Origin of the sequence: Saccharothrix sp. BKS2, assembly GCF_047689505.1 — a bacterium.
GTDB classification, from domain to species: Bacteria; Actinomycetota; Actinomycetes; order Mycobacteriales; family Pseudonocardiaceae; genus Actinosynnema; species Actinosynnema lopnurensis.
Genome location: NZ_JAUQOL010000016.1, coordinates 1 through 57,332, shown reverse-complemented (window position 1 = coordinate 57,332; position 57,332 = coordinate 1). Strand labels below are relative to the sequence as shown.

48 protein-coding genes (1 of these 48 running past the window's edge) are annotated in these 57,332 nt (G+C 73.9%); 20 read left to right on the top strand and 28 right to left on the bottom strand.

Features of this window, described 5'->3' with window-relative positions:
• The 6 genes from Q5530_RS30245 to Q5530_RS30220 all read right to left on the bottom strand — a co-directional run.
• A protein-coding gene (locus tag Q5530_RS30245; RefSeq protein WP_415366232.1) for a PRC-barrel domain containing protein crosses the window boundary here: on the bottom strand, nt 1-179 show its beginning. The gene continues 238 nt to the left of window position 1, outside the view; only the first 179 of its 417 coding nucleotides appear in the window; the start codon lies at nt 177-179; its stop codon lies beyond the left edge, outside the window.
• Between the two features lie 121 nt (nt 180-300).
• Entirely contained in the window at nt 301-1,167 is an 867-nt protein-coding gene (locus Q5530_RS30240; RefSeq protein WP_415366231.1) for a GNAT family N-acetyltransferase, read from the bottom strand.
• Between the two features lie 32 nt (nt 1,168-1,199).
• On the bottom strand, nt 1,200-1,868 hold the full coding sequence (locus Q5530_RS30235) for an NUDIX domain-containing protein (RefSeq protein ID WP_415366230.1): 669 nt from the start codon (nt 1,866-1,868) through the stop codon (nt 1,200-1,202).
• Complete coding sequence (locus tag Q5530_RS30230; RefSeq protein ID WP_415366229.1) at nt 1,865-3,070, bottom strand: adenylosuccinate synthetase; 1,206 nt, start codon at nt 3,068-3,070, stop codon at nt 1,865-1,867. Before Q5530_RS30230 ends, Q5530_RS30235 begins: the two co-directional genes overlap by 4 nt.
• Complete coding sequence (locus tag Q5530_RS30225; protein WP_415366228.1) at nt 3,067-4,050, bottom strand: hypothetical protein; 984 nt, start codon at nt 4,048-4,050, stop codon at nt 3,067-3,069. Before Q5530_RS30225 ends, Q5530_RS30230 begins: the two co-directional genes overlap by 4 nt.
• Nucleotides 4,047-5,054, bottom strand: a complete 1,008-nt coding sequence (locus Q5530_RS30220; protein ID WP_415366226.1) for an adenylate cyclase — start codon at nt 5,052-5,054, stop codon at nt 4,047-4,049. The genes Q5530_RS30225 and Q5530_RS30220 overlap by 4 nt, the downstream gene beginning before the upstream one ends.
• 237 nt (nt 5,055-5,291) lie before the next feature.
• On the opposite strand from Q5530_RS30220, the gene Q5530_RS30215 reads away from it, so the two are divergent.
• The 3 genes from Q5530_RS30215 to Q5530_RS30205 all read left to right on the top strand — a co-directional run bounded on the left by Q5530_RS30215 (nt 5,292) and on the right by Q5530_RS30205 (nt 8,580).
• Nucleotides 5,292-7,220 (top strand): hypothetical protein, encoded by a 1,929-nt coding sequence (locus tag Q5530_RS30215; protein ID WP_415366225.1) that lies wholly within the window; start codon nt 5,292-5,294, stop codon nt 7,218-7,220.
• A gap of 140 nt (nt 7,221-7,360) precedes the next feature.
• Nucleotides 7,361-7,993 carry a ClpP family protease gene (locus Q5530_RS30210; protein WP_415366224.1) on the top strand — a complete coding sequence of 211 codons (633 nt, stop codon included), beginning with the start codon at nt 7,361-7,363 and terminating at the stop codon, nt 7,991-7,993.
• Nucleotides 7,990-8,580, top strand: coding sequence for a ClpP family protease (locus tag Q5530_RS30205; protein ID WP_380638642.1), 591 nt, complete (start codon nt 7,990-7,992; stop codon nt 8,578-8,580). Before Q5530_RS30210 ends, Q5530_RS30205 begins: the two co-directional genes overlap by 4 nt.
• Before the next feature lie 70 nt (nt 8,581-8,650).
• Here Q5530_RS30205 and Q5530_RS30200 read toward each other — a convergent pair whose 3' ends face one another.
• Nucleotides 8,651-9,034, bottom strand: a complete 384-nt coding sequence (locus Q5530_RS30200) for a helix-turn-helix domain-containing protein (RefSeq protein WP_415366223.1) — start codon at nt 9,032-9,034, stop codon at nt 8,651-8,653.
• A gap of 85 nt (nt 9,035-9,119) precedes the next feature.
• Here Q5530_RS30200 and Q5530_RS30195 point away from each other — a divergent pair, with 85 nt between their 5' ends.
• On the top strand, nt 9,120-9,638 hold the full coding sequence (locus Q5530_RS30195; RefSeq protein ID WP_415366222.1) for a pyridoxamine 5'-phosphate oxidase family protein: 519 nt from the start codon (nt 9,120-9,122) through the stop codon (nt 9,636-9,638).
• Here the strand turns inward: Q5530_RS30195 and Q5530_RS30190 are convergent.
• On the bottom strand, nt 9,625-10,755 hold the full coding sequence (locus tag Q5530_RS30190) for a SagB family peptide dehydrogenase (RefSeq protein ID WP_415366221.1): 1,131 nt from the start codon (nt 10,753-10,755) through the stop codon (nt 9,625-9,627). The two genes, Q5530_RS30195 and Q5530_RS30190, sit on opposite strands and share 14 nt — an antisense overlap.
• A gap of 510 nt (nt 10,756-11,265) precedes the next feature.
• Here Q5530_RS30190 and ppk2 point away from each other — a divergent pair.
• Nucleotides 11,266-12,246 carry a polyphosphate kinase 2 gene (gene ppk2 / locus Q5530_RS30185; protein ID WP_415366220.1) on the top strand — a complete coding sequence of 327 codons (981 nt, stop codon included), beginning with the start codon at nt 11,266-11,268 and terminating at the stop codon, nt 12,244-12,246.
• Nucleotides 12,247-12,441: 195 nt separating this feature from the next.
• A complete protein-coding gene (locus Q5530_RS30180) occupies nt 12,442-14,139 on the top strand; it encodes an alpha-glucosidase (RefSeq protein ID WP_415366347.1) in 1,698 nt (565 codons plus the stop codon).
• 127 nt (nt 14,140-14,266) lie between these two features.
• Here Q5530_RS30180 and Q5530_RS30175 read toward each other — a convergent pair whose 3' ends face one another.
• On the bottom strand, nt 14,267-16,123 hold the full coding sequence (locus Q5530_RS30175) for an ABC transporter ATP-binding protein (RefSeq protein WP_415366219.1): 1,857 nt from the start codon (nt 16,121-16,123) through the stop codon (nt 14,267-14,269).
• Nucleotides 16,120-17,853 carry an ABC transporter ATP-binding protein gene (locus Q5530_RS30170; protein ID WP_415366218.1) on the bottom strand — a complete coding sequence of 578 codons (1,734 nt, stop codon included), beginning with the start codon at nt 17,851-17,853 and terminating at the stop codon, nt 16,120-16,122. Before Q5530_RS30170 ends, Q5530_RS30175 begins: the two co-directional genes overlap by 4 nt.
• Nucleotides 17,854-17,940: 87 nt before the next feature.
• Between Q5530_RS30170 and Q5530_RS30165 the strand changes: the two genes are divergently transcribed.
• A complete protein-coding gene (locus tag Q5530_RS30165) occupies nt 17,941-18,639 on the top strand; it encodes a TetR/AcrR family transcriptional regulator (protein ID WP_415366217.1) in 699 nt (232 codons plus the stop codon).
• Between the two features lie 183 nt (nt 18,640-18,822).
• Here Q5530_RS30165 and Q5530_RS30160 read toward each other — a convergent pair whose 3' ends face one another.
• The 11 genes from Q5530_RS30160 to Q5530_RS30110 form a co-directional block, all read right to left on the bottom strand.
• Entirely contained in the window at nt 18,823-20,244 is a 1,422-nt protein-coding gene (locus Q5530_RS30160; RefSeq protein WP_415366215.1) for an RICIN domain-containing protein, read from the bottom strand.
• A 101-nt stretch (nt 20,245-20,345) separates the two neighbouring features.
• Nucleotides 20,346-21,653 (bottom strand): RICIN domain-containing protein, encoded by a 1,308-nt coding sequence (locus tag Q5530_RS30155; protein ID WP_415366214.1) that lies wholly within the window; start codon nt 21,651-21,653, stop codon nt 20,346-20,348.
• 685 nt (nt 21,654-22,338) lie between these two features.
• Nucleotides 22,339-22,665: a DUF1048 domain-containing protein gene (locus Q5530_RS30150; protein WP_415366213.1), complete on the bottom strand. Its 327-nt coding sequence runs from the start codon at nt 22,663-22,665 to the stop codon at nt 22,339-22,341.
• Between the two features lies 1 nt (nt 22,666).
• Nucleotides 22,667-23,023, bottom strand: coding sequence for a DUF1048 domain-containing protein (locus tag Q5530_RS30145; RefSeq protein WP_415366212.1), 357 nt, complete (start codon nt 23,021-23,023; stop codon nt 22,667-22,669).
• Nucleotides 23,020-23,346 (bottom strand): PadR family transcriptional regulator, encoded by a 327-nt coding sequence (locus tag Q5530_RS30140; protein WP_415366211.1) that lies wholly within the window; start codon nt 23,344-23,346, stop codon nt 23,020-23,022. Before Q5530_RS30140 ends, Q5530_RS30145 begins: the two co-directional genes overlap by 4 nt.
• Before the next feature lie 76 nt (nt 23,347-23,422).
• Nucleotides 23,423-25,141: an arginine--tRNA ligase gene (gene argS / locus Q5530_RS30135; RefSeq protein WP_415366346.1), complete on the bottom strand. Its 1,719-nt coding sequence runs from the start codon at nt 25,139-25,141 to the stop codon at nt 23,423-23,425.
• A 189-nt stretch (nt 25,142-25,330) separates the two neighbouring features.
• Nucleotides 25,331-26,368: a medium chain dehydrogenase/reductase family protein gene (locus tag Q5530_RS30130; RefSeq protein WP_415366210.1), complete on the bottom strand. Its 1,038-nt coding sequence runs from the start codon at nt 26,366-26,368 to the stop codon at nt 25,331-25,333.
• A gap of 96 nt (nt 26,369-26,464) precedes the next feature.
• On the bottom strand, nt 26,465-27,514 hold the full coding sequence (locus Q5530_RS30125; RefSeq protein ID WP_415366208.1) for an ABC transporter ATP-binding protein: 1,050 nt from the start codon (nt 27,512-27,514) through the stop codon (nt 26,465-26,467).
• Nucleotides 27,511-28,299, bottom strand: coding sequence for a molybdate ABC transporter permease subunit (gene modB, locus Q5530_RS30120; RefSeq protein WP_415366207.1), 789 nt, complete (start codon nt 28,297-28,299; stop codon nt 27,511-27,513). The genes Q5530_RS30125 and modB overlap by 4 nt, the downstream gene beginning before the upstream one ends.
• Nucleotides 28,296-29,030 (bottom strand): molybdate ABC transporter substrate-binding protein, encoded by a 735-nt coding sequence (gene modA / locus Q5530_RS30115; RefSeq protein WP_415366345.1) that lies wholly within the window; start codon nt 29,028-29,030, stop codon nt 28,296-28,298. The genes modB and modA overlap by 4 nt, the downstream gene beginning before the upstream one ends.
• 2 nt (nt 29,031-29,032) lie before the next feature.
• Nucleotides 29,033-29,431 carry a TOBE domain-containing protein gene (locus Q5530_RS30110; protein ID WP_415366206.1) on the bottom strand — a complete coding sequence of 133 codons (399 nt, stop codon included), beginning with the start codon at nt 29,429-29,431 and terminating at the stop codon, nt 29,033-29,035.
• 154 nt (nt 29,432-29,585) lie between these two features.
• On the opposite strand from Q5530_RS30110, the gene Q5530_RS30105 reads away from it, so the two are divergent.
• Both Q5530_RS30105 and Q5530_RS30100 read left to right on the top strand, forming a co-directional pair.
• Nucleotides 29,586-30,065 carry a DUF4383 domain-containing protein gene (locus Q5530_RS30105; protein WP_415366205.1) on the top strand — a complete coding sequence of 160 codons (480 nt, stop codon included), beginning with the start codon at nt 29,586-29,588 and terminating at the stop codon, nt 30,063-30,065.
• Between the two features lie 108 nt (nt 30,066-30,173).
• Nucleotides 30,174-30,392 (top strand): hypothetical protein, encoded by a 219-nt coding sequence (locus Q5530_RS30100; protein ID WP_380638626.1) that lies wholly within the window; start codon nt 30,174-30,176, stop codon nt 30,390-30,392.
• A 103-nt stretch (nt 30,393-30,495) separates the two neighbouring features.
• Here the strand turns inward: Q5530_RS30100 and Q5530_RS30095 are convergent, their stop codons facing one another.
• Both Q5530_RS30095 and Q5530_RS30090 read right to left on the bottom strand, forming a co-directional pair.
• The gene (locus tag Q5530_RS30095; RefSeq protein ID WP_415366204.1) at nt 30,496-31,413 is read right to left on the bottom strand and encodes an NAD-dependent epimerase/dehydratase family protein; all 918 of its coding nucleotides are present in this window, start codon (nt 31,411-31,413) and stop codon (nt 30,496-30,498) included.
• A gap of 35 nt (nt 31,414-31,448) precedes the next feature.
• A complete protein-coding gene (locus Q5530_RS30090; RefSeq protein ID WP_415366203.1) occupies nt 31,449-32,618 on the bottom strand; it encodes a metallophosphoesterase in 1,170 nt (389 codons plus the stop codon).
• A 109-nt stretch (nt 32,619-32,727) separates the two neighbouring features.
• Here Q5530_RS30090 and Q5530_RS30085 point away from each other — a divergent pair, with 109 nt between their 5' ends.
• Nucleotides 32,728-32,904, top strand: a complete 177-nt coding sequence (locus Q5530_RS30085; protein WP_415366202.1) for a hypothetical protein — start codon at nt 32,728-32,730, stop codon at nt 32,902-32,904.
• 147 nt (nt 32,905-33,051) lie between these two features.
• Nucleotides 33,052-35,154 (top strand): putative bifunctional diguanylate cyclase/phosphodiesterase, encoded by a 2,103-nt coding sequence (locus Q5530_RS30080; RefSeq protein ID WP_415366201.1) that lies wholly within the window; start codon nt 33,052-33,054, stop codon nt 35,152-35,154.
• 143 nt (nt 35,155-35,297) lie between these two features.
• On the opposite strand, the gene Q5530_RS30075 is transcribed toward Q5530_RS30080, so the two are convergent.
• On the bottom strand, nt 35,298-35,954 hold the full coding sequence (locus Q5530_RS30075; protein WP_415366200.1) for a transcriptional regulator: 657 nt from the start codon (nt 35,952-35,954) through the stop codon (nt 35,298-35,300).
• Nucleotides 35,955-36,201: 247 nt separating this feature from the next.
• Between Q5530_RS30075 and Q5530_RS30070 the strand changes: the two genes are divergently transcribed.
• The 8 genes from Q5530_RS30070 to Q5530_RS30035 all read left to right on the top strand — a co-directional run bounded on the left by Q5530_RS30070 (nt 36,202) and on the right by Q5530_RS30035 (nt 49,863).
• Nucleotides 36,202-38,235: a diguanylate cyclase gene (locus tag Q5530_RS30070; RefSeq protein WP_415366199.1), complete on the top strand. Its 2,034-nt coding sequence runs from the start codon at nt 36,202-36,204 to the stop codon at nt 38,233-38,235.
• Nucleotides 38,236-38,632: 397 nt separating this feature from the next.
• Nucleotides 38,633-40,942, top strand: coding sequence for a discoidin domain-containing protein (locus Q5530_RS30065; protein WP_415366198.1), 2,310 nt, complete (start codon nt 38,633-38,635; stop codon nt 40,940-40,942).
• A 170-nt stretch (nt 40,943-41,112) separates the two neighbouring features.
• Entirely contained in the window at nt 41,113-42,306 is a 1,194-nt protein-coding gene (locus Q5530_RS30060) for an esterase-like activity of phytase family protein (protein WP_415366197.1), read from the top strand.
• A 92-nt stretch (nt 42,307-42,398) separates the two neighbouring features.
• Nucleotides 42,399-43,712 (top strand): cytochrome P450, encoded by a 1,314-nt coding sequence (locus Q5530_RS30055; protein ID WP_415366196.1) that lies wholly within the window; start codon nt 42,399-42,401, stop codon nt 43,710-43,712.
• 113 nt (nt 43,713-43,825) lie between these two features.
• Complete coding sequence (locus Q5530_RS30050) at nt 43,826-46,180, top strand: xanthine dehydrogenase family protein molybdopterin-binding subunit (RefSeq protein ID WP_415366195.1); 2,355 nt, start codon at nt 43,826-43,828, stop codon at nt 46,178-46,180.
• Nucleotides 46,177-47,025, top strand: a complete 849-nt coding sequence (locus Q5530_RS30045) for an FAD binding domain-containing protein (RefSeq protein WP_415366194.1) — start codon at nt 46,177-46,179, stop codon at nt 47,023-47,025. Before Q5530_RS30050 ends, Q5530_RS30045 begins: the two co-directional genes overlap by 4 nt.
• Nucleotides 47,022-47,489 carry a (2Fe-2S)-binding protein gene (locus Q5530_RS30040; protein ID WP_415366193.1) on the top strand — a complete coding sequence of 156 codons (468 nt, stop codon included), beginning with the start codon at nt 47,022-47,024 and terminating at the stop codon, nt 47,487-47,489. Before Q5530_RS30045 ends, Q5530_RS30040 begins: the two co-directional genes overlap by 4 nt.
• 31 nt (nt 47,490-47,520) lie before the next feature.
• Nucleotides 47,521-49,863, top strand: coding sequence for an ATP-binding protein (locus Q5530_RS30035; protein ID WP_415366192.1), 2,343 nt, complete (start codon nt 47,521-47,523; stop codon nt 49,861-49,863).
• A gap of 61 nt (nt 49,864-49,924) precedes the next feature.
• Here the strand turns inward: Q5530_RS30035 and Q5530_RS30030 are convergent, their stop codons facing one another.
• From Q5530_RS30030 to Q5530_RS30015, 4 genes are all read right to left on the bottom strand, one after another.
• Nucleotides 49,925-53,428, bottom strand: coding sequence for a hypothetical protein (locus Q5530_RS30030; protein ID WP_415366191.1), 3,504 nt, complete (start codon nt 53,426-53,428; stop codon nt 49,925-49,927).
• A 164-nt stretch (nt 53,429-53,592) separates the two neighbouring features.
• A complete protein-coding gene (locus tag Q5530_RS30025; RefSeq protein WP_415366190.1) occupies nt 53,593-53,859 on the bottom strand; it encodes a hypothetical protein in 267 nt (88 codons plus the stop codon).
• 191 nt (nt 53,860-54,050) lie between these two features.
• The gene (locus Q5530_RS30020) at nt 54,051-54,716 is read right to left on the bottom strand and encodes a nitroreductase (RefSeq protein WP_415366189.1); all 666 of its coding nucleotides are present in this window, start codon (nt 54,714-54,716) and stop codon (nt 54,051-54,053) included.
• A 178-nt stretch (nt 54,717-54,894) separates the two neighbouring features.
• A complete protein-coding gene (locus Q5530_RS30015) occupies nt 54,895-56,124 on the bottom strand; it encodes a DUF4032 domain-containing protein (protein ID WP_415366188.1) in 1,230 nt (409 codons plus the stop codon).
• Between the two features lie 298 nt (nt 56,125-56,422).
• Here Q5530_RS30015 and Q5530_RS30010 point away from each other — a divergent pair, with 298 nt between their 5' ends.
• Nucleotides 56,423-57,094, top strand: coding sequence for a lytic polysaccharide monooxygenase auxiliary activity family 9 protein (locus Q5530_RS30010; RefSeq protein ID WP_415366187.1), 672 nt, complete (start codon nt 56,423-56,425; stop codon nt 57,092-57,094).
• The last annotated feature ends 238 nt before the right edge of the window (nt 57,095-57,332 follow it).

Here is a 57,332-nt window from a genome sequence, read left to right as displayed (position 1 = left end):
GCGTTGGCCTCGTCCACCTTGCCGATCCGGCCGTCGACCGCCTCGACCTCGTACCCGAGCAGGCCCACGTCGGGGCGGTCGCGGTCGCCGACGGCCTCGTTGCGGGTGTCGAGGATCGCCACCGCGTCGCGCCAGATCCACGGGGCGAACGGGAACGGGTGCGGCTCCATCGCAGTCATGGTCGTCTCTCCTTCGTGCGGTGACCGGACGCCGGCCACCGGGAGGTGGTACCCGTTCCGGCGATCATGGGAACCCGCTCCCGGGGGATCGGCGGGTGCGATCCGGTACCGGGGGCGCCTGCTAGGCGCCCCGGCACAGGTCGTGGACCTCGGGCAGGGGCCGGAAGCCGGCCGACGCGTAGGTGGCGACGGCGCCGACGTTGGAGCTCGGGGTGCAGACCAGTGCGCTCGACGAGCCGAGCTCCCGGAGCGCGGCCGCCGCGGCGACGGCGATCGCGTGGCCGTGGCCGTGGCCGCGGTGGTCCCGGTGCACGCCCATCGGTTCGAGCAACCCGGGCCTGCCCGGACCGGCCGACCACACCGTCACCGCCGCCACCGCCTCACCCCGGTCGTCGCGGGCGACCAGGCACCGGGCCGACGCGTACGCCGGTCCGGCCGCCATCGCGCGCCAGCGCTCGTCGGTGAACGTCGACCTGTCGAACGACGCCCGCTGCACGGCGGTCCGCACGGGCGCCTGCTCCGGCCCGACCACCTCGATCCGCAGGCCCGGGTCCTCCACCGGCTCCGCGAGGTCGCGGCGCAGCGGCGTCCACGGCTCGTCGGTCCGCCAGCCCTCCTCGAACAGCAGGTCCCGGACCAGGGCGTCGGCCGGCGCGTCGACGTAGACCCGGCCCGGCACCAGCACGCCGCGCGCCGGCTCGGCCACGTCCTCGACCACCCGCCGCGCCAGCTCCTCGTCCCGCCGGGCGTCCGGCGCGGTGGTCAGCCGCAGCAGCTCGGGGTCGTCGAGCAGCCCGACGGCGAGGATCCGCCCGTCCCGGCTCCAGGTCCGGACCGCCGCGGCCGTCGCCTCCGCGCCGAACCGCCGGAACCAGCCCAGGTCGCCGGGGTGCAGCTGCGCCGGAGCCCCGTCGTGCTGCCACTCGCGCAGCGCGGCCAGGGCGCCGCTCGGCCCGTCGGCCCCCGGCTCGTCCAAGGTGATCGCCATACCCGGGATTCCACACCACCGCCGGGTGGCGCTCAGCGGGTGGTCGGCTCGGCTCGTCCGGGGTCCGGCCGGACCCACCGCCACACCGAGGGCGGGCGGCCGCCCCTGGGCAGGGCGGCGGCGTGCTGGGCGGTGCGCTCCAGGCCGGGCACGCGCTCCATGGTCCGGCCCAGGTTGGCGGGGTAGGGGCGGTCGCCGGTCAGGGACTCGGTGACGTCCAGGGCCTGCGCGGTGGTGAACTCGGGCCCGAGCAGGCCGGCGGTGAACCCGACGTCGCGCCAGAGGCGGTCGGCCAGGATCGGGCGGCAGTCGGCCACGATCCGGTCGTGGTCGAAGGCCAGCGGCGGCACGTCGGCCAGCGGCGTCCACGTGGTGGGGCCGCCGGTGAGCCGGCCCGGGTCGACCGCGGCCCACAGGGCGATCGACAGCGTGGGGCCGCGCGGGTCGCGGGAGGGCTCGTCGAACGTGGTCAGCTGGCCGGAGGCGGTGACCGCCTCCTCGGGCACGCCGAGCTTGTCGCGCACCGCGCGCCGGGCGGCGTCGCGCAGGCGCTCGCCCCGGCCCAGCAGGACGCCGGGCAGGGCGAGCTCGCCCGCGAACGGCTCCTGGGCGCGGTGGGCGACGCCCAGGAGCACGGTGCGCGCGGTCGGGTCGAAGCGCAGGGCCAGCACGTCCACCGACACCGGGGTCGACTCGATCATGGACCGATTGTCGCGCACGCCCGCACCGCGTAGCGGTCCCGGTCCGGGCCGCTGCCGGTGACCAGCACGGGCCGGCGCGCCTCGAACCAGGCCAGCGGGTCCGGCAGGTCCTCGGGCGCCGCGCCGCGGCGGGGCACGACCTTCAGCCCGGTCGCGTCCAGGTGCGTCACGGCCAGCCCGTCCACCCCGCCGCACGCGGCCACGGCGTACTCCAGCAGCTCCGCGTCCAGGTGGCCGGCCCGCCACGCGCCCTGGTAGTGGCCGGTGGCGTTGTGGCGCTCGGGGAACCGGGCCGCCACCGCCGGGTCCTCGGTCGGCAGCGGCCCGGCGCCGTGCCGGGTCTGGTAGGTCCGGGTCACCCCGACGACCGCGGCCGGGCGGCCGCCCAGCAGCTCGCGGGCGTTGTCCGGGGTGGTGGTGGACCAGGTGGTGTGCGGGTGGAAGCCGTGGTGCTGGTCGAGCAGCACGCCCTGCGCGCCCTCGAACACCAGCCGGCCCCGCCCGGCCAGCCGGCCCACCTCGTCGCCGCGGGTGATCCGGACCGCGTCGGCGAAGTCGCGGTAGAGCGACACCAGCTCGGCCACCGACGTGCCCGACCCGATCAGCGGCTCGTAGAACCGGGCCAGCGCGTCGAGCTTGCGCCGCAGCGCCGCGGGGTCGGCGCAGTCGCCGACCCGCGGCGCCGCGCCCGGCGCGCCCAGGACCTCCTGGTGCTCCACGACGTCGCCGGGGCGGGCGCCCGCCAGCAGCGAGTACCAGACCGTCTCCCCGATGCCCTTGCCGCACGAACCGTGCCGCGAGCGCCCCCGGGCGTCCTCGCGGGCGCGGTTGGCGCGGATGTGGAACGGCGTGGTGAGCAGCGCGCCGGCGTCGACCGACAGCAGCCCCAGCGGGTCGGGCACCCCCAGCCCGGCCAGTTCCCGCGACTCGCCGGCCAGGGCCATCGGCTCGACCAGCACGTGCCGGGACAGGTGGGTCGGCACGCCGGCGAGCGTGCCGGACCCGAACTGGCTGAACGTGTGGTGCCTGCCGTCCGCGACCACGTTGTGCGCGGCCTGCGCGCCACCGTTGAAGCGGACCACCGACACCGTCTCGCGGTCGTGGCACAGGGCGTCGACCACCGCGCCCTTGCCCTCGTCGCCGAACCCGAGGCCGACGACCACCACGTGCCCGTCCACGCCGTTCACACCCGCTCCGCTCACGTCAGGGTCACGTCGTCGGGACCGTCGAGCGCCGGGGGCGTGGCCGACCTGGTCAGGGTCTTGCCGCCGACGCCGACCAGCGCCTTGCCGACCGCCGCGCTCTCCGCCGCCGACCCGATCTCGGCCAGGTCCACCATCGCCTGGTCCAGGTCGACCACGCGCTCCTCCAGCCCGATCGTGGCGGCGATCAGCTCGCACACCGCGCCGGGGTCGTCGAGCTTGAGGAAGCGCTGCCCGAGGACGCCGCGCCAGTGCTCCGCGATCTCCGGGTCGTTGTAGTAGGCCGACTGGTTGGGCAGCACGTAGTAGACGTGCCAGCGGCGCTCCAGCTCCCGGTAGACCGAGACCGGGTCGATGTCCTGGTGCACGTCGTCGCCGATGATCCTGCGGATGTGCCGGGCCTCCAGCCGGGGCTTGTTCAGCTCGTCGCCGATGAGGAACAGGTAGCCCTTGCGGCCGCGCTTCTGCCAGGCGTCGGTGACCACGTGCCGGGCCACGAAGTAGGCGGCCAGCTCGTACGACTCGCTCTTCTGCCCGCCGCCACCGCCCTCCAGCAGGATGGTGCGCAGCTGCTCGTCCATCCGGTTGTCCGACTCGAACTGCCCGACCTGGAGCGGCACCCGGTCGCTGTCGGCGTCACCGATGCCGCCGAACATCAGCTGCGGGTCGGTGAGGTAGCCCTTGCGCTGGATGAGGCCGTGCAGCTTGCCGAGCTTGGTCTGCATCACCTTGGGCACCCGGCCCATCGAGCCGGTGACGTCGAACAGCACCGCGATGGGCGTCGAGTCGGCGTGGTCGGCCGAGTCGCGGCACTCGCGCACCGCGTCCTTCGGGTCCAGCGACGGGTCGGCCCGCCACTCGCTCCTGGGCTTGCCGCGCATCGCGGCGGTGTAGCCGAAGTCGTCGATGCCCTTGGCGGCGCGGAAGGTCTTGGCCGCCGCGTAGGCGTTGTCGTCCCACTTGCCGTGTCCCACGGTCATGCTCCTGTCGGGGTAGGGGGGAGGGCGAACGGGCGGAAGGTCCGCTCGCCGTAGAGGTCTTCGAGCAGGTCGTCGTACTCGGTGAGCAGGTCGGCGGCGTCGGGCCGCCGGGCCGGGTCGTCCTGCGCGCACCCGCGGGCGAAGGCGCGCTGCCGGGTCTCGTGCTCCGCCAGCACCCCCAGCATCAGCGCGTGTGCCATGTGGACGTCGGTGGCGGCGGTGACCGGCTGTCCGAGGTGGACCTCCGGCGGGTAGTCGACGGTCCTGCCGGTGGCCAGCGGTCGCTGCCCGCTCTCGACCGCGAAGGACCAGCCGACCAGCACGACGCCGTGCTGCTCGGGGTGGACCAGGACGTTCTCGGCGACGACCGCGCCGTGCACCAGGCCGATCCGGTGCGCGCCGGCGAGCGCCCGCAGCAGCCTGCGGTGCATCCACGCCCAGTCGCGCCCGTCCAGGCCGCCCGGGAACGCCCGCCGCACGTCCGCGAGCGTCACGAACCCGTCCACCAGGGGTTCGAGCACGGTGAACGCGCGCTCGCCGCGGGCCACCGGGCCGGAGCGGTCGACCAGGCGCGGGTAGTAGGGCCGCAGCCACCGGTGCTCGTCGGTGAACCGGGCGAGCGCGTCCAGCGCGTCCCACTCGGCGTGGGCCAGCGGGTTGAGCGCCGGGTTGCGCACCACCTTGACCACGTGCGGGCCGTCGGTGAGGTAGGTGTTCGCGACGCTGCCCACCGCGTGCAGGGCGGTGATCCGGTAGGCGCCGCGGTCGGTGCGCAGCTCGACGGACGTGCCGCGCCGCCACTCGTCGTGGAGCCTGGTCAGCTCCGCGGACGCGGCGTGGGCCCTGGTGTCGGCGGGCCCCACCCGGTCGGGGTGCAGCACGGCGGTCAGCGCCCGGTACAGCCGCTGCGCCTCCCGGTGCCGGGCGGGGTCGACGGGACCGAACAGGTCGGCCGCCGAGGTCGCCCGCTCGACCCGGTCGAGTGCTTCCTGCCTGGTGAACATGGTTTGAGTCTATACGACTCAAACCGGGGTTCGGGGTGGAATACCGGTGTGTGCTGGGTCACGTGCCCGTGCCGGGGTGGGAAGCACCTGCGGGCGTGACTACTGCCGGATCACCCCCGGTGCTCCATCGCGGTGATCTCTGAGCCAACAGGCTGAACCGGGCCCGATTCCGCCATCCGGCCGCAGCGCCGCTCCCATACTGGCCGACCACGGCCCCACCACGAGATCAGGAGATCCATGTCCGGTGACGACAGCGCGTTAGCGGGGTTCCGCGGGGTGACGACCGGCCTGGTCGACGAACTGGTGAAGCGGCCGGGTGGCCGCGCCCGGACGTTGCCGCTGGTCGTCGCGCTCGGGTCGCGCGGCACCGGCAAGACCGCCCTGCTGGGCAGGGTCCGCGACCGGTGCGCCGACGGGGTGCCCCTGGCGCTGCTGGACTTCGAGGACCCGGCCGGGGTCCGGCGGCCCGGCGCCGCCCTCGCCGGGATCGCCCTCGACCTGGGCCGGGACGTGCCGGGGGCCGACCGGATCGCCTTCCCCCGGCTGTGGCTGTGCGCGCTGGTGCTGGCCGGCGACCCGGGCGACCGCGACGGCGCGCTCGCCGAACTCCGCGACCTGATGAGCGAGGACCACCTGCTGGAGCGGCACCGGCCGCGGGTGCTGGAGCTGGTCCGGCTCGTCGGCGAACCGGACGGGCTGCCCGGCTGGGCCCCCTCCGCCACCGGGGTGCTGCTCCACGGCCTCGACTGGTTCTCCCGCCGGCGGCTGCTGCGCGCCGTCCGCCAGGTGACGCGCGGCGCGCCCCGCGACCCCCGCGACCTGCCGGCGGCCCTCGACCGGGTGGACCGGGGGTCGCCCGCCGACCGCCGCGCGGTCGACAACACCCTCTTCGACGCCTTCCTGGCCGACCTGCACCGGCACTTCACCGGCCGGGCCGACCACCCCCGGCGGAGCGCCCGCTGCGCGGTGCTGCTGGACAACGTCCACACCGGGGAGGGCAAGGCGTTCCTGACCTCCTACCTGGCCGCGCGCGAGCGGTCCGCGGCGGTCGGCGACCACGTCGCCGTGATCGCCACCAGCCGGACCTGGAACACCGACTGGGACGACGCCTGGCGGCGGCCCGGCACACCCGCGGGCGGCACCGCCCCGCTGCCCCTGCCGCGCACCCCCGAGGACGCCGAGCGGGACGCGCGCTCGGCCACCGAGTGGCGGCCCTGGTACCTGGTGCACCCCGGGCACCTGAACGCCGCGGACACCGAGGACGTGGTGGTCCGCGCCGCCGTGCCCGGCCTGCCCCGGTCCCTGCCCCACCGCCTCACCCGCGGCCACCCCGGCGGCCTGCGGATCGTGCTCGACGTGCCGGCCGGCCGGGAGAGCCCCGTCGCGCCACGCCGGCTGCTGTCCGCGCGGGCCTCCCCGGCGGGCAACGCCTCCCTCGCCGACGAGGCCCTGGCGCAGCTCCTGCGCGACCTGCCGGCGGAGCGGGTGGAGGACCTGGTCACGGCGAGCGCGGGACGCGGGGTGGAGTTCCTGCCCGACCCGACCGCGCCGGACGCCGGCCCGCCGGACGGCGGCGACGAGCTCCACGCGTTCCTGCTCGACCACTTCCTGCTCACCCTGGAACCCGACGAGAACGGCCCCCGCGTCGTGCTCGACCCGTGGCTGCGCACCCTGCTGCTGCACCGGCTCGCGCACCGCGAGGACCCCGCGCGCGGCTGGGACGCGGTGCACCGGCGGTACCGCGACCACCACGAGGCCCGGGGCCGGACGACCGAGGCCCGCTACCACGACCTCGCCCTGGGCGACGTGCGCTCGGTCGTGGCGCACCTGGCCGGCCCGTTCACCTCCGACGGGCCGCTGGACCAGCCGACCGCCCGGGGGTGGTTGCGGGAGCTGGACCTCATCACCGGCGCGCCCAACCGGCTGCCGCGCGACCACGACCCGCTCACCCAGGTCGAACTCCTCGCGGAGGGGGTCCCGCCGACCGGTCCGCACGGCGCGGCCCTGGCCAGGCTCGTCGCCGCGCTGTGGATCGCGGGCGACCCGCTCGGCGACCCCGAGGACACCCTGCGCGGCCGGGTCGAGCACGCCTACAGCCGGCTCTCCCAGCACAGCGGCCAGGGCTCGATCCTGCTGTACGACCGGGTGGAGAGGTACCGCGCCTGAGCGCGGGGGCGCCTGAGCGAGGGGGCGGCGGAGGGCGGGGGCGGCGGAGGGCGCCCGCCGCTCGGCCGGTCCGCCGTGAGCTGATCCGCTCACGGCGGAGAAAGCGGCGCCCGGAGCCGGGGTGGCGGCATCGTCGGGGCATGACCGACAACCAGAAGCAGCCGATGTTCGACCACCGGCTCCGCGAGCGGTACCTCGCCCAGCGGGTGCTCGTCCTCGACGGGCCCCTCGACGACGACAACGGGACGGTGCTCGCCACCCAACTGCTCTCCCTGGCCGGTGAGGACCCGGGCCGGGACATCGCGCTGTGGATCCACTCGCCGGGCGGCTCGGTCGCCGCGATGCTGGCCATCCGCGACGTGATGCGGCTCGTGCCGTGCGACGTGGCCACGTTCGCCCTGGGGCTGGCGTGCAGCGCCGGGCAGTTCCTGCTCTCCGCGGGCACGCCGGGCAAGCGCTTCGCCCTTCCCCACGCCAGGATCATGATGCACCAGGGCTCGGCGGGCATCGGCGGGTCCGCGGTCGAGGTGCAGGTGCAGGCGGACGACCTGCGGCACACCCGGGACACCGTGCTGAGGCTCACCGCGGCGGACACCGGCAGGCCGGTCGACGAGATCTTCGCCGACTCCCTGCACGACCGCTGGTTCACCGCCGGGCAGGCGCTGGACTACGGCTTCATCGACCACGTCGTGAGCGATCTCGGCCAGGTCGTGCCCGTGCGCACGCACGAGCTGGGCCTCGGCCTCGGCCAGAAGGCGGGGACCCGCGCATGAGCACCTACACCATCCCCAGCGTCATCACCCGCGGCGTGGGCGGCGAGCGGGTCATGGACGTCTACTCGCACCTGCTGTCGGAGCGGATCGTCTACCTCGGCACCGCGATCGACTCCGGCGTGGCCAACGCGCTGATCGCCCAGCTGCTGCACCTGGAGGCGGACAGCCCGGAGCGGGAGATCAACCTCTACATCAACAGCGAGGGCGGCGACCCGTCCGCGATGCTCGCCCTCTACGACACCATGCGCTACGTCAAGGCGCCGGTGACCACGACGTGCGTCGGCCAGGCGGTCGCGGCCGGAGCGGTGCTGCTGGCGGCGGGAGAGGCCGGGCGCCGCTTCGTGCTGCCCCACACCAGGGTGGTGCTGCACCAGCCCGCGGCGCAGGGCCGGGGCACCATCCCGGACCTCATCCTCCAGGCCGACGAGGTCGTGCGGGTGCGCACCCAGCTGGAGGAGATCCTCTCGGCGCACACCGGTCGCGGTGTGCCGCAGCTGCGGCACGACACCGACCGGGACCGCGTGTTCGACGCGCGGGGCGCCGTCGCCTACGGGCTCGCGGACCACGTCCTCGACCGCCGGGTCTGAGGACGTCGCCTCGGACCCGGTGGTCGGGGACGTGGCCGGCGGTCGGTGGCCGGCGGTCGGGGACTCGGCCTCAGGCGGCCAGGAGCACGGGCCCCGAGGGGCTGCGCCCCGCCGCGGGACCCGCGCCGCGGTCCCGCCGGACGTGGCTCGCGAGGCCGGTGCCGCGGTTCCGCCGGACGTCGCTCGCGAGACCGGTGAGCAGGTCGGCCAGGTCGACGCCGAGCGCGCCGGTGACCGCGGCGATCATCTCGCTGGAGGGCTCCTTGCGGCCGCGCTCGATCTCCGACAGGTACTGCGGCGAGATGCCGGCCCGCTCGGCGACGTCGACGAGGCGGCTGCCCCGCTCCTCCCTGGCCGCCCGCAGGCTCCGGCCCAGCAGCACGCGCCACAGCGGGTCCGGGACCCGTTCCGGGGTGCGGGCGCGCTTCTGGTGGAAGGGGAGGATGTCCGCCATACCGCCATCCTGACCCCCGTCCGGCGCCCGGGGAGGGGTTCCGCTCCCGGCGAAAACGCGGCCCGGGAGATCGTTACGGTGGTGTGTGCGTGAAACCCGCGAAGAACTCGCAGAGCTCCAGGCCCTGCTGGACGCCTCCCTGTCCCGCTCCACCTCCCACCTCCGCTCGATCGTCAGCGGGCACACCACGACCGCGGAGCAGCTCACCGGGGTCCTGACCGGCATGTGCACGCTCGCCCTGTCCACCGTGACGGCCAAGGGCGAGCCGCGCGTCAGCGGCGTGGACGGCCACTTCCTGCACGGCAGGTGGCACTTCGGCACGGCGCGCGGCGCCGCCAAGGCCCGGCACCTCGCCGCCCGCCCGGCCGCGAGCGCCGCGCACATGCGCGGCGAGGACCTCGGCGTGTTCACGCACGGCGAGGTGGAGGAGCTCAACCCCCGCGCCGGCGAGCCCGCCGCGGACTGGCCGGACCTGCTGGCCTACTTCAAGGGGTTCTACGGCGACGACGCCTTCGACTGGGACGAGGAGGTGGTCTTCTACCGGCTGCGCCCGCACTGGATGACCGTCTACGCGCCCGACCTCGCGAAGCTCACCGCCCCGTGAGGGGCGGCTCGGCCGGGAGCCGGTTCCGGCGGAAGGTCTCCAGCCCGGCGACGGGCGGAACGCGCCGGGGCTCCGGGTGCGGCCACCCGGCGGCCAGCAGGTAGAGCGGGGTGTGGCCGACGTTGTCCAGGCCGAAGCGGGTGGCGACGAGCGTGTCGCGGAACGCGCCCGTCTGGGCCGGGCCGAGGCCGAGCGCGGTGGCGGTGAGCACGAAGGTCTGGCCGAGGTGCCCGGCGTTGAGCAGGGACACCCGGTAGCAGCGGGGTGTGCGGTACTTGCTGTACATGCGGTCGATGACGGCGGTGAGCACCACGAGGAAGGGCGCGCGGCCGACCCAGTCCTGGTCGGCGCCCATGCGGGTGCCCTCCTCGGCGGTGAAGCCCCCGGCCAGCAGTTCCAGCGAGTGCTCCAGGGCGTTGTAGTGGTAGAGCCCGGGGGCGACGCCGGTGACGTCGCGGATGGCCAGGTAGCCCTCCAGCTCCTGGCGGGAGCCGCCGGCGGGGCTGGTGCGGCGGTACAGGGCGCCGACGCCGCAGTCGATGTAGTCGACGGGGCCGAAGGTGGTGGCGAGCAGGGCGGCGAGGGTGTCCAGGGGCACGGGGTCGTCGGTGAAGTCGCGGTGGGTGCGTCGGCGGTAGAGCACGTGGTCGTAGCGCGCGGCGAGGTCGACGGGTCGGCGGGGGAGCAGGACGCGGTCGGCGTCGGGGTAGCCGGTGAACATCGAGGGCAGCGGTTCGCGCGGGACGTCCGCCTGGTGGCTGTCGTCGTCGTGGTCGGCGCGCACCATGTCCTGGGTGGCGTAGTGGAAGAACGGCGCCTCGGGGGCCCAGGAGCCCCAGGCGCGGTGGACGTGGGCGTCGCGCTCGGCCTCGGGGGTGTCCTCGGTGAGCAGGAGGCCGACCTCGCGCAGGGCGTCCACGGCGGCGGCGAAGGTGTCGGGGGTGAGGTGGTCGAGCAGTTCGGCGGCCTTGGAGGGTTCCACCCAGTCGTCGAAGGCGGTGAGCACCTCGGCGACCACGGGGTGCAGCGCGGTGGGGCCGCCGCCGGGGTAGGGGTGGGCGACGAACTCGCCGTCGTGCCAGTAGCAGACCACACCGCGGGGGCGGCGCAGGCGCATGAGGTCCTCCGTGGTGGAGAGGGCTGTGGTGGCGGGGCCGCTGGGCGGGGCGGCTGGGCTGTGGTGGCGGAGCGGGGGGCGGGCCCGGCACGCGAGTCGGGTGCCCACCCCCTCGCTCAGCCGCTGGTCACTGGTTCTGCCACTCCCAGGCCCAGTACTTGGCGTTGCGGTCGCGCCGGACGACCTTCCTGGCCGTGATGTGGATGGTGCGCATCGTGTTCACCTCCTCGCGGGTCTCCGTGGTGATCGGGTGTCGAGAGGAATCCGCGGCCCTCCGGGCTCGCGGTCTCCACCATCCGCGAGGCGTCGGCCGGGCACCACACGGCTACCGCCATCGGATCGCCGAACCACTCGCGTGAGTGACGGAGCCCCTGGTGGCTCGCCGTTTTCCGCTCCGGTGAGTCGCGATCTCCCCGGTGGTGCGGGGAAAGCGGTCGTGGCCGCCGTCCGGGCCGCAGGGGCCTTCCGGACGGCTGTTTGCGGTGGTGGCGGCGGGGGTACGTCGACCGTGTGAACAACGCGCTCGACATCTCGGACCGGTTCCCGGAGCTGTCGGTCGACGGCTTCGTGGTGGACTACGAGGACGGCGACGACCCGGTGCTGCGCCGCCGCGACGGGTCGCTGGTGGACACGTGGCGGGAGAACTACCCGTACCCCGAGCGGATGTCGCGCGAGGAGTACGACCTGTCGAAGCGGTTGTTGCAGATCGAGCTGCTCAAGCTCCAGTACTGGATCAAGGACACGGGCCGCCGGGTGGTCATCGTGTTCGAGGGCCGGGACGCGGCGGGCAAGGGCGGCACGATCAAGCGGTTCACCGAGCACCTGAACCCCCGGGGCTCGCGGGTGGTGGCGTTGGGCAAGCCGACCGACCGCGAGCAGGGCGAGTGGTACTTCCAGCGGTACGTCGACCACCTGCCCACGGAGGGCGAGGTCGTGCTGTTCGACCGGTCCTGGTACAACCGGGCCGGGGTCGAGCGGGTGATGGGGTACTGCACCGACGAGCAGTACGAGCGGTTCATGCGGCAGGCCCCGACGTTCGAGCGGATGCTGGTCGACGACGGGATCCTGCTGGTCAAGCTGTGGTTCTCGGTGTCGCGGGCGGAGCAGCGGACGCGCTTCCTGATCCGGCAGGTGGACCCGGTGCGGCAGTGGAAGCTCAGCCCGAACGACGTGCGGTCGCTGGACCTGTGGGACGCCTACACCGAGGCGAAGGTGGCGATGTTCCGGGCCACGGACACGGAGGCGGCTCCGTGGACGGTGGTGAAGAGCAACGACAAGAAGCGGGCGCGGATCGAGGCGATGCGCAGCGTGCTGGCGCGGCTGGACTACACCGACAAGGACCCCGAGGTGGTGGGGGAGCCCGACCCGAAGGTGGTCGGTCCGGCGGCGACGCTGCTGGAGGAGGGCGAGGACGAGGCGTCGTTGAGCCCGACGCCGATCGCCCCGGTGGACGACCCCGACCACGGGCCCGGGATGCACCCGCCCGTGTGACCCGTCGTTCCGGTGGCCGACCGCCCGGGTGATCCGTTGCTCCGGGGGAGCGACCGCCCGCGCGGAACGCCGCTCCGGGACCGATGTGCCGGCGGGGCCTGCCGATCGGCCCCCCGCCGGCTACCCTGGGCGACGCGGTCGTCGCCGGCGTCCGCGATGATCATCCACATCGGACTGGGAGGCGCGAGGGTGTCGATGGCTCAGGAGGCCGGGTGGTGGCGCTCGGCGGTGGTCTACCAGGTCTACCCCCGCAGCTTCGCCGACTCGAACGGTGACGGGGTCGGCGACCTCAACGGGATCACCGCCCGGTTGGCCCACCTGGAGCGGCTCGGGGTGGACGTGGTCTGGCTGTCGCCGGTCTACGCCTCGCCGCAGGCCGACAACGGCTACGACATCTCCGACTACCGGGCGATCGACCCCGCCTTCGGCACGCTGGAGGACTTCGACCGGCTGCTGGCCGAGGTGCACGCCCGGGGCATGAAACTGGTCATGGACCTGGTGGTCAACCACACCTCCGACCAGCACCCCTGGTTCGTCGAGTCGCGCTCGTCGAAGGACAGCCCGAAGCGGGACTGGTACTGGTGGCGGCCGCCGCGCGAGGGCTTCGCGGTCGGTCGGGCCGGTGCCGAGCCGACCAACTGGGAGTCGTTCTTCTCCGGGCCCGCGTGGACGGCGGACGAGGCGACCGGCGAGTACTACCTGCACCTGTTCGACCGCCGCCAGCCGGACCTGAACTGGGAGAACCCGCAGGTCAGGCAGGCCGTGTACGAGATGATGCGGTGGTGGCTGGACCGGGGCGTGGACGGCTTCCGGATGGACGTGATCAACCTGATCGCCAAGGACCCCGCCCTGCCCGACGGCGCGCTCACCGGCACCGCCGGGCTGGGGGACGGCTACCCCCACTACGGCACCCGGGACCGCGTCCACGACTTCCTCCAGGAGATGAACCGGGAGGTGTTCGCCGGCCGGGAGGGCCTGTTGACGGTGGGCGAGATGCCCGGGGTGACCTGGGAGCAGGCCCGCCTGTTCACCGACCCGGCCCGTCGGGAGGTGGACATGGTGTTCCAGTTCGAGCACGTCTCCCTGGACCACGGCCCCGGCGGCAAGTTCGACCCCCGCCCGCTGGACCTGCGGCTGCTCAAGGGCTCGCTGGGCCGCTGGCAGACCGCCCTGGCCGAGGTCGGCTGGAACAGCCTGTACTGGAACAACCACGACCAGCCCCGGGTCGTCTCCCGCTTCGGCGACGACGACCGCTGGTGGCGCGAGTCGGCCACCGCCCTCGCCACCGTGCTGCACCTGCACCGCGGCACCCCCTACATCTACCAGGGCGAGGAGCTGGGCATGACCAACGCCCCGTTCGCCTCGGTCGACGACCTGCGCGACGTGGAGTCGCTCAACCACTACCGCGAGGCCGTGGCCGGCGGGGTGGACCCCGAGGTGGTCATGGTCGGGCTGCGCGCCATGGGCCGCGACAACGCCCGCACCCCCGTGCAGTGGGACGACGGGCCCCACGCCGGGTTCACCACCGGCACGCCGTGGCTGGCGGTCAACCCCAACCACACCCGGATCAACGCCGCCGCCCAGTACGACGACCCGGACTCGGTGTTCCACCACTACCGGCGGCTGGTCGAGCTGCGCCACACCCGGCCGGTGGTCGCCCTGGGCGGCTTCCGGATGTTCCTGCCCGACCACCCCCACCTGTACTGCTACGAACGCGCCCTGGACGACGCCCGCCTGCTCGTGCTGGCCAACCTCGGCCCGGGTGAGGAGAGCGTCGAGCTGGAACCGGGGTGGGCGGCCGAGCACGTCGTGCTGGCCAACACCGACCGGGTGCGGGTCAAGGCCGGTCGGGCGGAGCTGGGACCGTGGGAGGCGCTGGTCCTGGAGCGGTGAGCCCTGAGCGGTGAGCCCGGCACCCTTTGCCGTCCCGGGTGCCGGGGCACGGGGACCTCGCGGTCCCCGTGCCCCGGCCTCAACCCGCCACGGCTCTCGGCCTCGTCCCTCCCGCTGGGGCCCCGCCTCACCCCGCAGCGGCGGCGAACTGCGCCGAGTACAGCCGGTGGTAGGCGCCGTGCGCCTCCAGCAGCTCCTCGTGCGTCCCCTGCTCCACGATCCGGCCCGACTCCATCACCAGGATCAGGTCCGCGTCCCGGATCGTCGACAGCCGGTGCGCGATGACGAAGCTCGTCCGCGACGACCGCAGCGCCGCCATCGCGTGCTGGACCAGCGATTCGGTGCGCGTGTCCACGGACGAGGTCGCCTCGTCCAGGATCAGCAGCGACGGGTCGGCCAGGAACGCGCGGGCGATCGTCAGCAGCTGCTTCTCGCCCGCGCTGACGTTCGTGCCCTCCTCGTCGATCACCGTGTCGTACCCGTCGGGCAGCGTGCGCACGAACCGGTCCACGTAGGTGGCCCGTGCGGCGGCCACGATCTCCTCCTCTGATGCGCCGGGGCGGCCGTAGGCGATGTTGTCCCGGATCGTGCCGCCGAACAGCCACGTGTCCTGGAGCACCATGCCGATCCGCGACCGCAGGTCCGAGCGCCGCAGCGCGGTGATGTCCGTGCCGTCCAGCGTGATCCGGCCCGAGTCCAGCTCGTAGAAGCGAAGCACCAGGTTCACCAGCGTGGTCTTGCCCGCGCCGGTCGGGCCGACGATGGCCACCGTCTGGCCGGGTTCGGCCACCAGCGACAGGTCCTCGATCAGCGGCTGGTCCGGCCGGTAGGAGAACCCGACGTGCTCGAACGCCACCCGGCCCCGGCTCGCCTCGGGCACCGGCGCGTCGACCGGGTCCGGGGCCTGCTCCTCCGCGTCGAGCACCTCGAACACCCGCTCGGCCGAGGCCACGCCCGACTGCATCAGGTTCGCCATCGACGCCACCTGCGTCAGCGGCTGGGTGAACTGGCGCGAGTACTGGATGAACGCCTGCACCTCGCCCAGCGTCATCGCGCCCGAGGTGATCCGCAGCCCGCCGACCACCGCGACCGCCACGTAGCTGATGTTCGACAGGAACATCATCACCGGCATGATCAGGCCGGACATGAACTGCGCGCTCGTCGCCGAACCCACCAGCTCGTCGTTGCGCCGCCGGAACTCCTCCTCGGACTCCCGCTGCCGGCCGAACACCTTCACCAGCTGGTGCCCGGTGAACGCCTCCTCGATGTGCGCGTTCAGCGCGCCGGTGTGCTTCCACTGCGCCACGAACTGCGCCTGCGACACCTTGCGGATCCGGGCGGTCACCACCACCGACACCGGGATCAGCAGCAGCGCGATCAGCGCCAGCAGCGGCGAGATGGTGATCATCATGATCAGCACGCCCACCACGGTCAGCAGCGAGGTCAGCAGCTGGCTCAGCGTCTGCTGCAACGTGGTCGAGATGTTGTCGATGTCGTTGGTGACGCGGGACAGGGTCTCGCCGCGCGGCTGGCCGTCGAAGTAGCGCAGCGGCAGCCGGTGCAGCTTCGCCTCCACGTCGGCCCGCAGCGTCAAGATCACCCGCTGCACCACGTTGTTGAGGATGCGGCCCTGCGCCCAGCCGAACAGCGAGGAGGCCAGGTACAGCGCCAGCACCCAGGCCAGCACCTCGCCGAGCGCGCCGAAGTCGATGCCGGCGCCCGGCACGCCGCGCATCCGCGCGAGCACGCCGTTGAAGATGATGTCGGTGGCGTGGCCGAGGATCTTCGGCCCGGCGACCGCGAACGCGACGCTGACGACCCCCAGGGCGACCACGGCCGCGACCGTGTTGCGCTCCGGGCGCAGCCGCCGCGCGAGCCTCTTCGCCGACGGCTTGAAGTTCTCCGCCTTGCCCATCGGCATCCCCATGCCGGGGAAGTTCCCGCCCATCCGGGCGGGCGCGCGGTTCGTCGTGGCGGTGCTCATGCGGCCTGCTCCGGGGTTAGCTGGGACTCGACGATCTCGACGTAGGTGGGGCACGTGTCCAGCAGTTCGCGGTGGGTGCCGGTGCCGACCACGGACCCGTTGTCCAGCACCACGATGCGGTCCGCGTCGATGATCGTGGACACCCGCTGGGCGACGACGAGCACGACCGCGTGCGCGGTGTGCGGGCGCAGCGCCGCGCGCAGCCTCGCGTCGGTGGCCAGGTCCAGCGCGGAGAACGCGTCGTCGAACAGGTAGATGCCGGGCTTGCGGACCAGCGCCCGCGCGATGGACAACCGCTGCCGCTGACCGCCCGACACGTTCGTGCCGCCTTGCGCGATCGGGGCGTCGAGCCCCTCGGGCATGGCCTCCACGAAATTCCGCGCCTGGGCGACCTCCAGCGCCGCCCACAGCTCCTCGTCGGTGGCTGCGGGGTTGCCGTAGCGCAGGTTGCTCGCGACGGTGCCGGTGAACAGGTACGGCCGTTGCGGCACCAGGCCGATGCGCGAGCACAGCGCGTCCGCGTCGACCTCCCGCACGTCCACGCCGTCGACCAGCACCGCGCCGGAGGTGACGTCGATGAGCCGGGGGATGAGGTTGACCAGGGTGGTCTTGCCCGCGCCGGTGCTGCCGATGATCGCCGTGGTCCGCCCCGCCTCGGCCGTGAACGTCACGTCGCGCAGCACCGCGTCCGCCGCGCCGGGGTAGCGGAACCCCGCGTTGACGAACTCCACCTCGGCCCGCCGGGGCAGCTCCACCACCGGGTTCGGCGGCGGCGTCACCGACGACCTGGTGTCCAGCACCTCGTTGATGCGCTCGGCGCTCACCGCGGCGCGCGGGATCATCATCGAGATGAAGGTGGCCATCATGACCGACATGAGGATCTGCATCAGGTAGCTGAGGAACGCCGTCAGCGCGCCGATCTGCATCTGGCCCGCGTCGACCCGGTAGGCGCCGAACCACAGCACGGCCACGCTGGAGGCGTTCAGCAGCAGCATCACCACCGGGAAGATCAGCGCCTGCAACCGGCCGACCCGCAGCGCGGTGTCCGTCAGCGCCCGGTTCACCCCGGCGAACCGCTCGGTCTCGTGGGGCTCGCGGACGAAGGCGCGCACCACGCGGATGCCGGACAGCTGCTCGCGCAGCACCCGGTTGACCGCGTCGATCCGCTCCTGCATCAACCGGAACTGCGGGACCATCCGCACCACGATCAGCCCGATCGAGAGGGCCAGCGCGGGCACGCACACGAGCAGCAGCCAGGACAGCCCGAAGTCCTCGCGCAGCGCCATGACGATGCCCGCCACGCACGTGATCGGGGCGGCGATCAGCATGGTGCACACCATCACCACCAGCAGCTGCACCTGCTGCACGTCGTTGGTGGTGCGGGTGATCAGCGAGGACGGCCCGAACGAGGCGACCTCGCGCGCGGAGAACTCCCCGACCCGGTGGAACACGGCCGAGCGGACGTCACGGCCGAAGCCCATGGCGGTCCGGGCGCCGTAGTAGACGGCGCCGACGGAGCAGCCGATCTGCACGACGCTGACCAGGAGCATCCAGCCGCCGGTGGACAGGATGTAGTCCGTGTCGCCGGTGGCGATGCCGAAGTCGATGATGTCGGCGTTGAGGCTGGGCAGGTACAGCGAGGCCACGGTGCCGACGAGCTGGAGGACCAGCACGACGGTGAGTTCTCGCCGGTAGGGCCGCAGGTGTGTGCGGAGCAAGCGGGTGAGCAACGAACTTCCCCCATAGGAAACGGATCGTGTCTAATGTGTGCAAGGTAGACCGGTTTTATAAGAAACGCAACGTATCTAAGGAGCAGGGTGGCCGAACCGAGGTCGCGGCGTCGCGGGGCCGAGCTGGAGGCCGCGGTCCTGGACGCGGCGTGGGCGGAGCTGAGCGAGGTCGGCTACTCCCGGCTGACCATCGAGGCGGTGGCGAAGAGGGCGGGCACGAGCAAGCCGGTCATCTACCGCCGCTGGCCGAGCCGGGCCGAACTGGCCCTGGCGGCGTGGAACCGCCGGGTCCCGGTCTCGATGGCGACCCCCGACACGGGTGACCTGAGGGAGGACCTCGTCGGCCTGTTCTCCTCGGTGGCCCGCCGGGCGGACTCGATGATGAACGAGATGATCGCGGGCGTCATGGGCGAGGCGTTCCGCCACCCGGAGGTGGCCGGGATCCTCCGCGACCGCCTGACGTCGAGGTCGCCGCTGACCGGACCGCTGGACGCGATCGTGGACCGGGCCGTGGCCAGGGGCGAGCTCCCGCCCGTCGAGGTGCCTCACCGGGCGGCCCGCGTGCCGCTGGACCTGATCCGCAGCGAGTCCATGGCCTGCGGCGCGCCCCTGTCCGAGGACGCGGTGGCGGAGCTGGTGGACGACATCTACCTGCCCCTCCTGCACGGCCTCGCCTCTCGGCCCCTGCCCCAGGATGGCCCGGATCAACGGGCGGGGCGACCGGATTTGCGAGTAAAACCCCAGGCTGAATTCCCGGAATCCGGCCAAATCGACACAATCGTGTGATTGCGGGTGGGACTGCCGGGTCGAACACCCCCGCGCGCGACGGCGGTGGTGGTGCGGGCCTCCGGCGTTCCGAGGCGGGCGGGAGCGGTTCGTGGGGCGCCCGTCGCTCCGGGCACGGCGGAACCCCCGGCGCCGGGGCACGAGCCCGGAGCCGGGGGTTCCGCGGTCACGTCGAGCCGACCGTCAGACGGTCGTGCGCGACCACTGCTGGTTGGTGCCGGAGTTGCACGGGTACTGCTTGAGGATCGCGCCGTCCGCGGTGGAGGCAGCGGGTACGTCCACGCACTTGCCGCTGTGCCGCGCCCGGAGCTGGAACCAGCTGCCGTTGGCGACCAGCTGGAACTGCTGGTTGGTCCCGCTGCCGCAGCTGTACTGGACGAGTTCGGCGCCGTCGGCGGTGGAGGCGCTCACCACGTCCAGGCACTTGCCGCTGTGGCGGCTGGCGATGCGCCAGTAGCCGCTGCCCGCGTCCTGGAACTGCCACTGCTGCCAGGCGTTGCCGCCGTAGGTGTACTGGCCGACGCGGGCGCCGTCGTCGGTGTTCGGTTGCTGGACGTCCATGGTCTTGCCGCTGTGGCGGACGTCGAGGCGGTAGTGGGTCGGTGCGGGGTCGTTCCCGGTGTTGTCGCCCCACGCGTAGCGGAGACGGGTGGCGCCGGAGGCGTTGCGGACGGTCAGGTCGAGGTCGGTGCCGCTGCCGCTCAGGGAGTACATCGAGTACCAGTCGTAGCCGATGTCGCCGGGTTTGCCGCCGATGGCGGGCCAGTAGGTGCCGCCCATCCGGTTGTCGCGCATGACCTGGGCCATGGCGCGGATGTGGCGCACGAAGTTGTCGGTGCTGCCGGCGTCGCCGTAGTTGAGGCCGGTGGACATCGGCGCGCCGAACTCGGTCGCGACCGCGCGGGAGGCGCAGTTGCCCAGGCGCGCCTGGATGTGGCTCCGGAAGGCGTCGTAGGTCATCGGGCTGTAGAAGAAGGCGTAGTGGTGGAAGGACAGCAGCGTGGCGTTGAAGCGGCTGTCGTTGCAGACGTCGCGCAGGTCCTGGCTGTAGCCGGTGCCGCCGATGAGCACCCGGCCCGGTACCGCCGAGGTGTGGTAGCTGAGCCAGTTCGCGGCGACGTTGCGCCAGTCCGCCGAGGAGTAGCCGTGCGGCTCGTTCATCGGTTCGAAGTAGACGTTGCCGTTGGAGCCGTAGGTGTTGGTCACGCTGGACCACATCGTGTTCCACGCGGCGAGGTTGGTGATCCGGCCGCCGGAGGCGGCGCCGTCCTCCCAGTAGGCGAGGATGACCTTGAACCCGCGGGCGGTCGCGGCGTCGATGGCGCCGCGGTAGGCGTTCCACCAGGTCGTGTTGGCCACGGTGTGGGTGTTGATGGGCAGCCGGACGGTGTTGACCCCCAGGGTGGCGGCCATGTCGTCGTAGAGGGCGTTGGCCTTGGCCCGGACCGTCGCGTTGCTGTCGGACAGGTTCAGGCCCTGCACGACGAGCGTGCCGGTGCTGAAGTTGTCGCCCAGCACGGCCCAGTTCATCCCCCGGAACTGGCTGGTGGCGGCGGTGGCCGGCGCCGCGGGGGCGACGAGGCCCGCCGCGGTGAGCGCGGTCACCGCCAGGGTGGTCAGCGACCGGCGCCACGACCGGGCGCGCCGCGGTGGTCCTGGCGGGAGGGCGCCAGGCGCCGTGATCGGTGTCATGAGGTGTCCCATCACTAGAGCTGGGCGCGGGTCCACTGCTGGTTGGCGCCGCCGCCGCAGGTGTACTGCTGGATGTCGGCGCCGTCGCCGGTGCCGGAGTTGACGACGTCGAGGCACTTGCCGCTGTGCCGGGCGACGATCCGGGAGTAGCCGCCGTCGGTCTGCCACTGCCACTGCTGGTTGGTGGCGCCGCCGCAGGTGTACTGGATGACGTTCGCCCCGTCGGCGGTGGAGCCGCTCGCCACGTCCAGGCACTTGCCGCTGTTGCGGTTGACGATGCGGGACCAGCCGTCGCCCGCGTCCTGGAACTCCCACTGCTGGTTGCCGCCGCCGTTCCACGACCACTGCTTGATCTCGGCGTTGTTCGCGGTGGAGGCCGACACGACGTCCACCACCCGGCCGCTGTTGCGGTTGGTCACGCGGTAGGCGGGCACCGCGCCGGGCACGTCGGCCACCGGCAGGATCGTGCCGTGGCGGCAACCGGGGCACGTGATCTGGCCCAGGCCCGACCAGGAGTCCAGGTTCGAGCTGGTGGCCGTCCAGATGCCGCCGTTGGTGTACTTGTCGACCCAGACGCGCCACGAGCCGTCGGCCATCCGCAGCACGGCCGGCCCCTCGTAGCCCGAGCTCCACAGCCGGCCCCGGTTGGCCCACCCGCCGGTGAGGCTCGTGCTGGTCCAGTGCTCGATGTACTTGGTGGTCTCGTTCTTGGTGAAGGCGTGGTAGGTGCTGCCCGACTTCACCACGTAGGTGTCGATGTAGTTGTAGCCGAGGCCGCCCATCTGCGCCGGGGCGCTCCAGGAGGACAGCGCGCTGTTCTGGGCGGTGAAGACGTAGGGGCGGAAGCAGTCGGAGCACGTCGTCTGGGCGATGCTCACGATGATCCGGACGGTGCCGTTCTCGACGTAGAACTCGGGCGCCCAGGTGAACCGCGTGTTGGGGACGCCGGAGTTGACGCTCGTGACGTGCGTCCAGTTGACCAGGTCGGGGCTGGAGGCGATGTTGAAGTGCGTCGAGTTCGTGGTCCAGGACTGGACGGTGTGGGCGATGTAGTAGAGCCCGTTGTGCTGGATGACGCTGGGGTCGCGCAGCACGCCGGACGGGCCGCGGTAGTTCGTGTCGGCCAGCACGCCGAAGTTCGTGCCGTTGGTCGAGGAGTAGACCCAGAGCTCCTGGTCGGCGGCGGCGTCGCCCTTGAACGTGGTGTAGACGTAGCCGGGGGCGGCCTGCGCGGGCGACGCGACGGTCACCGCGGTGCCGGCGGCCGTGAGCGCCACGAGGCTGAGCCGGGCCAGCCAGCGCTTGACCTTCTGTCTGTTCACGGGTGATCTCCTGGGTCGGGGGTGTGCGCGGCGCGGCCGCGGTCGACAGAGGACCGTGCGGTGTTAGCGTGAACACGCAGCCGGGAGGGTGACCGGGATCGCGGCGAGCGGCGCGGCGGCGCGGCAGTTCCGGCGGGAGCCGGTGGTGGGCCGGGTGCGGTGGCCGGGCGCGGCGGAACGACCGTCCGGTTCGGACGGGGCCGGGGGCGCGACCTCGGCGGTGGCGCGGTCGCCCGGTGGTCGGCCCGGTTCACCCCTCCGGGATCAGTCGCGACGCCGTTCGCGGCCGGTGCGGCACACCGTCGTCGGGGCGACCGGGGTGGGGCGTCCGCGGCGGGAGGGTGAAGAGTTCATCGTTGATCTCCTCGGGGTGTCGACGACTGCCGGGCGATCGGCCGGCCTGGGGCACCGGCTCGGGTCGGTGGTGTCCAGCTGTGCGCGGGAGGCGCCGGTCGTCATGACCCGGGCGGTGGCCCGTCGGCGCCATGACACCGCGCTGCGGCCGTCGACTGGCGTCCGCGGCGTCCCGGTGGGGCGAGAGCCACGTATGTTTGCGTTAACATTCGAGGCGGTCATAGTGTGCGAGCAATGACGCGGCGGTGTCAAGGGTGTGACGTTCGGTCACCGCACGGCCCGGCCCGCCCGCCCGGTCGGCCCGAGGCGCGAGCCTCGGGCCGACCGGGGGTCACCTCTCGGCCGGGCCGGGTTCCCGGCCGGTGCACTCCCGGAGGACGTCCGCGCGGGTGCGCGAATCCCCGACCAGGTCGTCGCAGAAGGCGGCGACGTCGTCGCCGATGAGGTCCAGGACCCCCTTGCCGGTCGCGGCGCCCTCCTCGAAGAAGTCGACGATCCCCGGCAGCAGGGGCCCGTCGGGCAGGTCGACCGGTCCGACCTTGAAGAGGTACTGCTGGATCTCCCGGTAGACGATCCGGTAGTCCAGCGGGAGCGCCTTGACCCGTGCCACGTGCGCCCGCCACCGCTTCTTGTCCTCGATGATGTCCCGGATGCCCATCTCAGCCCCCCGACCGGCCCAGTTTCCTCGCGACGTTCCCGTTCAACCGCTCGCGCCACCGGTCGCGGTGGCTCCGGGCCCCTTCCCCGCCGGCCAGCGCCGCGCAGAACCCCTCGATGTCGTCGCCCAGCACGTCGCGGACGTCCTGTCCGTCGGCCGCCGTCTCCTCGAGCAGCCCCAGCGCGCCGTCGACGATCGGCACCAGGTTGCGACCCGTGAAGTCCGAGTAGGGGAGGAGGTGGGCCTTGATCTGCTCCCACGCCGCCCGGTGATCGGCCGGCAACGCCTCGGCCCGTGCTTCGAACCCCGTCCACTCCCTGGTCAGGTCACCGCCCGTGATGTTCTCCCAGAACGTCATGTCCCGCCCCTCTTGAGCTCGTCGATCCGCGATGAGAGGTACTCCCACTTCGCCCAGAACGTCGCCAGCTCCCTGCGCCCCGCGTCGTTGAGCGCGTAGAACTTGCGCGGCGGTCCCACCCCGGACGGGCGTTTCGCCACCTGGACGAGCCCGTTCTTCTCCAGCCGCAGCAGGATGGTGTACACCGTGCCCTCGACGACGTCGGTGAAGCCGAGTTCGTTCAGCCGACGCGTGATGGCGTACCCGTAGGTCTCCTCGCCGCCGATGATCTCCAGCACGCACCCTTCGAGCGTGCCCTTCAGCATCTCCGTCAGGTCGTCCACCGCGGGTCCTCCCAGTACTGCGTATTACTGAGTACCAGTACACGGTATCACGCAGTATCGGGAGGCGGAGGCGGGACTACATGCGTTCCGGTGCGGCGATCCCCAGCAGGTCGAGGCCGTGACCCAGCGTGCGGGCCGTGAGCCGGCACAGGGCGAGCCGGTTGCCGCGCACTGGTTCGTCGGCCTTCAGGACGGGGCAGGCTTCGTAGAACGCGGTGAAGGCGCGGGCCACGTCGTAGAGGTGGCCGCAGAGCCGGTGCGGTTCGAGGGTGGCGGCGACCTCGGTCAGGACGGCGCCGTGGGCGTCGAGCGTCAGGACGAGGTCCCGCTCGGCCGGGTGGAGCGCGGTGGTGGGGTCGACGGTGGTGTCCGGGTCGCCCGCGTTGCGCAGGATGGAGCTGATGCGGGCGTGGGCGTACTGGAGGTAGACCCCGGTGTTGCCGGTGAAGGAGACCATGCGGTCGACGTCGAAGGAGTAGTCCTTCACCCGCGAGGTGGACAGGTCCGCGTACTTGACCGCGGCGATGCCCGCCGACTCGGCGATCCGGTCCAGCTCGGCCGCGTCGAGGTCCGGGTTCTTCTCGACCACGACGGCGCGGGCGCGGGTGACGGCGGCGTCGAGCAGGTCCACGAGGCGGACGGTGCCGCCCGCCCGGGTCTTGAACGGCGTCCCGTCCGGGCCGAGGATCGTGCCGTAGGCGACGTGCTCGGCGCTGGTGCCGTCGGTGAGCCAGCCGGCGCGGCGGGCGGCCTCGAAGACGAGCTGGAAGTGCAGGGACTGGCGCGAGTCGGTGACGTAGACCAGCCGGTCGGCCCCGAGCTCGCGGATGCGGTAGCGGATGGTGGCCAGGTCGGTGGTGTCGTAGCCGTAGCCGCCGTCGCTCTTGCGGACCATGAGCGCGGCGGGTTTGCCCTCCGGGCCGGACACCTCGTCCGAGTGGAAGACCAGCGCGCCCTCGCTCTCGACGGCCAGGCCCGCGGCGACCAGTTCGTCCGCGGTGTCGGCCAGCATGGGGTTGTAGAACGACTCGCCCACCGAGTCCTCGGCGGTGAGCAGCACGGTCAACCGGTCGTAGATCGCTCGGAACGACCGTTCGGACTCGGTGATGATGCCCCGCCAGACCGCGACGGTGTCCGGGTCGCCCGCCTGGAGGGCGACGACGCGGGCGCGGGAGCGGTCGGCGAAGTCCGGGTCGGCGTCGAACTCGGCGCGTGCCGCCCGGTACAGGTCGTTGAGGGCGGACACCGCCGAGGCGCCCTCGTCGAGCTCGTCGTGGTGCCACGTGGCGTCCGGGTGCTCGTCGAGGTACTGGATCAGCATCCCGAACTGGGTTCCCCAGTCGCCCAGGTGGTTCTGGCGCACCACGTCCGCGCCGAGGAATGCCAGGACGCGGGCCAGGCTGTCGCCGATGATCGTCGTGCGGAGGTGCCCGACGTGCATCTCCTTGGCGATGTTGGGCGCCGAGTAGTCGACGACGGTCCGCCGCCCGCCTTCCGGAGCACCCGTGCCGAGGCGGGGGTCCCGCAGGCGGGCGGCGACCTGCTCCCAGACCGCGTGGTCGGTCACGGTGACGTTGAGGAAGCCGGGGCCCGACGGTGCCGCGGCGGCGACCGCGGTCTGCCCGTCGAGGTCGAGCGCGCCCACGATGTCGGTGGCCAGGTCGCGGGGCTCGACGCCGATGCGCTTGGCCAGGGCGAGGGCGGCGTTGCACTGGAAGTCGGCGCGGTCGGATCGTCGCACCACCGGGTCCGCCCCGGCCAGGTCCGCCCGGACCCGGCCGATCGCCTCCGACATCGTGGCGGCGACCCGCCCCGACAGCGACAGCACCTCGCGGTGGTGATTCACCTGGAACGTCCTCTTTCATCGAAACGGAATTCGGCCGGAACCCGTTCCACACGGCACCCCGGGTGCGAAACGGGTGCCCACAGTCGCCCGGTCCGGGTCGGGGCGCAACCGAAATTCGCGGGCCCCGGCCGGTGGTTCTCACGGCACCAGCACGACCTTGCCGGTGATCGTGCCGGACTCGGCCAGCGCCACCGCCTCGGCCACCCGCTCCAGCGGCACGCGCGCGGCCACCTGCGGTCGCAGCCGCCCCTCGGCCAGCAGCGCGAACACCGCCCCCAGGTCGCGGCCCAGGCGGGCGCGGAAGCCGGCCGCGTCGCGCTTGCCCGTCCAGATGTTGAAGAACTTCGCGGTGCGGCCACCGGGCAGGGCGTCCCACAGGAGCAGGCGGGCGAACAGCCTGAGCACCGGCAGGCGGGAGGAGCCCGGGGCGTCGCGCGTGGACGCGGTGCCGTAGGCCACCAGGGTGCCGCGCGGTCCCAGCAGCCGCCAGGAGTCGACGATGCCGGGGCCGCCGACGTGGTCGAAGACCGCGTCCACGCCGCCGGGCGCCAGTTCGCGCACCTTCGCGGGCAGCGCGGGGTCGCGGTAGTCCAGGGGGGTGGCGCCCAGTTCGCGCACCGCGTCGTGGTGGCGCGGCGACGCGGTGCCGATGACCCGCGCCCCGGCCAGGCGGGCCAGTTGCACGAGGGTGGAGCCGACGCCGCCGTTCGCGCCGTGCACCAGCACGGTCTGCCCCTCGGCGACCCGGGCGACGCCGTGCAGCACCTGCCAGGCGGTGATGCCGTTGACCACCAGCGTCTCGGCCTCGGCGGGGTCGACGCCGTCGGGCACGGGCACCAGGTCGGCGGCGTCCACCACGGCGTGGCTGGCCCACCCGCCGGTCTTGGTGAGCACGGCGAACCGGCCGCCCAGCAGGCCGGGGTCGACGCCGGGGCCCACCTCGGCGACCGTGCCGACCAGGTCGTAGCCGGGCACGAACGGGAACGGGGGCTGGTCGTAGTACTTGGCCCGGCGCATCTGCTGCTCGGCGAACGACACCCCCGTCGCCTCGACCCGCACCAGGGCTCGACCGGGGCCGGGGGTGGGGCGCTCGCGGTGGCGCAGCACCAGCCCGTCGGGTTCGACCACCCCGGGCAGCACGACCTCCAGCACCTGTCCGGTCGACGCGTCGTCCACGCAGCCTCCTCCATTTGTGAGTGGTCAGTCACTCAATCTAGGGAGAAGTAAACGGGCGAAATGCCTCCTTGTCAACAGGAGTGGTTGGTTACTCACTTAAGCCGGGTAGGCGCTCACCTCGGTCGCCTTCACCGCGGCCCACAGCCGGTCGCCCGGCTTGAGCCGCAGCTCGGCCACGGTCGCGGTGGTCACGTCGGCGAGCACGGGCGGCGCGCCCTCCAGCCGGACGCGGGTGGTGTGCGCGTGTTGCTCCACCCCGGCCACGGTCACCTCCCACGCGTTGCGCGGGCTGCCGCCGGGCCGCGCGGGGTGCAGGCTCACCGCGTTCGGCGGGAACACCACGTGCACGCGCCCGGCCGCCGGCGCGGCCACGGTCAGCGCGCCGCCCCCGTCCAGCGCCACCGAGGCGCCCGAGGCCGTGCCCCGGTAGAGGTTCAGGCCCACCAGGTCGGCGACGTAGTCGGTGCGCGGCCGGCGGGCGACCTCGGCCGGCGCGCCCTGCTGCACCACCTCGCCGCGCTCCAGCACCACCAGCCGGTCGGCCAGCACCATGGCGTCGAGCGGGTCGTGGGTGACCAGCAGGGTGTGGCCGGGGTAGTCGCGCAGGTGCCCGGCCAGCTCCGCGCGCACGTGCAGGCGGGTCGCCGCGTCCAGCGCCGCCAGCGGCTCGTCCAGCAGCAGCAGGTCCGGGCGGGTGACCAGGGCGCGGGCCAGCGCGACGCGCTGCGCCTGCCCGCCGGACAGCGCCCGCGGCCGGGTCCGCGCGTGCTCGGCCAACCCCACCCGCTCCAGCCAGCGGGCCGCCTCCGCGCGGGCCGCCGCCCGACCCGCGCCCCGCGCCCGCAGGCCGAAGGCGACGTTCTCCAGCGCGCTTAGGTGCGCGAACAGCAGGTAGTCCTGGAACACCACGCCGATCGGCCGCCGCTCGGGCGGCAGGAACACCCCCGGCGGCACGTCCCACTCCCGCCCGCCCACGCGCAGGTGCCCGCCGGTCAACCGCAGCAGCCCCGCCAGCGCGCGCAGCGCCGTCGTCTTGCCCGCCCCGTTGGGCCCCAGCAGGGCCACCACCTCGCCGGGCTCCGCGGTCAGCCCCACCCCGAGCCGGAACCGGCCGCGGTCGACCTCCAGGCGCGCGTCCAGCGTCACGACGGCCCGCTGACCCACCGGTCGCGCAGCGCGGCCAGCACCGCGACCGACACCACCAGCAGCACCACGCTCAGCACGATCGCCGCGTCCGGGTCGGTCTCCAGCGCCAGGTACACCGCCAGCGGCATGGTGGTCGTCTCGCCGGGGAAGTTGCCGGCGAAGGTGATGGTCGCCCCGAACTCGCCCAGCGCCCGCGCCCAGCACAGCACCGTGCCCGCCACCACGCCCGGCAGCACCGACGGCAGCGTGACCCGCCGGAACGCCAGCCAGCGCGACGCGCCCAGGGTCGCGGCCGCCTCCTCGTAGCGCGGGTCGGCGGCCCGCAGCGCGCCCTCCACCGAGATCACCAGGAACGGCATGGCCACGAACGCCTCGGCCAGCACCACCCCGGCCGTGGTGAACGGCAGCGACACCCCGAACCACTCGTGCAGGTACTGCCCGACGAGCCCGCGCCGCCCCAGCACGAACAGCAGCGCCACCCCGCCCACCACCGGCGGCAGCACCAGCGGCACGGTCACCAGCGCCCGCAGCAGCCCCCGCCCCGGCAGGTCGCCCCGCGCCAGCACCCAGGCCAGCGGCACGCCCAGCACCACGCACACCACCGTCGCCAGCGACGCGCACACCAGCGACAGCCGCAGCGCCTCGCCCACCGACGCGCTGAACAGCTGCCCCGGCAGGTCGCCCCACGGCGCGCGGGCCAGCAGCCCCGCCAGCGGCACCAGCAGGAACGCCAACCCCACCGCCGCCGGCAGCGCCAGCACCACCGGCAGCCTGCCGCGCGTCACGGCGCGTCGAACCCGAACCCGGCCAGCGCGGTCCGCCCCCGCTCGGACCGCACGTGCTCGACGAACGCCCGCGCCCCCGCCGCGTTGGGCGCCGCGGCCAGCACCGCGATCGGGTAGTCGTTGACCGCCGACCCCGCCTCGGGGAAGTCCAGGCCCTCGACCGCGTCGCCCGCGGCGAGCACGTCGGTGCGGTAGACCAGCGCGGCGTCCGCCTCGCCCAGCCGCACCTTGGTGAGCACCGCCTTCACGTCCTGCTCCAGCGTGTCCGGCCGCGGCACGACCCCGGCCGCCGCGAACACCTCCCGCGCCGCCGCCCCGCACGGCACCTGCTCGGCGCACAGCGCGATCACCGGCTCCTCGCGGCCGAAGTCCGCCAACCCGGTCACCCCCGCCGGGTTGCCCCGGGGCACCGCGACGCGCAGCCGGTTGCGCGCGAAGGTCACCGGCGACACCGCGTCGCGGACCTGGCGCATGGTGTCGGGGGAGGCCGCGGCGAACACGTCGGCCGGCGCGCCCTGCCCGATCTGCCGGGCCAGCCCGGAACTGCCGCCGAAGTTGAAGACCACGTCCGTGCCGGGGTTGGCGACCTCGAACTCCCGCCCCAGCGCGGTGAACGCCTCGGTCAACGACGCCGCGGCGAACACCGTCACCCGCTCGGGCGCCGCCGGCCGGCCGGGGGAGCCGCAGGAGACCAGGACCGCGGCGACCACCGCGGCGGCGACCGCCCGCACGCTCACGCCCCCGGGATCTCGACGACCACGTGGGTGGACTTGATCGAGGCGACCGCCACGCACCCGGCCTCCAGGCCCAGCTCGTCGGCCGACTCGCGGCTCATCAGCGACACCACCCGGAACGGCCCGGCCTGCATCTCCACCTGCGCCATCACCCCGTCCTTGACCACCCGCACGACGATGCCGCGCATCCGGTTGCGCGCCGACGCCGCGACGGTCGCGCCCGGCTCGGGCGCCTCGGCCAGGCGCCGGGCCAGCCCGGCCAGCTCGCGCCCGTCCACGCCCTTGCGGCCGCTGTCCAGCCGCACCTCGGCCAACCGGCCCTGCTCGACCCACCGGCGCACCGTGTCGTCGCTGACCCCCAGCAGGGCGGCGGCCTCGCTGATCCGCAAATTCGGCACGAACCGAAGTCTAGAACCGCACCTGCGGGAAAATCGACCTCGTGACGTGCACCGGTGCGACGCGGCCCCGGGTCGGCCGCTCCCGGGGGATCTTGGTTTCACCCCACCCACCCGGGGTAAGCCAGGCCCAACCAGCCAGATCCGGAGGACCGCCATGACCAGCGCGACCGAGCGCACCGGCACCCGCCGCCGTCCCGTCCAGGCGATCGCGCTCCTGGTCGGAGCGGTGTTCCTGCTGGTCGGGGTGTTGGGCTTCATCCCCGGCATCACCGCCCACTTCGACCACCTCGGCTTCGCCGGCACCGGGTCGCGCGCGGAGCTGTTCGGGCTGTTCCAGGTGTCGGTGCTGCACAACCTGGTGCACCTGCTGTTCGGCGTGGCCGGTGTCCTGGCGGCCCGCGCCGCGGGCGCCTCGCGCGCCTTCCTGGTCGTCGGCGGGTTCGTCTACCTGCTGCTGTGGGTCTACGGCTCGGCCGTGGACGCCGCGGGCGGGGCGAACTTCGTGCCCTTCAACGCCGCCGACAACCTGCTGCACCTCGGTCTGGGCGTCGGCATGGTCCTGCTCGCGGTGATCGCCACCTTCGCCGAGCGCTCCCGGGGCCGGTACCCCGGCACGGAGCAGCGCGGTCGGTGACGCCCGGTTGACGCCTCGGTGAACCGGGTCGCGTAAGTTCACCCCGGGAGGCGCTTGACTGGGAGGGCGTAGATGGCGAGTTCCGGACGACGGCGGCGGTTGGGGCGGGTGGACCCCTTCATCCTGTTCACCGTCCTGCCGCTGCTGTTGATCGCGGGCGTCCTGGTCTGGGGTGGCCTGTCCTGGGTCGGCGTGGTCGTCATCGTCTTCGTGGTGCTGCTGGTCCTGGTGGACTCGTGGACGAACCGGCCGTTGCCGTTCGACGTGCCGGACGAGGACGAGGACTACGACTACGAGCCGCCCCCGGCCGGTCGACGCGGCTACTAGTGGGCAGCCGGCGCTACCACCCGTAGCGTCGCTGCCCACCTCCCTGTCGGGGTGAGTCCACCCGGTCGGGAGAACGTCAGCCCCCTCCCGGCGTGCCGCCCGGCTACCGCCGGTCGCGGGGGAACGTCTCCGCGATCGCCGGGTCGAGGGACTCCGGTCGGGTGGGCGGGATGAACAGCTCCCGCAGCAGCAGGTCGCCCAGGTGCCGGGGGTCCAACCCGGACTGCCTGCCCCGCGCGGCGTGCGCCGCCCAGGTCGCCCACAGCGCCGCCCGCACCACCGCGCCCGGCAGCCGGCGCACCGGGCGCGGGTGCCCGGCCGCGCCGGCGACGCGGCCGATCATCCCCGACCAGGTCAGGTTCTCCCCGGACACCGGGATGTCCTCACCGGACGCCCGCTCCAGCGCGTCCACCGCCACCTCGGCCACGCACCGGGCCGTCGTGGCGGCGCTGCCTCCCGGCGGGGCCAGCAGCGGTGACCGCGACCGCGCCCACCGGTCCAGCGGGCCCGCCCAGTTCGGCTCCCGGTCCCGGGCGCGGCCGAACACGAACGGCAGTTCCAGCACCGCCACCGGCAGGTCCGGGCCCGCCGCCACGCGGCCGAGGCGCGCCTGCTCGACCCGGCTGCGGATGTAGGGGTGGCGCTCGGCCAGCCGCCAGCCGGGGTGCTCCCGGTGGAAGTGCGTGTAGTACGACCCGAGGACCACCGCCCGGGTCAGGCCCTCCTCGCGGGCCGCGGTGAGCAGCCGCACGACCGGGGCGACGTTGCCGCGGTGGAACACGGGGTAGGCGGGCCCGCGCGGCACCTCCCGGTCGTCCGCGCCCGCCGCGAACACCACGCCGTCGTGCCCGGCCATCAGCGCGCGGAACTCCGCGCCGCTCGCGCGCGTGGCGTCCAGGGTGTGGTCGACGCCGTCGCGCGCGGTCCGCGCCGCGGTCGTCGCCCCGTGCCCCACCGCCCGCAGGCGCTCCACCACGTGCTGCCCGATCAACCCGCTCGCACCCACCACCAAGACCCTCACGGGGCCGTGATGCTACGCCGGGACCGCCCCCGCGATCACGCTCCCGCGCGCAGGGTCAGCAGGGAGATCTCGCTGGGTGCGAACACCCGCAGCGGCGGACCCCAGAACCCGGCGCCCCGGCTGGTGTAGAGGCGGGTGCGCTCACCGTGGCGGCTCAACCCCGACAGCACCGGCTGCTGGAGCCGCACCAGCAGGTGGAACGGCCAGATCTGGCCGCCGTGGGTGTGGCCGGACAGCTGGAGGTCGACGCCCGCGGCCACCGCCTTGACGATCTCGGAGGGCTGGTGGGCCAGCAGCACCACCGGGTCCTCGGGCCGGGTGCCCGCCAGCGCCGCGGCCAGGTCCGCGCCGTGGCCGGGTTCGCCGGAGTGCGCGCCGGTCACGTCGTCCACGCCCGCGAACACCAGCCGCGCCCCGTCGCGCTCCAGCACCCGGTGCTGGTTGTGCAGGCTCGTCCAGCCCAGCTCGGTCAGGTGCTCCAGCCACGCCTGGGCGTTGCTCAGGTACTCGTGGTTGCCGGAGACGTAGAACCGGTGCGGCGCGCGGACGTCGGCCAGCGCGGCGGCCTGGCCCCGGCGCTGCGCCACCGTGCCGTCGGCGATGTCGCCGACGTGGACCACCACGTCGGCGTCCAGTTCGTTGACCGCCGCGACGGTGGCGTGCGACCAGCGGGTGCGGTCGATCGCGCCGTAGTGGGTGTCGGCGAGCACCACGACGGTGAGCCCGTCGAACGCCGCGCCCAGCCGGGGCAGCGCCACCTCGGTCCGCCGCACCCTCGGCACGCGCCGCGCCTCGTGGACGCCGTGCGCGGTCAGGGCCAGGCCGATCACCAGCAGCAGCACCGCCACGACCCGGGCCCGCAGCGGGTTGTCCACGCCCGCGACCGCCAGGACGAGCCGCAGCACGTCGGTGACCAGGGTCCAGGCGAAGAACACCCACGCCACGCCGAGCACCGCGTGCGCGACCCGGGCGGCGCGGTCGGTGTGCCGGCGGCCGTGCGCGCGGACCAGCAGCAGCGGGAACGCCACCGAGGCCGCGACGAAGAACGCGGTGCCCGCCCACTGCACCGGCCACGGCCACCGCGCGCTCGGCGCGAACAGGCCGAAGTACGGCACCCAGAACAGCAGCGCCGTCACCGTGAGCAGCACCACCGCGAACGCGACGCGGCGCCGCGCGGACGGACGGGGTGGCGCGCTGGTCGACATCGGGGCTCCTCGCCGTTTACGAACCGGTGGTCTGTTAACAGAGGCTAGCTTTCGCGCCGACCGCTGTCCAAAGCGGTTTGCCCACCCGCCTGTCGGCAATCCCCGGACCATGGTCGACGAGGACGACGTGCGCGAGGTCCGGACACCCGAGCAGGACGAGCGGCTGGAGGAGGTGCGGCGGGACATCGCCGAGGCCAGGTCGGAAGCGGTCGACCTCCGTGAGGCCACCCCCGACCCGTTCCCCGACTCGGACCCGCCGAACGAGGACGGCACCCCGGCCAACTGACCGGCTCGGTCCACAGTGGACATTCACCCGAATGGCGGTTGATTCCCGGCGAACGGGTCTGAATAGTGCGATCACCCGGCAGGCTGTGCCGTGATCGTCGTTCTACTCTGGGGGTAACCGGGCGTGGCTCGTCCAACCCGTGCCCCGGTGGACGGGGGACTCCTGTCGCCGGGGCTGTCCGGGCTGCGCCGCACGGTCCGGCTGACCTCGGCGTTCACCTGGCTGGCCGGCGTGGCGTTCGCCGTGCAGCTGGTGTTCGTCGGCGCCGGCCCCGCCCACCTGCCGCTCGCCGTCCTGGCCCTGGTCGTGCTGGCGGCCTGGTTGCGGCCCGGACGCGACTCGTGGGCCGTCGCCGCGGTCGAGGGCGTGGTCATCCTCGGCGCGACGCTGGTGATGCCCACCCCGCAGCCCGTCATCGCCTTCCTCTTCGCGGTCACCGTGCGCCGGGCCCTGCGCGTCGGCGCGGAGCGGTTCCCGGTCAGGGCGCTGCCCGCGCTCGTCGGCTACCTCGCCGGGCTGACCTGGTGGCTGGTCGACCAACCGGCCGCCGTCACCGGACCGCAGGTCGCCGCCAACCTCATGCCGCTGGCCGGGCTGGTCGTGGAGAGCCTGGCGCTGCACGAGGCGGTCCGCGCCACGCGGTTGGTCGAGCACGCCAACCGCACCCTCGAAGCCGTGGTGCGCGCCAGCCCCGTCGGCCTGGTGCTGCTCGACGAGGAGGGCAGGCCCGCGCTGCGCAACGAGCGCGCCCGGGAGCTGCTGGACTGGACCGGGGACCCGGCCGATCGCGTGCCGTGCCCGCACGGCCCCGACCTCTCCCGCTGCACCTCCGGCTGCCGCACCGCCGAGGAGGCCGTCGAGGTGGAGGTGCCGCGCCCCGACGGCGCCACCGGCGTCCTGGCCGTGCACGCGGTGCCGATCGAGCGGCGGACCCTGGTCACCGCCCAGGACGTGAGCAAGCGCCGGCGGTTCGAGGAGGTCCTGCGCGCCCGCGCCGAGCGCGACGAGCTGACCGGGCTGGCCGGCCGCGCCCACTTCCTGCACCTGGTGGACCAGGCGCTGCTGGCCGGCGAGGCGGTCGGCCTGCTCGTGATCGACCTGGACGGGTTCAAGGAGGTCAACGACGCCGACGGGCACGAGGCGGGGGACTGGTACCTGGTGTCGGCGGCCGAGCGGATCAACCGGGCCGCGGGCCCGGTGGCCGAGGCCGCGCGGCTGGGCGGCGACGAGTTCGCGGTGCTCGCGCCGGGGCACGACGTGCGCGACTCGGCGCGGCTGGCCACCCGCGTGCTGTCCGAGCTGGCCCGACCGCTGGCCGGCCTCGGGCACGACACGGCGATCCGGGCCAGCGTGGGCATCGCCGTGTCGCGACCGGGCATCGGCACCGCCGACCTGCTGCGGGACGCGGACACCGCGATGTACGCGGCCAAGCGGGAGGGCGGCGCGCGCATCCGGCTGTTCCGGCCGGAGATGGGCGAGCAGGTGCTGGCGCGCCAGCGCGACAAGGCCGACCTGCGCACCGCGGTGGACGAGGGCCAGCTGGTGCTGCACTACCAGCCGATCGTGGACCTGGCGACCTCGGAGGCCGCCGGCGCGGAGGCCCTGGTGCGCTGGCAGCGCCCCGGTCACGGGCTGCTCGCGCCCGGCGCGTTCATCGGCCTGGCGGAGGAGACCGGCCTCATCGTGCCGCTGGGCGCCAAGGTCCTCGCCGGGGCCTGCGAGCAGGCCATGCGCTGGCGCGAGGAGGGCCGCGGGCTCGGCGTGACCGTCAACGTCTCCACCCGCCAGCTCTCCGCGCCCGTGTTCCTGCCCTCCCTCGACCGGGTGCTCAAGACCACCGGCCTGCCGCCCACCCAGCTGACCATCGAGGTGACCGAGTCGGTGTGGGCCGACGAGGCGGCGATGCGCGGCCTGATGGAGGTCCGCGAGACCGGCGTCCGGGTGGCCCTGGACGACTTCGGCACCGGTTACTCCTCGCTGAGCTACCTCCAGCGGTACCCGTTCGACGTGGTCAAGATCGACAAGTCGTTCACCGGGAACCTCGACGACACCGGCCGCACCGCGGGCGTGGTCCGCTGCATCATCGACCTGGCCGAGGTGCTGGGGGCGCACACCGTCGCCGAGGGCATCGAGACCGAGGCGCAGGCGGACTGGCTGCGCCGGGCGGGCTGCGCCTACGCCCAGGGCTACCTGTTCGGCCGCCCCGACACCCCGGAGAACTGGGACAGCCACCCGATCGCGGTGTCCTGACCGCGCCGGCGTCCCGATCCTCGCGCGGAACGGGCGGAACCGCCCGCGCGCGGCTCACAACAAGGCGTGGTCGAGCGCACGACCGGGGCGGGACAACCGGTCACGACCGGCGCGGGGACGACCGGGACCGCCCCCGCGCCCCCTCAGGCCACCCTGGCCAGCGTGTTCCAGAACATCAGCTCGTAGGAGTGCAGCAGGCGGGCCGCCGGCAGGGCCCCCTCCGGGGTCCACCCGGTGGCCAGGACCGCGTCGAGGGCGGCCAGCGAGAGGGCGTCCAACTCCGGCGACGGGGTGGCGAAGAAGTCGAAGAACGCGCAGGCCGCGTCGTCGAATCCGTAATGCTCGCGCAGCCCGCCGGCGATCGTCGCGCAATAGCCGCCCCATTCCGCGAAATTCGCCAGAATCGCGAGCAGCGCGTCGTGCGGATTGCCGTCCAGGGCGAGCCTGGCCACGTACGACGGGTACGCCTGGCACCCCGGCAGGGGTCGGTACGAGGCCAGGTCCGCCCCGGTCAGGCCGCAGCCCGCGGCGAAGTCGCCGAGCTTGGCCAGCGCCAGCCCCTCGCCGCCCGCGACCATCGCGAAGAACTCGCGCTGCGGACGCTCGGTCGCCTGCGCCGCCAAGGTGAGGAACGCTCGCCAATCGCTGCGCACGATCAGGTGTTCCTCCGCCGCGAGGCCCCGCAGCGCGTCGAGCGGTGCCCGTCCGCCGGCGATCAGCGGCACCAGTTCGTTGGTCCCGCCGTCCCGGCGCACCTCCTCGCGCACCCGCTCCAGCAGTTCCCGCGCTTCGTCCGACATGATCTCCCCAGTGGCGACGGTGTTGGGCGCCAACCCTATCCTCTGGGTGAGGACGATGAAGACTCGGCAACAGGGGATTGACGCAACGTCCCGTTTACCGATCTCATGGCCACGCTTGTCGCAGCGGAGCCGAGCCGCAGAAGGAGAGTCGGGATTGCGCGTCGTCGCGGACAGGTCGGTCGAAAGCCGCGGAATCCCGATCGAAAAACCCGACCGGCTCTGGCTCGGTTACCTGGTTCTCGGTCTGGTGGCCGTGGCCGTCTACTACACCGTGCCGATCTTCGTCGGCCCGGTGCCGCTGCGCGTGGTCGTGTACTGCGCGGTCAGCGCGTCCGCCGCCGTCGCGGTGTGGTGGGGGATGCGCCGCAACCGGCCCGAGCACCGCGCGCCGTGGGTGCTGCTCGGGCTCGGGCAGGTGGTCTACGCCCTGGCCGACACCACGTTCTACGTCTCCCACTACGTGCTCCACGAGACGCGCTACCCCTCGGTCGCCGACGTGTTCTACATCGGCCACTACCCGCTGGTGATCGCCGGGCTGGTGGTGCTGGTGCGCCAGCGCCGCTCCGACCGCGACCTGCCCGGCCTGCTCGACGCCGCGTCGCTCACCGTGGGCGCGGGCCTGCTGTCGTGGGTGTTCGTGATCGGCCCGCAGACCCGCCTGGGCACACCGCTGCTGGTGGAGGTCGCGTCGCTGGCCTACCCGCTGATGGACCTGGTGGTGCTGCTGGTCTCGCTGCGGCTGCTGTTCGGCGGCGGCGGTCGTCGCGACGGGTCGTTCGTGCTGCTCAGCGCGTGGCTCGCGGCGATCCTCACCGCCGACACCGTCTACGTCATGCAACGGCTGGACCAGACCTACGCGGCGGGCAACTTCCTCGACGCGATCTGGCTGACCGGCAACCTGGCGCTCGGCGCGTGCGCCCTGCACCCGTCCATGGGCCGGATCGCGCAGAACGTGGACGCGCCCGCGCTGCGGTTGAGCTGGCCGCGGCTGACCGTGCTGTGCCTGGGCGCGCTGATCGGGCCGCTGCTGCTGATCCTCCAGCACGCCCAGGGCGTGCAGCGGGACGTCCCGGTGATCGCGGTCGGCTGCGCGGTGCTGTTCGCGCTGACCACGACCCGGCTGGCGGGCCTGGCGGTCGACCAGCGCCGGATCGCCATCACCGACGGGCTCACCGGCCTGCGCAGCCGCCGCTACTTCGAGGCGCGGCTGGCCGACGACGTGGCGCGGGCCGAGCGCGTCGGCGGCCCGCTGGCCGTGGTGATCCTCGACGTGGACCGGTTCAAGCAGATCAACGACCGGTTCGGGCACCCCGGCGGCGACCGGGTGCTGGTCGAGGTGGCGGACCGGCTGCGCGAGGTCGCCGGCCCCGAGCAGGTGCTGGCCCGCTACGGGGGCGAGGAGTTCGCGCTGATCACCACGGGTGTCGACGCCGAGCAGCCGACCCGGTTGGCCGAACGGCTGCGCCACGCCGTCGCCCGGGAGCCGATCGTCGTGAGCGACGAGTCGTCGGTGACGGTTACGCTCTCCGCCGGCACCGCCGCGTTCGCGCCCCACCACGGGTCGGCGTCCGCGCTGGTGTCGGCCGCCGACCGCGCGCTGTACCTGGCCAAGGACCTTGGTCGCGACCGCGCGGTGGCCGGTGGGACATCGGTCGCGGAGCAGCGGGAGGACGTCGCGGTGGACTACCTGGACCAGGTCGCGGACCTGGTTGACCTGCGGGTGGCGAGCCCGGGGCGCAGCGTGGCCATCGCCGAGTGGGCGCGGACCGCGGCCGAGCGCCTGGAGCGCGACGCCGGCGAGGTCCGCACCGCGCACCGCGCGGGGCGGCTGCTGGACGTGGGCATGGTCGTGCTGCCCGACGACCTGCTCACCGAGTCCGGCCCGCTGACCGACCAGCAGTGGCACCTGCTGCACGAGCACCCCGACAGCGGCGCCCGCATGGTCGGCGTGCTGCCCGACCACGCCGAGGTCGCCGAGGTCATCCGCCAGCACCACGAGCGGTGGGACGGCGCGGGCTACCCCAACGGCCTGCGCGGCGAGCGCATCCGCATCGAGGCCCGGATCCTGTCGGTGTGCGACGCGTGGGCCGCGATGCGCGCCGACCGGCCGCACCGGCGGGCGCTGACCCACGAGCAGGCGGTGCGGGAGCTGCGGGTGGGCCGGGGCGCCCGGTTCGACCCGCACCTGGTGGACGTGTTCCTGGAGCTGCTGGACGAGCACGCGGTGGGCGACATGGTCACCGGGCCGGCCGCGTCCCGCGAGGGCACCCGCCTGTCCTGAACCCCGCGCCGCGCCTCGATCGCCACGGACCCGGACGAGGTGCGCGCGTTCCCGGCGGGGCGGCGGGTCGTCACGGTGGCCACGATCGGTCCGAGCTGGACGCGTTCGTGGCGGCTCGGGCCGCCAAGCGGGTCGGGCCGCGGTTCACGCCGACCTCGATGGTCCCGTGGGACCACCCCGAGCTGGGCGACACCTGCTGAGGCTCGTCCTGTTCGACCTCGACGACACCCTGGTGGACACGCACCTGGCGATCAGCACCCCGCTCGCCGACTTATAGTCGACTTTTTGCGTGATTAAGTAGACATCTTGCAGAGGTTCTGCTTATGGTGTGCGCCGCGCCACACCACGTGACGTCCCTGCCCGCCGCCGGGGTCCTGTCCAACGAAGGGCTGAACCCATGCGCCTGACACCCCACCCCCGGCGCCTGCCGGCGCTCGGCGCGGTCGTGACGACCGCCGCGCTGCTGGCCGCCGCCGTGGTCGCGAGCGCGGACCCGGCCGGGTCGATCTCGGTCGCCGCGGCCCCCGGCTCGCCGTTCGACGTCCCGAACCGGGGCGCCGACGTGCCGTTCGTGGAGCACGAGGCGGAGCTGGCCGCCACCAACGGCACGCGCATCGGCCCCGGCCGCCGCCAGGGCACGCTGGAGGGCGAGGCGTCGGGGCGGCGGGCCGTCACGCTGTCCGGCCAGGGCCGGTACGTCGAGTTCACCCTCACCGAGCCCGCGAACTCCATCGACCTGCGCTACAGCGTCCCCGACGGCAACGGCGGCGCGGGCATCACCGCCCCGCTGTCGCTGTACCTGAACGGGCAGAAGTCCGGCAGCCTCACCCTGACCTCCCGGTACGCCTGGCGCTACGGCTCCTACCCGTACTCCAACGACCCGGGCCAGGGCCGCCCGCACCACCTCTACGACTCCACCCGCGCGCTGTTCCCGACCACCCTCCAGGCGGGCGCCAAGGTGCGGCTCCAGGTCGACGCGGGCGACACCGCGCCGTCCTACACCGTCGACCTGGCCGACTTCGAGCTGGTTGCGCCGCCCGCCGGCCGCCCGGCGAACTCCGTGTCGGTCACCGAGCACGGCGCCACCCCGAACGACGGCACCAACGACAGCGCGGCCTTCGACGCCGCGGTGGCCGCCGCCCGCGCCGCCGGCCGCGAGGTGTGGATCCCGGCCGGCCGGTTCACCGTCACCAAGCACATCACCGTCGACCGGGTCACCGTGCGCGGCGCGGGCCACTGGCACAGCGTCGTGACGGGCGACCGCGTCGGCTTCTACGGCCTGGGCGAGCCGTCCTCGTGCGGCCAGGGCGGCAACTCGGGCGTGAGCACCCGCGTCGGCCTGCACGACTTCGCGATCATCGGCGAGGTCACCAACCGGGTGGACTGCGACCAGACCAACGCCATCGGCGGCGCGCTGGGCGGCGGCTCGGTCGTCTCCGGCATGTTCCTCCAGCACACCAAGGTCGGGCTGTGGCTCGACGGCCCCTTCGACGGGCTGACCATCCGCGGCAACCGGGTCGTCGACCAGCTCGCGGACGGCATGAACCTGCACCGCGGCATCAGCAACGTGCTCGTCGAGCACAACCTGTTCCGCAACATCAGCGACGACGGCATCGCGCTGTGGTCCGAGCAGCAGGCCGACCACTCCAACACCATCCGCCGCAACACCGTGGTGGTGCCGATGAAGGCCAACGGCATCGCCCTCTACGGCGGCCGGGACAACGTCGTCACGGAGAACGTCGTCGCCGACACCCAGGACCAGGGCGGCGGCCTGCACGTCGGCAACCGGTTCTCCTCGGTGCCGCTGTCCGGCACCACCACGCTGTCGCGCAACACCACCCTGCGCGCGGGCGTGCTGGACTCCAACTGGCAGTTCGGCGTGGGCGCGCTGTGGTTCGACGCCCGCGACGGCGCCATGACCGGCCGCATCGACGTCACCGACACCGACCTGGTCGACAGCAACTACGAGGCCATCCAGTTCATCAGCGGCACCATCACCAACGTCCACTTCAACGGCGTGCGCATCAACGGCGCCGGCACGTTCGGCGTCCAGCTCCAGTCGCCCGGCTCGGCGTCGTTCACCAACGTGGTCGCCACCGGCCTCGGCCGCGCCGGCGTCTACAACTGCCTGGGTGAGGGCGCGTTCCAGATCACCCGGGGCGCGGGCAACTCCGGCTGGGACGGCCCGTCGTACTGCGGCGCGTGGCCCGAGCCGGTCTACACCGACCCGACCACCCCGCCGACCACGACCACCACCACCACGACGACCACGACGACCTCGGTGGTGCCGGGCGGCAACCTGGCGCGCGGCAAGCCCGTGACGGCCTCCAGCACCACCGGCGGCTTCCCCGGCGGCAACGCGGTCGACGGCAACACCGGCACCTACTGGGAGAGCGTGAACAACCAGTTCCCGCAGACCTTCACGGTGGACCTGGGCAGCGCGGTCCCGGTGCGGCGGATCGTGCTCAAGCTGCCGCCGGCCACCGCGTGGGGTGCCCGAACGCAGACGCTGAGCGTGTCCGGCAGCGCCAACGGCAGCACGTACGGCCAGCTGGTCGCCTCGACGGGCTACCGGTTCGACCCCGCGTCGGGGAACCAGGTGAGCATCCCTATCACGGGCAGCTCCCGCTTCCTGCGGCTCACCGTCACCGGCAACACCGGGTGGCCGGCCGCCCAGCTGGCGGAGTTCGAGGTGTACGCGAGCTGACGCGACGGGTGGGTGCTCGCCGGCCGTGCGGCGGGGGAGCACCCACCCCGTGTCCTCTTACGAGTGAAATTTGCCGTTCCCTATTGCTTCAGTGTTGTTCAAAAGCAACGTTCAGCCGCGCTCGGGGCGCGCGCCACCCACTGTTCACCACGCGGTCCTAACGTGCGGCCATGAGGAGAAGCCTGCTGGTCGGTCTGTCGGTGCTGGTGTCGGTCGGGGTCGCGGTGCCCGGGGTGGCGTCGCCCGACGACCGCCGCGACTGGGGGCGGGCGACGCTGACCGGGTTCGCCGCGCTGCCCGCGTCGACGTTCGTGCCCGGCAGCGAGCCGTCCGGGGCGGCGCTGGGGACGGCGCCGGTCAACGGGGTGGTGGCGCCGTTCGCGGACCAGCCGGTGCAGGGGTTCAGCGGGGTGCTGCGCAACGCCGACGGCACCTACGACGTGCTGTCGGACAACGGGTATGGCGCGAAGGCCAACAGCGCGGACTTCGCGCTGCGGGTCCAGCGGGTGGCGCCGGACTTCGGGTCGGGCGCGGTGGACGTGGTCGGGGGGATCACGCTGACCGACCCGCACGGGCACGTGCCGTTCCCGCTGACGCGGCCGGACCGGGTGTTGACCGGGGCCGACCTGGACGTGGAGTCGATCGTGCGGGTGGCGGACGGTTCGTACTGGATCGGGGACGAGTTCGGCCCGCACCTGCTGCACTTCGACCGGGCGGGGCGGTTGCTGGCGCCGCCGGTGCCGTTGCCGGGGGTGTTCGCGCCGGAGAACCCGGCGGGTGCGCCGAACCTGGGCGGCAGCAAGGGGTACGAGGGCCTGGCGCTGTCGGCGGACGGCCGGACGCTGGACGCGTTGCTGGAGGGGACGGTCGCGGGGGACGCGGCGGGCACGCTGCGGTTGAACGAGTTCGACGTGCGGTCGGGGCGGTACACCGGGAAGCGGTGGACCTACCGGTTGGACCGGCCGGAGCACGCGATCGGTGACGCGGTCACGGTGGACCGGAACCGGTTGCTGGTGATCGAGCGCGACGGGGCGCAGGGCGTGGACGCGCGCGCGAAGCGGGTGTACCTGGTGGACAAGCGGGACCGGGACCGGGACGGGGTGCTGGACAAGACGTTGGTGGCGGACCTGCTGGACGTCGCGAACCCGCGGGGGCTGGGTGGGTTCGGCAGGACGTTCACGTTCCCGTTCACCACGATCGAGGACCTGGTGGTCCTCGACGATCACACGATCGGGGTGTTGAACGACAACAACTTCCCGTCGTCGTCGGGGCGGACGCCGGGGAAGCCGGACGACAACGAGTTCATCACGCTGAGGTTGGCCGGGGATCTGGGCGCGGATCCGCGGGTGCTGCGGCGGCGGTAGCGGTCGAGCGCGCCGGGTGGGCGCGTTCCCGGTGCGGTTTCCCGTGGTCGGGTTTTGTGGTACGTGTCGGTGCTGCGGAGGGGGTGGCGGCGATGCGGTTCGCGGGGCGGGTCCGGGGTGTGGTGAAGCCGGTGGTGCGGTGGGGTGTGCAGCACGGGCTTCCCCGGGCCGCCCTGCTGGCCGCGGCTCGGCGGGGTGATCCGCAGGCGCGGTTGTTCGTGGCGTCGAACGAGTTGCCGACCGGGGCGTTGAGCGGGTTGTTCGATGAGATCCGCGGTGGCGGGCCGCTGGTGGAGGGCGCGTTCTCCAAGGTGACGGCGAGTCACGCGGTGGTGCGGGAGGTGTTGACGAGCAACGACTTCCGCAGCGGCATCGGGGCGGGGACGGGGGTGTTGGCGCGGTTGGCCGAGTGGTCGGCGCCGGAGGCGCTGCACCCGATGGTGCGGCCGTCGTTGCTGGTGGCGGAGCCGCCCGACCACACCCGGTACCGCAGGTTGGTGACGGGGGTGTTCACCGCGCGGGCGGTGGAGGGGTTGCGCGGGCTGGCGGAGCGGACGGCGCACGAGTTGCTCGACGCGCTCGACCCGAGGCGCCCGGTGGACCTGGCCGGGACCTATTGCGCGTTGCTGCCGGTCACGATGATCTCGGAGGTGCTGGGTGTGCCGCCGGAGCAGCGGCGGCGGGTGCTGGAGCTGGGCGCGGCCGCCGCGCCGAGCCTGGACACGGGGTTGTCGTGGGGGCGGTTCCGCCGGGTGGACGCGGCGCTGGTGGCGTTCGACGCGTGGTTGGCCGAGCACCTGGGGCGGTTGCGGGCCCGGCCGGGTGAGGATTTGCTCAGCCGGCTGGTGGCCGCGCGGGAGGACGGGGTGGGGCTGTCGGAGGTGGAGCTGCGGGCGACGGCCGGGTTGGTGCTGGCGGCGGGGTTCGAGACGACGGTGAACCTGTTGGGGAACGGGATCGCGTTGTTGCACGACCACCCAGGGCAGTTGGCGGTGGTGCGGCGTGATCCGGCGCGGTGGTCGAACGCGGTGGAGGAGGTGTTGCGGGTCGATCCGCCGGTGCTGTTGACGGGGCGGACGTGCGTGCGCGACACGGAGGTGGCGGGGGTGCCGGTGGCGGCGGGGTCGCTGGTGACGGCGGTGCTGGCGGGTGCGAACCGCGATCCGCTGGTGTTCGGGGATCCGGGGCGGTTCGACGTGTGCCGGGTCAACGCGCGTGAGCACATCGCTTTTTCGGCGGGTCGGCACCACTGCCTGGGTGCGGCGTTGGCCCGGCTGGAGGGCGAGGTGGGGCTGCGGGTGTTGTTCGAGCGGTTCCCGGGGTTGCGGTTGCTGCCGGGGGCGGTGCACCGGTCGACGCGGGTGCTGCGCGGGTACGAGCGCCTGCCCGCGGTGCTCGGCGGCTGATCCGGTGCCCGGCCGGCTTCGCCCGTAGCCTGGTACGGCACCCTCTTGTGCGATTCCCCCGGACCCCGCCGCGGTGGGACAGTGGCTGCCTGACCTCGGATCCGGGGGGCGGCGTGGGCGAAGGGCTGATCGGCGCGCGGGTGAGCCGCACGGAGGACCCGAGGCTGCTCACCGGCCGCACCCGGTTCCTCGACGACGTGCGGCTGCCGGGGATGCTCGAGGCCGCCGTGCTGCGCAGCACCCTGCCGCACGCCCGCGTGGTGCGCGTGGACACGACCGCCGCGGCCGCGCACCCCGGTGTGTTCGGGGTGGTGACCGGTGCGGACGTGCGGGCCGCGGTCGTGGCGCGGCAGCCGGTCGTGTGGTGGCCCGACCCGGGTGCGCCGATCCCCTCCGGCTACCCGCTCGCGGTGGACGCGGTGCGCTACCCCGGGCAGGGCGTGGCCGCGGTGGCGGCGGTGGACCGGGCGACCGCGGAGGACGCGGTCGAGCTGATCGAGGTCGAGTACGAGCCGCTGCCCGTCGTCACCACGGTGGAGCAGGCGCTGGCGCCGGGGGCGCCCCGCCTGCACGAGGACCTGCCGGACAACGTGGGCGCCCGGGTGCTGGTGGAGAAGGGCGACGTGGCGGCGGCCTTCGCCGAGGCGGAGGTCGTGCTGCGCGAGTCGTTCCGGTTCTCCCGGCAGCTGGGGGCGCCGCTGGAGACGCGGGGCGTGGTGGCGACCTGGGACCCGTTCACCCGGCGGCTGGACGTGTGGCTGTCGACCCAGGCGCCCGAGCTGGTCCGGGAGCTGCTCGGCGAGGTGCTGGGCCTGCCGGTGGGCCGGATCCGCGTGCGGACCCCCGACGTCGGCGGCGGGTTCGGCACCAAGTTCGACTTCTACGGCGAGGAGGTCGTGGCGGCGGTGCTGTCCCGGGTGACCGGCCGGCCGGTGAAGCTCGTCGAGGACCGCCGGGAGAGCTTCGTGGCCAGCTCGCACTCCCGCGAGCAGCGCATCGAGGTCGAGCTCGCGGCGCGGGCCGACGGCACGATCACCGGGATGCGCGGCACCCTGCACGGCGTGCTCGGCGGCGTGGTGGGCTCGGCGGGGCTGTCCCCGTGCTGGACCACGGCGGCGACGATGACCGGCCCGTACGACATCCCGGCCTTCCGGGTGGACGTCGTGGGCGTGCTGACGAACAGGTCGCCCTACGGCTCCTACCGGGGCTACGGGCTGCCCAAGTCCAACTTCGTGCACGAGCACATGGTCGAGGCGCTGGCCCGGCGCCTGGGCGTGGACGCGCACGCCGTGCGGCGGCGCAACTTCATCGCGCCGTCGGCGTTCCCGTACCCGGGCCCGGTCTTCGTGCACGACGGCGGGCGCTACGAGGAGTGCCTGGACCTGTGCCTGGGGGCCGTGGCGCGGGCGGGCTGGGCGGGGTTCGCGGCGGCGGCGCGGGCGCGGGGCGAGGCGGTCGGGGTCGGCTACTCCTTCCACACCGAGGTGTCGGCCTTCGGGCCGTCGCGCATCGTCAACCGGGGCGGCCTGCGGCACTCCGGGTTCGACGAGGAGGTGGTGCGGGTCGACTCCACCGGGCACGTGACCGTCCACACCGGGTTGAGCGCGATGGGGCAGGGCATCCACACCGCCCTGGCGCAGGTCGCCGCCCAGTGCCTGGGCGTGCCGCTGGACCACGTCACCGTCATCTCCGGCGACACCGACGCCTGCCCCTACACCGGGTACGGCACCGGGGCGAGCCGCGCGGCGGCCGTCGGCGGCGCGGCGCTGCTCACCGCGGCCACGCGGCTGCGCGCCAAGGTGCTGCGGATCGCCGGGCACGTGCTGGAGGTCTCGCCCGACGACCTGGACGTGGCCGACGGGGTCGTCTCCGTGCGCGGTGTGCCCGGCGCGGCCCTGACGCTGGCCCAGGTCGGCGACGCGGCCTACCGGCGGGTGGACGGCGCGCTGCCCGAGGGCGAGACGCCGACGTTGGAGGAGCGCGAGGTCTACGACCCGGTCAACACGGCGACCTCCTACGGCTGCACCGCCGTGCTGGCCTCCGTCGACGTGGAGACCGGCGTGGTGACCCTGCTCGGCCACCTGATCGCGCACGACTGCGGCACCGTGATCAACCCGCTGATCGTGGACGGCCAGCTCCAGGGCGGCGCGGCGCAGGGCATCGGCGGCGCCCTGTTCGAGCAGCTGTCCTACGGGCCCTCCGGCGAGGCGCTGACCCGCTCGTTCACCGACTACCTGCTGCCGACGGCCGTCGAGGTCCCGCCCTTCGGCATCGAGCACATGTCCACGCCCGCCGAGCACGTCCCGGGCGGGTTCAAGGGGATGGGGGAGGCGGGTGTCGTGGGCGCCGGTGCGGCCGTCGCCCACGCGGTGGAGGACGCGCTGTCCGACCGCGGCGTCACCATCACCTCCCTGCCGATCACCCCGCCGGCCCTGCTGGCGGCCATCCGGAAGGGCACCGGCCGGTGAAGGCCGCCCCGTTCGACTACGTGCGCGCCGCCACCGTCGAGGAGGCCGTGAGCGCCCTGTCGGGCGACGGCGCCAGGGCGCTGGCCGGCGGGCAGAGCCTGGTGCCGCTGCTGAACCTGCGGCTGGCCCGGCCCACGACCGTGGTCGACGTCAACCGGCTCGACCTGGACCACCTGCGCCTCTCCGGGACCGACCTGGTGCTGGGCGCCCTGGTCCGGCACCGACGGGTCGAGACCTCACCGCTCGTGCGGCGCGAGGTGCCGCTGCTGGCGGAGGCCATGTCCCACGTCGGGCACGTGGCCGTCCGCAACCGCGGCACGGTCGGCGGCAGCGCCGCCCACGCCGACCCGGCCGGGGAACTGCCCGCCGTCTGCGTCGCCCTGGACGCCACCCTCATCGCCCGGGGCCCCGCCGGGCCGCGCGCGATCGCCGCCCGCGACTTCTTCCTGGGCCCGCACCGCACCGCCCTGGCCCCCGGTGAGCTGCTCGTCGAGGTGCGCCTGCCCGTGCCGCCACCGGGCAGCGGCCACGCCGTGGCCGAGCTGTGCCGCCGCCACAACGACCCCGCCCTGGTCGCCGTCGTCGCCTGCGTCACCGTGTCCGAGGGGACCGTCACCGGGGCCCGCGTCGCCGTCGCGGGCGCCGGACCAACCCCGCTGCGGGCCACCGCCGCCGAGGCCCTGCTGGTCGGCCGCGCCCCCACCGCCGACGCCATCGCCTCGGCCGCCGACGCCGTCGCCGACAGCACCGACCCGCCCGACGACCTCCACGCCCCGGCCGCCTACCGCCGCGACATGGCGGCCGTGCTCACCCGCAGAGCCCTCCGACAGGCGGTCGCCCCGTGAAGCTCACCGTCACCCTCACCGTCAACGGCAGGCCGGTCGAGGCGACCTGCGAGCCCCGCCGCACCCTCGCCGACTTCCTGCGCCACGACCTGGGCCTCACCGGCGTCAACGTCGGTTGCGAGCACGGCGCCTGCGGTTCGTGCACCGTCCTGCTCGACGGCGCCACCGCCCGCTCGTGCTGCCTGCTCGCCGCCCAGGTCGACGGGGCGAGCGTCACCACCGTCGAGGGGATGGCCGACAACGGGGCGCTCAGCCCCCTCCAGGAGGCGTTCCGCCGCCACCACGCCCTCCAGTGCGGCTTCTGCACGCCCGGGATGCTGGCCACCGCCACCGAGCTGCTGCGCGACCACCCCCACCCGACGGAGGCCGAGATCCGCGCCGCCCTGGCGGGCAACCTCTGCCGCTGCACCGGCTACCAGCACATCGTCGACGCCGTCAGAGCCGTCGCCGAGTCGTCGGACTGACGCCTCGGCCGGACCGGGGGAGGTGTTCGCGGTGGTGACGCCGGGGTCCGGGTCCCGCAACGTGGTGTCGGGTGACGCGGGTGTGGTGGTGCAGGCGGGTGTGGTGCACGGGGGCGTGCACTTAGCGGCGCGGGCGAGGCCCGCGCCGGTGGTGCCGCGCCAACTGCCCGCCGCGCCCGGGGCGTTCGCCGGACGGGTGGGGGAGCTGGCCGCACTGGACCGCGCCCTCACCGGGACCGGCCCTGCGTTCGGGACCACGTCCGGCACCACGTCCGGCACCGCGCCGGTCGCCGCCCCGCCTGCCACCACCGGCACCGCCACACCCGCCACCAGCAGCAGCACCGCCACCGGCACCGGCACCGCCGTCCCCGACCCCCGAACCGCGACAACGCCCGGCGAGTTCCCGCCCGATCCACCACCAGGCGTTGCGGTGGTGATCTCGGCCATCGGCGGGGCGGGCGGGATCGGCAAGACCTGGCTGGCGCTGACCTGGGCCCACCGCAACCTGCACCGCTTCCCCGACGGACAGCTGTTCGTCGACCTGCGCGGCTTCAGCCCCACCGGGCGGCCGACCGAACCCGCCGACGCGGTGCGCGGCTTCCTCGACGCCCTGGGTGTCGACCCCGGCGGGCTCCCCGCGGAGCTGGACGCCCTGGCCGCGCTGTACCGCAGCCTGGTCGCCGGGCGGCGGATGCTGGTGGTGCTGGACAACGCCGCCACCACCGACCAGGTCGTACCGCTGCTGCCGGGCAGCGCGTCCTGCACGGTGCTGGTCACCGGCCGCACCACCCTGCCCGCCCTGATCGGCCGGCACGGCGCCCGCCACCTGCCCCTGGGCGTGCCCACCCACGCCGAGGCCCGCGACCTGCTGGCCCTGCGCCTCGGGGAGGAGCGGATCGCCGCCGAACCCGGGGTGACCGACGAGCTGATCGGGCTGTGCGGGGGTCACCCGCTGGCCCTGGCGATCACCGCCCGCCACGCCGCCACCCGCCCCGCCATCCCGCTGGCCGAGTTCGCCGCCGAACTGCGGGACCTCGGCCTGGACGTGCTCGACGACGACAACGACGACGACCCCGCCGCCGGCCTGCCCGCCGTGCTGTCCTGGTCCCTGCGCCACCTCACCGACCGGCACCGGACGGTGTTCGCCCTGCTCGGCATCGCCCCCGGCCCGGACATCGACCTGCCCGCCGCCACCTCCCTCACCGGCCTGCCCGCCGCGCGGGCGCGCAAGGCCCTGCGCGTCCTGGAGGACCACTCCCTGCTCGACCGGCACCCGCGCGGCCGCTACTCCATGCACGACCTCGTGCGCGCCTACGCCGCCACCACCGCCCACGAGCTGCCGGAACCGGTGCGCCGCGCCGCGCTGGACCGGGTGGTCGACTTCCACCTGCACACCGCCCTGGCCGCCGACCACCTCCTGTACCCCCGCTGGCCGCCCCCGGTCCGGCTCGACCCGCCCACCCCCGGCACCCGCCCCCACCCGCTGCCCGACCACCCCGCCGCGCTGGCCTGGCTCGACACCCACCACCCCCACCTGCTGGCCGCCCAGCACACCGCCGCCGCCCAGCACCGCCACCAGGTCGCGTGGCACCTGGCCTGGGCCCTGAGCACCTTCCACTACCGACGAGGGCACCGCCGCGACGACGTGGCCGTGTGGCGGACCGCCGCCGACTCCGCCGGCCACCTGCCCGACCCCACCCACCGCACCCTCGCCCACCGCTTCCTCGGCCACGCCCACGCCGCGCTGGGGCGGCACGACCAGGCCATGGACCACCTGCACCGGGCCCTCGCCCTGGCCGAGCAGCACCACGACCCCGCCCAACTGGCCCACACCCACTTCGCCCTCGTACGGGCGTGGCGACGCGAGGACGACGGGCGGGCGCTGGAGCACGCCCGCCACGCCCTGGACCTCTACCGCGCCCTCGACCAGCCGGTGTGGGAGGCCACCGCGCTCAACTCGATGGGCTGGCACGCCGCCCGGCTGGGCGACCACGACACCGCCCGAGACCACTGCGAGGCCGCGCTGGTCCTGTTCCGCCGTCACCGCATCCCGGACGGCGAAGCGGCCACCCTGGACAGCCTCGGCTTCATCGACCACCGCACCGGGCACCACCGCCGGGCCGTCGACCGGTACCGGCAGGCCCTCGCCCTGTTCCGCACCCTCGGCGACACCACCGAGACCGCCAACACCCTCGACGGCCTCGGTCACCCCCACGCCGCCCTCGGCCACCACGACGAGGCCCGCGCGGTCTGGCGGGAAGCCCTGGAGCTGTACCGCGACCAGGGCCGCGACGCCGACGCCGACCGCGTCCGGCGGCAACTCGACGCCCTCGACCCGACACCGGAACCGGACGCGGACGCGCGGAACGGGTGAGCGAGCGGGCAGATCGGCCCCGGTCAGGCCCGGTCAGGCCCGCCCGACCGCACCGCCACCCTCAGCGCACCGGGATGATCGCCCGCACCTGGAACACCCCGTCCGCCCCCACCTCGATCACCGGCAGCTGCCGCCCGACCGCGTTGCCGGTGGTGGCGTCCAGCGTGAACGGACCACCAGCGCCGCGCACCTGGTTGCGCTCGCGGTCGGAGCGCACCAGCTCCGCCCGCACGCTCCGGCGCGTCGGCGCCTCACCCGACTTCAACCCCACCGCGGCGCGGTTGACCACGTCCACCATCGCCAGCAACGCGTCGTGCATCATCACGCCCCAGCCGTCGGCCAGGTCGGCGGTGGTGAAGCCCAGTTCCTCGAACCTCGCGGTGAGCTGGTCGAACTCGGTGATGCCCATCTGCCGCGCCGCCGCCGGGTCCACGTGCGGGGCGTAGACGACGGCCAGGGGCGGCTGCTCCGGCCGGGGCCGCAGGTCGTCCCTGGTGCGCAGCATCGACGCGTCGGAACCGGAGACCAGCGTGATGGGCCGGTCCAGCGCGCAGGTGCGCCGCCGCAGGTTGCTGATCAGGTCGTCGAGCAGCACCGCGCGACCGGCGTAGAGCACCGTGTCCAGGGCGTCGTCGCTGCACAGGTCCTTGGTGATCTGGTTGAACTGGTTGTCCAGCGTCGCCTCGGTGTCGAACGGGTTCTCCACGGTGATCGCCAGCCTGCCGCTCGCCCCGGCCGCCTTGAACTCCTCGTGCAGCGTGGAGGTGTAGAGGTCGTCCTCGTTGTCGTCGTAGACGAGCATCGCCCGCCCGACGCCGCGCCCGGCCAGGTAGTCGGTCAGCACCGCGATCTGGTTGCCGGTGGTGGAGTTGACCCGCGCGAAACCCCTGATGTAGCGGGTGAGCTCGCCCGGCTGCGCGGGCGGCTCGACCTGGAACCCGGTCGCGGTGATCACCGAGGCGATCATCGGGACGTCGGCCTCCGCGAGCGCGCGGGCCGTGTGCTGGGCGTTGGTGGTGCTCTGGCCGACCCCGACCACGCCGACCAGTCGCTGCTCGTCGGCCAGCTCGACCAGCTGGTCCACCACCCGGCGCCACTCCTGCTGCGTGCTGCCGGGGTTGGCCAGCAGCAACCGGACCTTCGGCTCGCGCTTGTCCTGGTTCGCGGTCAGCTGGGCGACGTGGGCACCCTCCAGCTGGGCGCGGACCCGCTCCCACGTCACGCTGCCCACCTCGGTGGGCAGCAGCGGCGTCAGGACGGCGACCGTGACGTGCGACTGCCCGGCCACGCGCTCGTTCTCCGCCAGGATCCGCCGCTGCACGTCGGCGAGCCGGTCGTCGAACACGTAGGACCCGTCGGTGACGCCCACGCACTCGCCGCCCCGGTCGTGGACGCCCTCGCCGCACCGGGTGAACAGGTTCAGCCCGACCAGCACCGAGGCCCCGACCACCACCACCAGCGCCGCGGCGAGCGCCGCCAGCCTGACCCGCGCGGCGCGCCGGGCGCCCCGGGGCGTCGGCGGCGTGAAGTCGAGCTCCTCCGGCCTGGTCGAGGCCCGACGGCGCGGACCCCGGCTCGTCGGCGGGGTGTCGCCCGCCTCGGCCCTGGCCTCCCGCAGCGCGGCGGCCTTGAGGAAGTCGTTGCGCGCCACGCCCGGCTGCTGCGCCAGCGTCTTCAGGTCCCACGCCGCGCTGGTCCACAGCTCCGCGCGGTTCGCCGTGGACAGCGGGTCGTTGGCGGCCCACAGCGCCGCCACCACGCGGGTGATCGTCCGCCCCGGCTCCGCCGCGGGCGCGGTGAGGCCGGCCGCGGCCAGCACCCGACCGGGATCGGTCTCGTCGGTGTCCAGGTCGTTGGGCGCGGCGGTGACGGCGTCGAGCGCGGCGAACCACGCCCGCGAGTCGGGCAGCAGCCCCTCCAGCCACCGCACCACCGCGTCCACGTCCCGCAGCGCCAGCGCGTGGTAGTGGCGGTCGGACTCCCGGCCGTGCTCCCGCAACCAGGTGTGCGCCGCGGCCCACCGCGCGGGGTCGGCGGCCAGGCGGCGCAGCAGCAGGTGCCGCAACGCGGGCAGCAGCACCACGCGGTCCTCGTCGGCCCGACCGGGGTCGGCGGGCGGCCCGTCGCCCGCCCGCAGCACCGGCCGGCCAGGGTCGGGGTCGCGGACCTGGAGCGCGTCGGGCACCGGACCCGCGCCGCCGCGCGAGGACGGCACCAGGTCGCTGCCCGTCAGCTCGTCGGCCTGCTCCACGTCCCGGGCGGCGGCGCACGCCTCCAGCTCGGCCAGCGCCTCGGGGGACGCGGCACCGAGCAGCTCGCGCCGCAACCGCGCCTCGACCGTGACCGGGTCCTTGTCGACCGGGCCGCGCCACCGCGCGCCCAGCAGCCGCTTCACCGACGTGTCCTCACCGGTGTGGTCGCCGACGGCCTTCACCACCACGGCGGTGGCGGCGGGGTGGCCCCTGGTGAAGCGGTACACCTCGGCGGCGACCGCGCGGTGCGCGTTGAGGCGCGGACCGGCGACGTCGGCCACCATGTCCTTGACCTCGTCCAGGGTCAGGTCGCGCAGCGCCACCGGGTAGGAGTCGCTCTCGTACTCGCCCTGCCTGCGCAGCAGGTAGTCCTCGTAGCCCGCCTCCTCGGCGAACGGGATCTCGCCGTCCGGCTCCACGTGCCGGGCCACCCCGCCCGCGCTGGTGGCGACCACGGTCAACGGGTCGGGCTCGCCGCGGCGGGCGTCGGTCAGCGCGCGGTAGAGCAGGCGACCGGGCTTGGTGTCGACGTCGTCCAGCAGCAGCACGCAGTTCAGCGACCACGCGCGGGCCCCGCGACCCCGGCCGAACGCGGCCCGCAGGTCGGCCAGGAACGCCGCCCACAGCAGCTCGGTGGCCTCCTTGCGGTCGGCCTCGCCCGCGTCGTCGCGGGTCAGCAGGTTGAGCCGGGCCAGCTCGTCGTACGCCTTGTCGCCCGCGCCGTACCACTCCAGGCCCTCGCCCAGCACGACGCGGCGACCGTGCCGCCACGACACCAGGCCGTCCAGCACGAGGTTCGGCGCGTACCGCGCGGCCGTGGCCACCCCCGGCACGGCGCCCACCCCCGGCACCGCGCCGGCGAGGTCCTGCGCCAGGTTGTCCAGGAACGTCCGCAGCTGGTCGACGCGCCGGGCGTTCTCCAACGCCTCCCGGATGCGTAATCGGGCGGCGTGGCCCAGGGTGTCGACCTGCGCGGAGATGGCGACCTGGGCGGTGACGAAGCGCGGGAACGGGATCGAGCCGTACCCGGCGGCGTTGCGGTTGAGGTCGAACGCCAGCAGCGGCAGCACCTCCCAGGCCGTGCTGCTGCCCAGCTCGCCGCAGTTGACGCGCGCGTGGGGGACCGCGCCCCGCAGCCGGCTCTCCAGGGAGTCGAGCAGCGCGGTCCGGCCGCAGCCCTTCGGCCCGGTGAAGATCAGGACCGGCGTGCGGCGCGTGGTCGGCCACCCCTTCGGCTCGGGACGGGTCGTGAACTCCCGCACCAGGGCGGTGGCCCGGTCCCTGCCGTGCAGGTTGAACGGGTCGTCAGGCATGGTGAACCCCCACACGAACGAGCGCGAGCAGACATGATCCCGCCTCACCGGGGTCGTGTCACGGCTTTCGGCGCACTACCACGCCCGTGGCGGATCACCCTCCGCTCCGGCCCTGCCTGATCCGGGCGGGTGGTGCGCCACCCGCGGGTGGCGCACCACCGCCGTCACCTCAAGGGCTCGACGTACCTGCCGTCGAGGTGCAGGCTGCTCTTGGCCGCCAGCCCGGAGTAGGCGTAGTCGACCTTGATCCTCGCCGGCACCCCGCCCACCTGGAAGTCGATCTCCTTCCTGGTGAACCACAGGCGCCCGTCGCCCACCTGCTCGCCGTCGACGGACACCAGGATCTTGCCGGTCATCGAGCTGTGGTCGATCTCGACCTCGTGCTCGCGCTCGGCCACCGTGACACGCCAGACGTGGTCTGCTTCGCTCATCTCGAACCCCTGTCTCGTCCCAAGTGCGGTTCACCTACCCGATGCCGTTCGACCTCACACCTGGCTCGTCGGGCCACGGTCGGCACGCGGGCCGGCCCACGCGCAGCTCCTCCACCAGCGCGGCGAAGCCCTCCGCACCCCGACCCGCCCCTGGCCGGGGTCGATCCGTTCTCGAGCCGCCGCGCGCCCCGCTAGCCCTCGACGAACGTGACCGTCTCGGCGAGCGGCGCCCGGCCCGTGCGGGGGAAGCTCACCGAGGTGTCCTCGAACCCGATCGACACGCCGCAGAAGAGGACCAGCCCGGCCGGCGGCGACAGCACCTCCGCGACGGTCTCCCGGTACACCGACCAGGCCATCTGCGCGCAGCTGTGCAGCCCTTCGCCGCGCAGCAGCAGCATGACGGTTTGCAGGTACATGCCGATGTCGGACCACTGGGCCGGCCCCAGGTCGCGGTCGATGTAGCAGAACAGCGCGGCGGGCGCGCCGAAGCAGTCCCAGTTCCCGGCCGCCGCCCGCCGGCGCGCCTCCACGTCCCCGCGCGAGATGCCCAGCGCGCCGTACCGCTGCGCGGCGAAGGCCGACTGGCGCTCGCGGTAGGGGGACTTCAGCCCGGCCGGGTACATCTCGTACTCCCGCTCGTCCCAGTCGTCGGCCGCGGCCACGCGCTCGCCGGCCCGCCGCTTCAGCTCGGCCAGCGGCGCGCCGGTCAGCACGTAGACGTGCCACGGCTGGAGGTTCGACCCGGACGGCGCCCAGGCCGCGGCGGTCAGGACCCGCTCCAGCGCCTCCCCCGGGACCGGCCGGTCGGTGAACCCGCGCACGGCCCGTCGGCTCGTGACCGCCTCGTACACGTCCATGGTCCCTCGTCCCCTCTGCTGCCCGGTGCTCCTGGTCCGAGGACGATCGGGGGATCCCCGGGTGTGACAGGGCGAGCGGTCCGGGAGACGACGGACACAGCCGCCGGGCCGCGCGGCCGACCCCTGACCCCGGCGGCGGGCGGGGGGTGGGACGTCCACGGGACGCACCCGCCCGGCGTCAGCCCACCAGGTCGTCCTCGCCGGCCTCCTGGTCCCCGTCCTGGTGGGGCAGCACGGTGGCCAGGTAGGAGCGCAGCGCCGCGGTCGTGCCCACGTCGCGCCCCGCGTCCTCGGACAGGTACCAGCGGTGCACCAGCACCTCGTGGAACAGCTCCGCCGGGGCCAGCACGCCGAGCAGGTCGGGCGGCACGGCGGCCACCACCGGGTCGTACACCTCGCTGCGCCACAGGTGGCCCGCGGTGGCCTCGGGCACCGGGCGGCCGTCGCGCTGCTCCAGGTAGGCGCGGAACGAGCGCAGGTCGTTGAGCAGGCGGCGGGCCTGGTTCTCCTGGGCCTCCAGGCCGGTGAGGCGGAACAGCTCGCGGCGGTGCTGGCCGCTCTCGGCGACCCGGATGTCCACCCGCAGCCGGGCGCCGCCCCCGGAGGTGATCAGCTCCACCTCGCCGACGTCGAAGCCCAGGTCGTTGAGGCGGCGCAGGCGTTCGGCGACGCGGTAGCGCTGCTCGTCCAGCCGGAAGGACTCCTCGCGGGTGACCTCGTCCCACAGCGCCCCGTAGCGGCGCGGCACGCTGTCGGACACCTCGATCGGGTCCAGTTCGGGGGGCAGCAGGCCGCCCGCCTGGAGGTCCATCAGCTCGCCGCCGATGCGCTCGCGCGCCAGGTCCACGTCGTGGTGGCGCTGGCCGTCGGACAGCCGGGGGTGCCGCTCCACGGTCTCGGCGTCGACCAGGTAGGCGGCGAGCTTGCCCGCGTCCAGCCGGAACAGGGTGTTCGACAGCGAGCAGTCGCCCCAGAACGTGCCCGACAGGTGCAGCCGCACCAGCAGCTCCACCAGCGTGTCGACCAGGCGGTCGGCCGAGTGGTCGTCGCCGCGCGGGCTGGAGAACAGGTACCGGTAGGACATCGAGTGCTCCAGGTACCGGGTGACCAGGACGGCCTGCTGGTCGTCCGGGCGGTCCACGCACAGCCCCAGCACCGACACCGCCGGCATCCCCTCGTGCTCCAGCTCGCCCAGCACGGCGTACTCGTGGCGGGCCAGCCGCTCGGAGATCTCCTTGAGCGCGTAGACCCGGCCGTCGCTGGTCACGAACCGCACGACGTGCCGGGAGATGCCCCGCTGCGGCACGGTGAGCAGCAGGTCCTCGTCCCACTCCTCCAGCGGCCGCGCCCAGGGCAGCGACAGCAGGCCGGTCGCCTCGGTGGCGGGCGGGCGGAACAGGAAGCGCATCGGGTCCTCCCGTCGTGCGTGGACGAGCGGAAGGTACCCGTCGCCGGTGGCCGGCCGGGGTGTGTGACTGCTCACCGGCGTCCCGGTACGCGTCGGCCGGCTCCACCGGCGGCGCACCGGGGAGGGGACCGGTGCCGACCACGGGGAGCGGAAAGGGCTTTCGTCGAACGCGCACGTCGAATGCCGTCGAACGCGAACCGCTTGTGGGACAACACTTCCCATCTCCGCGCACGGCTGGTTACAGTGCGATTTGGGAGCGCTCCCAAAATATGTGGTCATCCTCAACGAGGAGGAGAGAGTGGCGCTCAAAGCCATCCCCGCGAGAAAGAACCTGCTCGCCCGCGCCTCCGCGACGGTCGCCGCCGTCGCCGGGCTGCTGGCGGGTGTGCTCACCGGTGTCGCCGACGCGCACGGCTCCACCACCGACCCGCCCTCGCGCAACTACGGCTGCTGGCAGCGCTGGGGCAGCGACTTCCAGAACCCGTCCATGGCCCAGCAGGACCCGATGTGCTGGCAGGCGTGGCAGGCCGACACGACGGCGATGTGGAACTGGAACGGCCTGTACCGCGAGGGCGTGGCGGGCAACCACCAGGGCCAGATCCCGAACGGCCAGCTGTGCAGCGGCGGCCGGACCGGCGGCATGCGGTACGCGGCGCTGGACAACCCCGGCCAGTGGAAGGCCGTGACCAAGTCGCGGCAGTTCACCCTGACCGTCACCGACCAGGCCCGCCACGGTGCCGACTACCTGCGGGTCTACGTCACCAAGCAGGGCTTCAACTCCACCACCCAGGCCCTGGGGTGGAACAACCTGGACCTGCTCACCACCACCGGTCGCTACGCGCCGGCGGGGCAGTACCAGGTGGCGGTGAACGCGGGCAGCCGCACCGGCCGCCACGTCGTGTACGTGATCTGGCAGGCCAGTCACTCGGACCAGTCGTACTACTTCTGCTCGGACGTCGTCTTCCAGTAGGGCGACCGCGATCGGCGTACCACGACGGCCCCTCGGCACCGCACCGGAGTGCGGGCCGAGGGGCCGTCGGTCGTGCCCGGTCGTCGTTCGGCGGCCCGCCTAGCAGGTGCCGTTCGATTCCTTCATGCCGTTGTTGGCGCCGGCGGTGCGGCTGACGATGCCCGGTACGCAGGTGGTCTGGTCGAGGGTGTAGGCGTAGGGGATGGAGACGGTGGTGGTGGACTTGACGTCGGGGCCG

What these genes read in the sequence shown, in the direction of transcription:
- Q5530_RS30240 (WP_415366231.1), bottom strand. Translation starts at nt 1,167, where the DNA reads ATGGCGATCACCTTGGACGAGCCGGGGGCCGACGGGCCGAGCGGCGCC.
- Q5530_RS30235 (WP_415366230.1), bottom strand. Translation starts at nt 1,868, where the DNA reads ATGATCGAGTCGACCCCGGTGTCGGTGGACGTGCTGGCCCTGCGCTTC.
- Q5530_RS30225 (WP_415366228.1), bottom strand. Translation starts at nt 4,050, where the DNA reads ATGACCGTGGGACACGGCAAGTGGGACGACAACGCCTACGCGGCGGCC.
- Q5530_RS30220 (WP_415366226.1), bottom strand. Translation starts at nt 5,054, where the DNA reads ATGTTCACCAGGCAGGAAGCACTCGACCGGGTCGAGCGGGCGACCTCG.
- Q5530_RS30215 (WP_415366225.1), top strand. Translation starts at nt 5,292, where the DNA reads ATGTCCGGTGACGACAGCGCGTTAGCGGGGTTCCGCGGGGTGACGACC.
- Q5530_RS30210 (WP_415366224.1), top strand. Translation starts at nt 7,361, where the DNA reads ATGACCGACAACCAGAAGCAGCCGATGTTCGACCACCGGCTCCGCGAG.
- Q5530_RS30205 (WP_380638642.1), top strand. Translation starts at nt 7,990, where the DNA reads ATGAGCACCTACACCATCCCCAGCGTCATCACCCGCGGCGTGGGCGGC.
- Q5530_RS30200 (WP_415366223.1), bottom strand. Translation starts at nt 9,034, where the DNA reads ATGGCGGACATCCTCCCCTTCCACCAGAAGCGCGCCCGCACCCCGGAA.
- Q5530_RS30190 (WP_415366221.1), bottom strand. Translation starts at nt 10,755, where the DNA reads ATGCGCCTGCGCCGCCCCCGCGGTGTGGTCTGCTACTGGCACGACGGC.
- Q5530_RS30180 (WP_415366347.1), top strand. Translation starts at nt 12,442, where the DNA reads ATGGCTCAGGAGGCCGGGTGGTGGCGCTCGGCGGTGGTCTACCAGGTC.
- Q5530_RS30175 (WP_415366219.1), bottom strand. Translation starts at nt 16,123, where the DNA reads ATGAGCACCGCCACGACGAACCGCGCGCCCGCCCGGATGGGCGGGAAC.
- Q5530_RS30150 (WP_415366213.1), bottom strand. Translation starts at nt 22,665, where the DNA reads ATGGGCATCCGGGACATCATCGAGGACAAGAAGCGGTGGCGGGCGCAC.
- Q5530_RS30145 (WP_415366212.1), bottom strand. Translation starts at nt 23,023, where the DNA reads ATGACGTTCTGGGAGAACATCACGGGCGGTGACCTGACCAGGGAGTGG.
- argS (WP_415366346.1), bottom strand. Translation starts at nt 25,141, where the DNA reads ATGTCGGAGGCGATCGGCCGGGTCCGGGCGGACCTGGCCGGGGCGGAC.
- Q5530_RS30105 (WP_415366205.1), top strand. Translation starts at nt 29,586, where the DNA reads ATGACCAGCGCGACCGAGCGCACCGGCACCCGCCGCCGTCCCGTCCAG.
- Q5530_RS30090 (WP_415366203.1), bottom strand. Translation starts at nt 32,618, where the DNA reads ATGTCGACCAGCGCGCCACCCCGTCCGTCCGCGCGGCGCCGCGTCGCG.
- Q5530_RS30085 (WP_415366202.1), top strand. Translation starts at nt 32,728, where the DNA reads ATGGTCGACGAGGACGACGTGCGCGAGGTCCGGACACCCGAGCAGGAC.
- Q5530_RS30075 (WP_415366200.1), bottom strand. Translation starts at nt 35,954, where the DNA reads ATGTCGGACGAAGCGCGGGAACTGCTGGAGCGGGTGCGCGAGGAGGTG.
- Q5530_RS30065 (WP_415366198.1), top strand. Translation starts at nt 38,633, where the DNA reads ATGCGCCTGACACCCCACCCCCGGCGCCTGCCGGCGCTCGGCGCGGTC.
- Q5530_RS30060 (WP_415366197.1), top strand. Translation starts at nt 41,113, where the DNA reads ATGAGGAGAAGCCTGCTGGTCGGTCTGTCGGTGCTGGTGTCGGTCGGG.
- Q5530_RS30055 (WP_415366196.1), top strand. Translation starts at nt 42,399, where the DNA reads ATGCGGTTCGCGGGGCGGGTCCGGGGTGTGGTGAAGCCGGTGGTGCGG.
- Q5530_RS30030 (WP_415366191.1), bottom strand. Translation starts at nt 53,428, where the DNA reads ATGCCTGACGACCCGTTCAACCTGCACGGCAGGGACCGGGCCACCGCC.
- Q5530_RS30025 (WP_415366190.1), bottom strand. Translation starts at nt 53,859, where the DNA reads ATGAGCGAAGCAGACCACGTCTGGCGTGTCACGGTGGCCGAGCGCGAG.
- Q5530_RS30020 (WP_415366189.1), bottom strand. Translation starts at nt 54,716, where the DNA reads ATGGACGTGTACGAGGCGGTCACGAGCCGACGGGCCGTGCGCGGGTTC.
- Q5530_RS30015 (WP_415366188.1), bottom strand. Translation starts at nt 56,124, where the DNA reads ATGCGCTTCCTGTTCCGCCCGCCCGCCACCGAGGCGACCGGCCTGCTG.